Origin of the sequence: Nocardioides allogilvus (assembly GCF_003047285.1) — a bacterium.
GTDB classification, from domain to species: domain Bacteria; phylum Actinomycetota; class Actinomycetes; order Propionibacteriales; family Nocardioidaceae; genus Nocardioides; species Nocardioides allogilvus.
The window spans coordinates 167,020-223,027 of record NZ_PZYX01000004.1; the positions used below are offsets into that span (position 1 = coordinate 167,020).

At 69.9% G+C, this 56,008-nt stretch carries 56 protein-coding genes (2 of these 56 running past the window's edge); 24 read left to right on the plus strand and 32 right to left on the minus strand.

All coding sequences use genetic code 11. From position 1 onward, the window contains the following. The 3 genes from C9J87_RS08995 to C9J87_RS09005 form a co-directional block, all read left to right on the plus strand. Positions 1–186, plus strand: partial view of a hypothetical protein gene (locus C9J87_RS08995; protein WP_107705328.1) — the final stretch only. The gene continues 981 nt to the left of window position 1, outside the view; 186 of the gene's 1,167 nt are visible here — the last part of the coding sequence; its start codon lies beyond the left edge, outside the window; the stop codon is at positions 184–186. Next, the gene (locus C9J87_RS09000; RefSeq protein WP_010834259.1) at positions 183–680 is read left to right on the plus strand and encodes a SigE family RNA polymerase sigma factor; all 498 of its coding nucleotides are present in this window, start codon (positions 183–185) and stop codon (positions 678–680) included. Before C9J87_RS08995 ends, C9J87_RS09000 begins: the two co-directional genes overlap by 4 nt. Before the next feature lie 106 nt (positions 681–786). After that, on the plus strand, positions 787–1,167 hold the full coding sequence (locus C9J87_RS09005; RefSeq protein WP_107705329.1) for a hypothetical protein: 381 nt from the start codon (positions 787–789) through the stop codon (positions 1,165–1,167). Positions 1,168–1,308: 141 nt separating this feature from the next. On the opposite strand, the gene C9J87_RS09010 is transcribed toward C9J87_RS09005, so the two are convergent. Next, complete coding sequence (locus C9J87_RS09010; RefSeq protein WP_107705330.1) at positions 1,309–1,947, minus strand: TrmH family RNA methyltransferase; 639 nt, start codon at positions 1,945–1,947, stop codon at positions 1,309–1,311. Positions 1,948–2,023: 76 nt separating this feature from the next. Here C9J87_RS09010 and C9J87_RS09015 point away from each other — a divergent pair, with 76 nt between their 5' ends. Then, the gene (locus C9J87_RS09015; RefSeq protein WP_232820005.1) at positions 2,024–2,755 is read left to right on the plus strand and encodes a DedA family protein; all 732 of its coding nucleotides are present in this window, start codon (positions 2,024–2,026) and stop codon (positions 2,753–2,755) included. A 29-nt stretch (positions 2,756–2,784) separates the two neighbouring features. Here the strand turns inward: C9J87_RS09015 and pyrE are convergent, their stop codons facing one another. Beyond that, entirely contained in the window at positions 2,785–3,321 is a 537-nt protein-coding gene (gene pyrE / locus C9J87_RS09020) for an orotate phosphoribosyltransferase (protein WP_107705331.1), read from the minus strand. 118 nt (positions 3,322–3,439) lie between these two features. Between pyrE and C9J87_RS09025 the strand changes: the two genes are divergently transcribed. Continuing rightward, positions 3,440–4,807 carry an FAD-binding oxidoreductase gene (locus C9J87_RS09025; RefSeq protein ID WP_010834263.1) on the plus strand — a complete coding sequence of 456 codons (1,368 nt, stop codon included), beginning with the start codon at positions 3,440–3,442 and terminating at the stop codon, positions 4,805–4,807. Between the two features lie 34 nt (positions 4,808–4,841). Continuing rightward, positions 4,842–6,011, plus strand: coding sequence for a pyridoxal phosphate-dependent aminotransferase (locus C9J87_RS09030; RefSeq protein ID WP_107705332.1), 1,170 nt, complete (start codon positions 4,842–4,844; stop codon positions 6,009–6,011). Positions 6,012–6,019: 8 nt separating this feature from the next. Here the strand turns inward: C9J87_RS09030 and C9J87_RS09035 are convergent, their stop codons facing one another. The 10 genes from C9J87_RS09035 to C9J87_RS09080 all read right to left on the minus strand — a co-directional run bounded on the left by C9J87_RS09035 (position 6,020) and on the right by C9J87_RS09080 (position 17,415). Beyond that, positions 6,020–6,991, minus strand: a complete 972-nt coding sequence (locus C9J87_RS09035; RefSeq protein ID WP_157953161.1) for a hypothetical protein — start codon at positions 6,989–6,991, stop codon at positions 6,020–6,022. A 24-nt stretch (positions 6,992–7,015) separates the two neighbouring features. Continuing rightward, complete coding sequence (locus C9J87_RS09040; RefSeq protein WP_107705334.1) at positions 7,016–7,669, minus strand: VC0807 family protein; 654 nt, start codon at positions 7,667–7,669, stop codon at positions 7,016–7,018. A gap of 171 nt (positions 7,670–7,840) precedes the next feature. Next, positions 7,841–9,172 (minus strand): enolase C-terminal domain-like protein, encoded by a 1,332-nt coding sequence (locus tag C9J87_RS09045; RefSeq protein ID WP_198652311.1) that lies wholly within the window; start codon positions 9,170–9,172, stop codon positions 7,841–7,843. Further along, positions 9,169–10,623, minus strand: a complete 1,455-nt coding sequence (locus C9J87_RS09050; RefSeq protein ID WP_107705335.1) for an aldehyde dehydrogenase (NADP(+)) — start codon at positions 10,621–10,623, stop codon at positions 9,169–9,171. Before C9J87_RS09050 ends, C9J87_RS09045 begins: the two co-directional genes overlap by 4 nt. Continuing rightward, a complete protein-coding gene (gene kdgD / locus C9J87_RS09055) occupies positions 10,620–11,534 on the minus strand; it encodes a 5-dehydro-4-deoxyglucarate dehydratase (RefSeq protein WP_107705336.1) in 915 nt (304 codons plus the stop codon). Before kdgD ends, C9J87_RS09050 begins: the two co-directional genes overlap by 4 nt. Before the next feature lie 269 nt (positions 11,535–11,803). Continuing rightward, the gene (locus tag C9J87_RS09060) at positions 11,804–13,069 is read right to left on the minus strand and encodes a DUF6575 domain-containing protein (protein WP_157953162.1); all 1,266 of its coding nucleotides are present in this window, start codon (positions 13,067–13,069) and stop codon (positions 11,804–11,806) included. Then, positions 13,066–13,455 carry a hypothetical protein gene (locus C9J87_RS09065; RefSeq protein ID WP_157953163.1) on the minus strand — a complete coding sequence of 130 codons (390 nt, stop codon included), beginning with the start codon at positions 13,453–13,455 and terminating at the stop codon, positions 13,066–13,068. The genes C9J87_RS09060 and C9J87_RS09065 overlap by 4 nt, the downstream gene beginning before the upstream one ends. Before the next feature lie 218 nt (positions 13,456–13,673). Then, positions 13,674–14,801: an SIR2 family protein gene (locus C9J87_RS09070; RefSeq protein WP_107705339.1), complete on the minus strand. Its 1,128-nt coding sequence runs from the start codon at positions 14,799–14,801 to the stop codon at positions 13,674–13,676. A gap of 328 nt (positions 14,802–15,129) precedes the next feature. Beyond that, positions 15,130–16,563 carry a hypothetical protein gene (locus C9J87_RS09075; protein WP_198652312.1) on the minus strand — a complete coding sequence of 478 codons (1,434 nt, stop codon included), beginning with the start codon at positions 16,561–16,563 and terminating at the stop codon, positions 15,130–15,132. Positions 16,564–16,671: 108 nt separating this feature from the next. After that, complete coding sequence (locus tag C9J87_RS09080; protein ID WP_232820006.1) at positions 16,672–17,415, minus strand: alpha/beta fold hydrolase; 744 nt, start codon at positions 17,413–17,415, stop codon at positions 16,672–16,674. An 89-nt stretch (positions 17,416–17,504) separates the two neighbouring features. Between C9J87_RS09080 and C9J87_RS09085 the strand changes: the two genes are divergently transcribed. Continuing rightward, positions 17,505–18,518, plus strand: coding sequence for a metallophosphoesterase (locus C9J87_RS09085; RefSeq protein ID WP_198652313.1), 1,014 nt, complete (start codon positions 17,505–17,507; stop codon positions 18,516–18,518). Positions 18,519–18,530: 12 nt separating this feature from the next. On the opposite strand, the gene C9J87_RS09090 is transcribed toward C9J87_RS09085, so the two are convergent. Both C9J87_RS09090 and C9J87_RS09095 read right to left on the minus strand, forming a co-directional pair. Beyond that, complete coding sequence (locus C9J87_RS09090) at positions 18,531–18,872, minus strand: DUF2200 domain-containing protein (protein WP_036493440.1); 342 nt, start codon at positions 18,870–18,872, stop codon at positions 18,531–18,533. A gap of 2 nt (positions 18,873–18,874) precedes the next feature. After that, on the minus strand, positions 18,875–19,177 hold the full coding sequence (locus C9J87_RS09095) for a DUF1905 domain-containing protein (RefSeq protein ID WP_010834274.1): 303 nt from the start codon (positions 19,175–19,177) through the stop codon (positions 18,875–18,877). 221 nt (positions 19,178–19,398) lie between these two features. On the opposite strand from C9J87_RS09095, the gene C9J87_RS09100 reads away from it, so the two are divergent. Then, entirely contained in the window at positions 19,399–20,070 is a 672-nt protein-coding gene (locus C9J87_RS09100; protein WP_157953164.1) for an NYN domain-containing protein, read from the plus strand. Positions 20,071–20,099: 29 nt separating this feature from the next. Here the strand turns inward: C9J87_RS09100 and C9J87_RS09105 are convergent, their stop codons facing one another. After that, complete coding sequence (locus C9J87_RS09105) at positions 20,100–21,470, minus strand: NAD(P)-binding protein (RefSeq protein ID WP_107705415.1); 1,371 nt, start codon at positions 21,468–21,470, stop codon at positions 20,100–20,102. Between the two features lie 72 nt (positions 21,471–21,542). Here C9J87_RS09105 and C9J87_RS09110 point away from each other — a divergent pair, with 72 nt between their 5' ends. Both C9J87_RS09110 and C9J87_RS09115 read left to right on the plus strand, forming a co-directional pair. Next, positions 21,543–22,379, plus strand: coding sequence for an NAD(P)H-binding protein (locus C9J87_RS09110; RefSeq protein ID WP_107705340.1), 837 nt, complete (start codon positions 21,543–21,545; stop codon positions 22,377–22,379). Positions 22,380–22,409: 30 nt separating this feature from the next. Further along, positions 22,410–23,549 carry a CDP-glycerol glycerophosphotransferase family protein gene (locus tag C9J87_RS09115; RefSeq protein WP_107705341.1) on the plus strand — a complete coding sequence of 380 codons (1,140 nt, stop codon included), beginning with the start codon at positions 22,410–22,412 and terminating at the stop codon, positions 23,547–23,549. A 13-nt stretch (positions 23,550–23,562) separates the two neighbouring features. Here C9J87_RS09115 and C9J87_RS09120 read toward each other — a convergent pair whose 3' ends face one another. Next, on the minus strand, positions 23,563–24,474 hold the full coding sequence (locus C9J87_RS09120; protein WP_107705342.1) for a LysR family transcriptional regulator: 912 nt from the start codon (positions 24,472–24,474) through the stop codon (positions 23,563–23,565). A gap of 96 nt (positions 24,475–24,570) precedes the next feature. Here C9J87_RS09120 and C9J87_RS09125 point away from each other — a divergent pair, with 96 nt between their 5' ends. From C9J87_RS09125 to C9J87_RS09145, 5 genes are read left to right on the plus strand one after another with little or no spacing between them, the layout of a single operon-like run. After that, complete coding sequence (locus C9J87_RS09125; protein WP_107705416.1) at positions 24,571–25,569, plus strand: Bug family tripartite tricarboxylate transporter substrate binding protein; 999 nt, start codon at positions 24,571–24,573, stop codon at positions 25,567–25,569. Positions 25,570–25,604: 35 nt separating this feature from the next. Continuing rightward, positions 25,605–26,144, plus strand: coding sequence for a tripartite tricarboxylate transporter TctB family protein (locus C9J87_RS09130; protein WP_107705417.1), 540 nt, complete (start codon positions 25,605–25,607; stop codon positions 26,142–26,144). An 18-nt stretch (positions 26,145–26,162) separates the two neighbouring features. Beyond that, positions 26,163–27,695 (plus strand): tripartite tricarboxylate transporter permease, encoded by a 1,533-nt coding sequence (locus tag C9J87_RS09135; protein ID WP_107705343.1) that lies wholly within the window; start codon positions 26,163–26,165, stop codon positions 27,693–27,695. After that, positions 27,692–28,087, plus strand: a complete 396-nt coding sequence (locus C9J87_RS09140; RefSeq protein WP_107705344.1) for a universal stress protein — start codon at positions 27,692–27,694, stop codon at positions 28,085–28,087. The genes C9J87_RS09135 and C9J87_RS09140 overlap by 4 nt, the downstream gene beginning before the upstream one ends. Next, the gene (locus C9J87_RS09145; protein ID WP_107705345.1) at positions 28,084–29,343 is read left to right on the plus strand and encodes a glucarate dehydratase family protein; all 1,260 of its coding nucleotides are present in this window, start codon (positions 28,084–28,086) and stop codon (positions 29,341–29,343) included. The genes C9J87_RS09140 and C9J87_RS09145 overlap by 4 nt, the downstream gene beginning before the upstream one ends. A gap of 14 nt (positions 29,344–29,357) precedes the next feature. Here C9J87_RS09145 and C9J87_RS09150 read toward each other — a convergent pair whose 3' ends face one another. From C9J87_RS09150 to C9J87_RS09165, 4 genes are all read right to left on the minus strand, one after another. Continuing rightward, a complete protein-coding gene (locus C9J87_RS09150) occupies positions 29,358–30,101 on the minus strand; it encodes an enoyl-CoA hydratase/isomerase family protein (RefSeq protein WP_157953165.1) in 744 nt (247 codons plus the stop codon). 44 nt (positions 30,102–30,145) lie between these two features. Next, positions 30,146–30,820, minus strand: a complete 675-nt coding sequence (locus tag C9J87_RS09155) for a FadR/GntR family transcriptional regulator (protein WP_107705347.1) — start codon at positions 30,818–30,820, stop codon at positions 30,146–30,148. A gap of 7 nt (positions 30,821–30,827) precedes the next feature. Continuing rightward, the gene (locus C9J87_RS09160; protein WP_107705348.1) at positions 30,828–31,946 is read right to left on the minus strand and encodes an L-talarate/galactarate dehydratase; all 1,119 of its coding nucleotides are present in this window, start codon (positions 31,944–31,946) and stop codon (positions 30,828–30,830) included. Positions 31,947–32,025: 79 nt separating this feature from the next. After that, positions 32,026–32,946 carry a 2-hydroxyacid dehydrogenase gene (locus C9J87_RS09165; RefSeq protein WP_107705349.1) on the minus strand — a complete coding sequence of 307 codons (921 nt, stop codon included), beginning with the start codon at positions 32,944–32,946 and terminating at the stop codon, positions 32,026–32,028. A gap of 23 nt (positions 32,947–32,969) precedes the next feature. On the opposite strand from C9J87_RS09165, the gene C9J87_RS09170 reads away from it, so the two are divergent. Continuing rightward, entirely contained in the window at positions 32,970–33,881 is a 912-nt protein-coding gene (locus C9J87_RS09170; RefSeq protein ID WP_107705350.1) for an AEC family transporter, read from the plus strand. 19 nt (positions 33,882–33,900) lie between these two features. After that, positions 33,901–35,307: an FAD-binding oxidoreductase gene (locus C9J87_RS09175; RefSeq protein ID WP_107705351.1), complete on the plus strand. Its 1,407-nt coding sequence runs from the start codon at positions 33,901–33,903 to the stop codon at positions 35,305–35,307. Positions 35,308–35,310: 3 nt separating this feature from the next. Here the strand turns inward: C9J87_RS09175 and C9J87_RS09180 are convergent, their stop codons facing one another. From C9J87_RS09180 to clpB, 3 genes are all read right to left on the minus strand, one after another. Next, a complete protein-coding gene (locus tag C9J87_RS09180) occupies positions 35,311–36,756 on the minus strand; it encodes a flavin-containing monooxygenase (protein ID WP_010834281.1) in 1,446 nt (481 codons plus the stop codon). Positions 36,757–37,198: 442 nt separating this feature from the next. Continuing rightward, positions 37,199–39,370 (minus strand): NPCBM/NEW2 domain-containing protein, encoded by a 2,172-nt coding sequence (locus tag C9J87_RS09185; protein WP_198652314.1) that lies wholly within the window; start codon positions 39,368–39,370, stop codon positions 37,199–37,201. A 146-nt stretch (positions 39,371–39,516) separates the two neighbouring features. Then, positions 39,517–42,099 carry an ATP-dependent chaperone ClpB gene (gene clpB / locus C9J87_RS09190; protein ID WP_107705353.1) on the minus strand — a complete coding sequence of 861 codons (2,583 nt, stop codon included), beginning with the start codon at positions 42,097–42,099 and terminating at the stop codon, positions 39,517–39,519. A gap of 161 nt (positions 42,100–42,260) precedes the next feature. Between clpB and C9J87_RS09195 the strand changes: the two genes are divergently transcribed. Next, on the plus strand, positions 42,261–42,992 hold the full coding sequence (locus tag C9J87_RS09195; RefSeq protein WP_107705354.1) for a DUF2786 domain-containing protein: 732 nt from the start codon (positions 42,261–42,263) through the stop codon (positions 42,990–42,992). 4 nt (positions 42,993–42,996) lie between these two features. Here the strand turns inward: C9J87_RS09195 and C9J87_RS09200 are convergent, their stop codons facing one another. The 3 genes from C9J87_RS09200 to C9J87_RS09210 form a co-directional block, all read right to left on the minus strand. Further along, positions 42,997–43,629 carry a TetR/AcrR family transcriptional regulator gene (locus C9J87_RS09200; protein ID WP_010834287.1) on the minus strand — a complete coding sequence of 211 codons (633 nt, stop codon included), beginning with the start codon at positions 43,627–43,629 and terminating at the stop codon, positions 42,997–42,999. A gap of 86 nt (positions 43,630–43,715) precedes the next feature. Continuing rightward, positions 43,716–44,633, minus strand: coding sequence for an Abi-alpha family protein (locus C9J87_RS19935; RefSeq protein ID WP_010834288.1), 918 nt, complete (start codon positions 44,631–44,633; stop codon positions 43,716–43,718). Beyond that, positions 44,630–45,967, minus strand: coding sequence for a DUF445 domain-containing protein (locus tag C9J87_RS09210; protein WP_232211526.1), 1,338 nt, complete (start codon positions 45,965–45,967; stop codon positions 44,630–44,632). The genes C9J87_RS19935 and C9J87_RS09210 overlap by 4 nt, the downstream gene beginning before the upstream one ends. Positions 45,968–46,135: 168 nt before the next feature. On the opposite strand from C9J87_RS09210, the gene C9J87_RS09215 reads away from it, so the two are divergent. Genes C9J87_RS09215 through C9J87_RS20215 form a run of 3 tightly spaced genes read left to right on the plus strand, consistent with a single transcriptional unit; the run spans position 46,136 to position 48,347 of the window. Continuing rightward, complete coding sequence (locus tag C9J87_RS09215; protein ID WP_232820007.1) at positions 46,136–46,690, plus strand: cysteine hydrolase family protein; 555 nt, start codon at positions 46,136–46,138, stop codon at positions 46,688–46,690. Continuing rightward, positions 46,687–47,619, plus strand: a complete 933-nt coding sequence (locus C9J87_RS09220; protein WP_107705355.1) for a PfkB family carbohydrate kinase — start codon at positions 46,687–46,689, stop codon at positions 47,617–47,619. The genes C9J87_RS09215 and C9J87_RS09220 overlap by 4 nt, the downstream gene beginning before the upstream one ends. Then, positions 47,616–48,347 (plus strand): pentapeptide repeat-containing protein, encoded by a 732-nt coding sequence (locus tag C9J87_RS20215; protein ID WP_010834292.1) that lies wholly within the window; start codon positions 47,616–47,618, stop codon positions 48,345–48,347. Before C9J87_RS09220 ends, C9J87_RS20215 begins: the two co-directional genes overlap by 4 nt. A gap of 12 nt (positions 48,348–48,359) precedes the next feature. Here C9J87_RS20215 and C9J87_RS09230 read toward each other — a convergent pair whose 3' ends face one another. The 4 genes from C9J87_RS09230 to dnaK form a co-directional block, all read right to left on the minus strand. Further along, positions 48,360–48,779, minus strand: a complete 420-nt coding sequence (locus C9J87_RS09230; protein ID WP_010834293.1) for a heat shock protein transcriptional repressor HspR — start codon at positions 48,777–48,779, stop codon at positions 48,360–48,362. Further along, positions 48,776–49,951: a molecular chaperone DnaJ gene (gene dnaJ, locus C9J87_RS09235; protein WP_010834294.1), complete on the minus strand. Its 1,176-nt coding sequence runs from the start codon at positions 49,949–49,951 to the stop codon at positions 48,776–48,778. The genes C9J87_RS09230 and dnaJ overlap by 4 nt, the downstream gene beginning before the upstream one ends. Before the next feature lie 93 nt (positions 49,952–50,044). Next, positions 50,045–50,647 (minus strand): nucleotide exchange factor GrpE, encoded by a 603-nt coding sequence (gene grpE, locus C9J87_RS09240; protein ID WP_010834295.1) that lies wholly within the window; start codon positions 50,645–50,647, stop codon positions 50,045–50,047. A gap of 29 nt (positions 50,648–50,676) precedes the next feature. Then, positions 50,677–52,551 (minus strand): molecular chaperone DnaK, encoded by a 1,875-nt coding sequence (gene dnaK, locus C9J87_RS09245; protein WP_010834296.1) that lies wholly within the window; start codon positions 52,549–52,551, stop codon positions 50,677–50,679. Positions 52,552–52,776: 225 nt separating this feature from the next. Between dnaK and C9J87_RS09250 the strand changes: the two genes are divergently transcribed. Then, positions 52,777–53,457 (plus strand): SGNH/GDSL hydrolase family protein, encoded by a 681-nt coding sequence (locus C9J87_RS09250; RefSeq protein ID WP_157953166.1) that lies wholly within the window; start codon positions 52,777–52,779, stop codon positions 53,455–53,457. Positions 53,458–53,608: 151 nt separating this feature from the next. Then, positions 53,609–54,457: an aldo/keto reductase gene (locus C9J87_RS09255; RefSeq protein WP_107705357.1), complete on the plus strand. Its 849-nt coding sequence runs from the start codon at positions 53,609–53,611 to the stop codon at positions 54,455–54,457. A 51-nt stretch (positions 54,458–54,508) separates the two neighbouring features. Here C9J87_RS09255 and C9J87_RS09260 read toward each other — a convergent pair whose 3' ends face one another. After that, the gene (locus C9J87_RS09260) at positions 54,509–54,808 is read right to left on the minus strand and encodes a hypothetical protein (protein WP_107705358.1); all 300 of its coding nucleotides are present in this window, start codon (positions 54,806–54,808) and stop codon (positions 54,509–54,511) included. Between the two features lie 131 nt (positions 54,809–54,939). Beyond that, a complete protein-coding gene (locus tag C9J87_RS09265; protein WP_198652321.1) occupies positions 54,940–55,437 on the minus strand; it encodes a MarR family winged helix-turn-helix transcriptional regulator in 498 nt (165 codons plus the stop codon). A gap of 40 nt (positions 55,438–55,477) precedes the next feature. Between C9J87_RS09265 and C9J87_RS09270 the strand changes: the two genes are divergently transcribed. Further along, positions 55,478–56,008, plus strand: partial view of an EamA family transporter gene (locus C9J87_RS09270; RefSeq protein ID WP_232820008.1) — the 5' portion only. Its footprint extends 396 nt past the window's final position; the window shows 531 of its 927 coding nt (coding positions 1–531); it begins with the start codon at positions 55,478–55,480; its stop codon lies beyond the right edge, outside the window.

Here is a 56,008-nt window from a genome sequence, read left to right on the forward strand (position 1 = left end):
GCAACCGCGTCGGCCGCCGCGATGCTCACGTGGGATGGCGAGACCTGGTTCGCGCTCGTCGTCCGCTTCCCTCGCGGCGAGGACACCGTCGTCAGTTTCGCCGCTGACAAGGCCGACGGCGCCTCCAACGTCGAGGAGTTCATCGAGTTCGCCCGTTCCCGCGGCGACGGGGAGGGCCTGCGATGAGGGCCGCCCGCCGCGACGAGGCGTTCACGGCGTACGTCGCCGCGCGCCAGTCGCACCTGCGCCGCATCGCCTACGCGATCTGTGGCGATTGGCACCAGGCCGACGACCTGCTGCAGGTCGCGCTGACGAAGCTCTACGTCGCGTGGCCCCGGCTGCGCCGCGAGGGCGCCGAGGACGCCTACGTCCGCCAGATCATCCTGCGCTCGCACATCGACGAGACCCGGCGACCGCACCGGCGCGAGACCCCGGGACTTGACGGCCACGACCGCAGCGCACGCGAGCCGCTGCCGGTCGAGGAGCGCAGCGCGCTGTTCGAGGCGCTGCAGGAACTGCCGCCGATGCAGCGCAAGGTCGTCGTGCTGCGGCACTGGCTCGGCCTCGACGTGCGTGAGACCGCGCGTGAGCTCGACATCGCCGAGGGCACGGTGAAGAGCCACTCCTCGCGTGGGCTGGCGACGTTGCAGCGGGCGCTCGCGGAGCCGATCACCCACTGAACAGTGCTGGATCTCCGGCACCAGGCGGGGGACGATCCAGCACCGTTGGCGGTGCACTAACCTCGGCGCACATTCCGGCAGGCAGCCGACGGATCACGGGGGAACCATGAGCATCGACGAGACACTGACGCAGGGCGTGCAGCGCGAGGACGACGAGGACCAGGCCCTGACGAGGGGCATCGTCGCCTCTGCGCTCGGCCTGACCGCCCTCATGGGTGGCGGCATCCTGGCCAACGCGTTCCAGTACTGGTCGATCGACATCGTCAACCAGGGCAACCCGTCCGGAGCCAACCTGGTCCACGCATTGGCCACCGTCCCCGCGATCATCCTGGGCATCGCCGCGGTCGTGCTCGGTCTCAGCGCGGCCCGGTCGATCCACACCCTCGCCTCGGCCACCGGCAAGGCAGGCGCCATCACCGGGATCCTCGCCATCGTGGGCGGCGCGCTGTGGGCCGTGGCGATCCTGAAGTCCGACCTCTACTCGTAGGGCCTTGGTTTCGACACGCTCGCTGGCGCTCGCTGCTCAACCAGCGGTCGACACGCTCGCTGCTCAACCAGCGGCCGACACGCTCGCTGGCGCTCGCTGCTCAACCAGCGGTCGACACGCTCGCTGCTCAACCAGCCGGGGTCAGCCCCGCCAGGCGTCGTCGGCCGACAGGTCGGCGTACGACCGGATCCACGAATGCATGGCGATCGCGGCCGCGGACGAGGCATTGATCGACCGCGTCGAGCCGAACTGCGCGATCGAGAACGTCCCGCCGCACACCTCGCGCGCGAGCTCCGAGAGCCCGGGGCCCTCCTGGCCGAAGAGGAAGCAGACGTCGCGCGGCAGCGTCATCGTCTCGAGGTGCTCGCTGCCCGGGAGGTTGTCGATCCCGAGCAGTCGGACACCGATCGAGTGCAGGTACGCAGCCAGGTCCTCGGCGGTCGCGTGGTGCCGCACGTGCTGGTAGCGGTCGGTGACCATCGCGCCGCGACGGTTCCAGCGGCGGTTGCCGACGATGTGGATCTCCGCTGCGAGGAACGCGTTCGCCGTACGCACGATGGTGCCGATGTTGAAGTCGTGCTGCCAGTTCTCGATCGCGACGTGGAACGAGTGCCGGCGGGTGTCGAGGTCGGCGACGATCGCGGCCATCGACCAGTAGCGGTAGCGGTCGACGACGTTGCGCCGATCACCGTCGCGCAGGAGGTCGGGGTCGTAGCGGTCCCCGTCGGGCCACGGCCCCTCCCACGGGCCGAGCCCGACCTCGGGCGGGCCGTGCGGCATCGGGTCGTACGGCGCCCGCTCCTGCTCTTCTTCCACGACCCAACCCTATGGGGATTCCCCGGTTAGGCTGACCGACGTGAACTTGCTCCTGGACCTCCAGCCGCTCCTGCTCGGCATGGACTGGATGGATCCCAACTGGCTGCTGCGGGAGTTCGGGGGCGCGCTGTTCTGGCTCAGCCTCGCGATCATCTTCGTGGAGTGCGGGCTGTTCTTCCCGTTCCTGCCCGGTGACACGTTGCTCTTCGCGATGGGCCTGTTCATCGCGACCGAGCGCATCGACGTCTTCCCCGGCCCGGAGTGGATCGAGCTCGTGGTCGCCCTCACCCTCTTCACTCTCGCCGGGATCGGCGGCAACGTCGCGGGTTACGAGATCGGTCGCAAGATCGGCCCGCCGCTCTACGAGCGCGACGGCCGCATCCTCAAGCGCAAGTACTTCGACCAGACGACCGCGTTCTTCGACAAGCACGGCAACAAGGCGCTCGTCATCGGCCGCTTCGTGCCGTTCGTCCGCACCTACATCACGGTCGTCGCCGGCGTGACCCGCATGGACCGCGGCCGCTTCTTCCTGTGGAGCCTGGTCGGCGCGGTCGGCTGGGTCCTGTCGATCACCCTGCTCGGCTTCTTCCTCGGCTCGGCCTTCCCGGGCCTGGGCGAGCAGATCGACAAGCTGATCATCCTGATCCTGGCCTTCTCGCTGATCCCGATCGCCTGGGAGTGGTGGCGGCACAAGCGCACCAACGCCCCCGAGGCCGACGACCGGGACGGCGACGGCGTGCCCGACCGCGACATCGCCGGCCGGGACGTCTGACCGCGCCTCGGTCTCGACACGCTCGCTGCTCAACCAGCGGCGGCAGCCTCGTCCAGCTGCGCCCGCGTGAGTACGGCGCGGATCTCGAGCCCGAGGTCCGCGAGCGGGTTCTCCCCGGCGGGTGAGCGGTCGATCGCGCACACGACGGTCTCGACGATCGCGCCCGCGTCCCGCAGGGCGTTGGTCGCGTCGCGCACGGCACCACCGGTCGTGATGACGTCCTCGATCAGGGTCACCCGGCGACCGGACACGTCCGGGCCCTCGGCGAGCTTGCAGGTGCCGTACTCCTTGGCCTTCTTGCGCACGAACAGCGCCGCCGTGCCGGTCTTCGCGCTCACCATCGTGGCGATCGGGATGCCGCCCATCTCGAGGCCGCCGAGCAGCTCGGTGTCGGACGGGAGCAGGTCGAGCATCTGCGTCGCGACCCGGTCGAGGAGCACCGGGTCGGCCTCGAAGAGGTACTTGTCGAAGTAGGTGTCGGCGACCTGGCCCGAGCGGAGGGTGAACTCCCCCGTCAGTCGGCAGAGCGCGTTGATGTCGGCCGCGAGGGTGGCGTCAGTGGTCATGGGGGCATCCTCCCGCACGTCACGGAAGTGCCCAAGACAGGGGATCCGGTGGCCGCCCGCTCGGAGTAGCGTCAAAAATCGGGCGGGGGTCGCGGGTCTCTCAAAGGAGTGTCACAACATGAGCACGTCCATCGATGCCCTGCGCGAGCAGGTGCGGGCTCAGATCATCACGGCCGACGACTCGGCGTACGACGATGCGCGAGCCGTGCACAACGGCATGTTCGATCGCAAACCTCTCGCCATCCTTCGGGCCGAACAGGTGGCCGACGTCGTGGCCGGCGTCAACTACGCCCGCGACGCCGGCGTCGAGCTGGCGGTTCGCGGCGGGGGTCACAGCGCGCCGGGCTTCGGTAGCACCGACGGCGGACTGGTCATCGACCTGTCGGGCATGCGCGGCGTCCACGTCGATCCGCGAGCGCTCACCGCACGAGCGGGAGGCGGTGCCACGTGGGGCGACTACAACTACGCGACCCACGCCTACGGGCTCGCCAGCACGGGCGGCATCGTCTCGACCACCGGTGTCGGTGGACTGACGCTCAACGGCGGGATCGGCTACCTCACCCGCGGGCAGGGCTTGTCGATCGACTGCCTGGCCTCGGCCGAGGTCGTGACGGCGGACGGACAGGTCCGGACCGCGAGCGCCGAGGAGAACCCCGACCTCTTCTGGGCGATCCGGGGCGGGGGCGGCAACTTCGGGGTCGTCACGTCGTTCGAGTTCAACGTGCAACCGGTCAAGGATGCTTACGTCGGGCTCTTCTTCTATGAGCTGGAGCATGCCGGCGACCTGCTGCGATTCTTCCGCGACTGGATCCAGGATGCGCCACGCGAGTACGGCGCGTTCCCGGCATTCCAGGTGGCGCCTCCGCTGCCCTTCGTCCCGGAGGACCGCCACGGCGACACGTTCTGCGTCGCCGTCGTGCATTGGACCGGACCGATGGACGAGGGCGAGAAGGCCATGCAGCCCTTCCGCGACCTGGCGCCGCGCGTGGCCGAGATGTGCGATGTCTGGCCCTATCCGCAGCTGAACGGCGCGTTCGACGGGCTCTTCCCCAAGGGGATCCGCAGCTACTGGAAGGGCGCCTACGTGATGGAGCTGACCGATGAGGCGATCGAGGCGCACCTGGCCCACGGACCGCACGCTCCCGACGCGAGCTCGACGATGCACCTCTATCCGATCAACGGCGCCGCTCACGACCCGAGTCCGAGCGACACCGCGTTCGCCTACCGCAGCGCGACGTACGCTGCCGTGATCCTGTCCGCGTGGCAGGACCCCGCCCTCGACGTGGAGCGTCGCCAGTGGGTCCGCGACTACTACGACGCGATCTCACCCCACAGCGAGCGCGGCGGCTACCTCGGCTTCATGGCCGAGGACGACGCCGACAAGGTCGAGGACAACTTCGCGGGCAACTACCCGCGGCTGACCGAGGTCAAGCGTGCCTACGACCCCGACAACCTGTTCCGGCTCAACCAGAACATCGTGCCCTGAGTGGAGTCCATCACCAGGTCGTAGGGTCGCGTGCATGAACTCATCCCGGCTCGCACGCCGGCTCGACGGCATCCCGCCGACGGTCTTCTCCGAGATGTCCGCGCTGGCTGCCCGGACGGGGGCGATCAACCTCGGCCAGGGGTTCCCCGACGTCGACGGTCCGCCGTCGGTGATCGCGTCCGCGGTGGCGGCGCTGCAGAGCGGCGCCAACCAATATGCCCCCGGCATCGGCGTGCCCGCCCTGCGCCAGGCGATCGCCCGGCACCAGCAGCGCCACTACGGACTCGAGCTCGATCCCGACCGAGAGGTCGTCGTCACGACCGGCTGCACCGAGGGCATCGCGGCGGCCCTGCTCGGACTGATCGATCCGGGTGACGAGGTCGTCGTCCTGGAGCCCTACTACGACAGCTACCTCGCCATGATCGAGATGTGCGGCGCCGTACGCCGACCGGTGACGCTGCGAGCGCCGGAGTTCCGTCTCGACGCCGACGCCCTGCGTGCGGCGGTCGGGCCCCGGACGCGCGCGATCCTGCTCAACAGCCCGCACAACCCGACCGGGACCGTGCTGACCCGCGCCGAGCTGCAGGCCGTCGCCGACGTCGCGATCGAGCGCGACCTCGTCGTGATCACCGACGAGGTCTACGAGCACCTCGTCTTCGACTCCCACGAGCACGTGCCGCTCGCGACGCTGCCGGGGATGTGGGAGCGCACGCTGACGCTGTCGAGCGCCGGCAAGAGCTATTCGTTCACCGGCTGGAAGGTCGGCTGGGCGACGGGGCCGGCCTCGCTCGTGGGGGCGGTGCTGGCGGCGAAGCAGTGGCTGACGTTCACCTCCGGCTCGCCGCTGCAGCCGGCGGTGGCGCATGCGCTGGACCGCGAGCCCGACTGGCCGACCGCGCTCGCCCGCTCGCTGCAGGACCGTCGCGACCTGCTCGTCGCCGGGCTCGCGGACGCCGGGCTGGTGGCGCGGGTGCCGGAGGGGACCTACTTCGCGACCACCGACATCAGCCACCTCGGCTGGGAGGACGGCAGCTCCTTCTGCCTCGCGCTGCCCGAGCGGGCCGGCGTCGTGGCGATCCCCAACCAGGCGTTCTACGACGACCAGGACGCAGGACGGCACATGGTGCGCTGGGCCTTCTGCAAGGAGCCCGACCTCATCTCCGAGGGCGTACGGCGACTGGCGGCCGCCGACCTGACGCGCTGATCAGGTCGTCAGCGCGGCTCGAGCCAGGCCCGCACGTCGGGCCGGCGCAGGCAGCTCACCGTCGTCAGCGCGGCGAGGGCGGGGATGAGCGCCACCGGTGATCCGAGCGCGGCGACGATGCAAAAGAAGGCGCACAGGGCGGAGCTGATCAGCAGGCCCTTCGCGGCCCAGGCGCGACGGCGCGCGGTGAGCACGGCCAGCACGACGGCGAGACCGGACCACAGGGTCGCCAGCCCGCCGGAGACGAAGGCCGTCGTCAGCAGCAGGGACTCGCTGACGCCCTGCTCCTCGAGGTCGGGGTTCTGCCGGCGCAGCTCCTCGAGCACGAGGTCGGACTGGGTCGCGAGCAGCGCCAGGCTGACCAGCGTCAGCACCAGCACGATGCCGGCCACCACGACCGTGAGGACGAACGCGACCTTCACCGGGTCGGGACGCTGGTCGGGCGCCGGGGCGCCGACGGACCAGCCGGTGGACGACGTCGGGGGCAGCTCGGGCCGGGCGGTCCCGGTGGGCGCCTGCTCCGCCCGCAGCGGCCTCGCCGGCTCCGGGATCGGCTTGCCGGCCAGCCACTCGCGCGACGGCGAGAACCACAGCATCCCGGCCGCGATCGCGACCACCGACGACATGAAGCCGCCGGCGACGAGGCCGGTCAGGAAGATGGGCACCGCGAGCAGCGACAGGACCAAGCGCGCTTGCCGGCTGCCCTGGAGCACCTGCCAGCCGAGCGCGACGGCGGCCACGGAGCAGACCGCCGCGATCATCGCGAGGACGTGCAGGACCTGGATCATCGACTCGACCGAGAGGTCGAGGCCGGAGCCCGGCGCGTCGGCGAGGAACTTCTCGATCGACTCGCGGGTCTCGATCGAGCGCAGCCGCGAGACGGTGTCCCAGACGGACAGCACGACGAAGCTCGAGGCCAGCATCACCATCACGCCGGCCATGGTGGTCTGGCGCGGGCGGGGCGCGGTCGTCGTACTCACCCGCTCATTCCACCATCGAGGTGGTTAGGCACTGACGGGGACCAGCCTGCTCGGCCCCATCAGCCCCTCCTTGCGGGCCACGACAGCGGCCAGGGCGATGGTCGCGGCGGCAGCCAGCAGGTTGATCGCGAGCATGGAGACGCTCTTGACCAGCACGAACGTCTCGAGCGACTGCGACTGCAGCAGCCACAGCGTCATCGACGCCTTGGTGAAGCCGAGCACCGCCCACATCGCGGTGAGCTGCCAGAAGAGCCGACGCACCCGCGGCCGCGCGGCCAGCTCGTGGTCCATCGGATAGAAGTCGCCCGCGAGCCGAGCCACCATCGGGCGCGCGCTGGCGAGCGAGAGCAGGAAGAGCGCCGCCACGGCCCCGTCGCTGATGACGGGTTGGAGGAAGTAGAGCCAGGTGCTGTCCGCTGCGATCGAGAGCGCCGTGCGGCCCGTCAGGAGGATGGCCGTCAGGATCAGCAGCCCGGACGTACGCCGACGGGTCACTGCGCGCCAGGCGATGGCGCCGTACGACCAGGCGAGCGCAGCGATGATCGCCGTCCACACGCCGGCCAGCACGAAGACGCCGTAGAAGACGACCGCCGGGATGACGACCGCGATCAGCAGGCTGAGCGAGACGCGGTGGATGACTGCCGCCAGGGTCGGGCGGTGGGTGTCATGAGCTGCCAAGGGGGAGAGCCAATCCTGCCGGTTCGGGGGCACCGGGCGTTGCGGGGTGTGTCGCCGTGAAATGACGACATCAATCAGCGTCAGGGGGTTCCTCGGCCCTTCCACCGTACGTCGTGATGCGTCTGCGGTCCTGATTTCCGCCATTCGAGCGGCCAGAGGCGCCGACGCGGGTCAGCGGACGAGGCAGGGACGTTTCGGGTCGAAGGACCAGTCCGGCACGAGGTACTGCATGGCAGCAGCGTCGTCCCGGGCGCCCAGTCCGTGCTCGAGGTAGAGCGCGTGCGCCTCGTCCACGCGGTCGCGGTCGAGCTCGACGCCGAGCCCTGGCATCTGCGGTACGGCGATCGCGCCGTCGACGATCTGCAGCGGGTCCTTCGTCAGGCCCTGCCCGTCCTGCCAGATCCAGTGCGTGTCGAGCGCGGTGATCTCACCCGGCGCCGCGGCACCGACGTGGGTGAACATGGCGAGGCTGACGTCGAAGTGGTTGTTGGAGTGCGACCCCCAGGTCAGGCCGAAGTCGTGGCACAGCTGCGCGACGCGCACCGAGCCGGCCATCGTCCAGAAGTGCGGGTCGGCGAGCGGGATGTCGACCGCGTTCGTGCGTACGGCATCGGCCAGCTGCCGCCAGTCGGTGGCGACCATGTTGGTGGCGGTGCGCAGGCCCGTACGCCGCTTGAACTCGGCCATCACCTCGCGACCGGAGAGGCCGCCCTCCGCACCGCACGGGTCCTCGGCGTAGGCAAGCACGTCGTCCATACCCCTGAGCAGCCGGACGGCTTCGTCGAGCAGCCAGCCACCGTTGGGATCGAGGGTGATCCGCGCGTCGGGGAAGCGCTCGTGCAGCGCGGTCACCGCGGCGACCTCGTCCTCGCCGGACAGCACGCCGCCCTTGAGCTTGAAGTCGCTGAAGCCGTAGCGCGCCTGCGCGGCCTCGGCGAGCTTCACGACGGCCTCGGGGGTCATGGCCTGCTCTCGCCTCACCTTGGCCCACGCATCTCCCTCGTTCTCGCGGAGGTACGGCAGGTCGGTCCTGTCCGGGTCCCCGACGTAGAAGAGGTAGCCCAGCATCGGCACGCTCGTCCGCTGCTGGCCGTCGCCGAGCAGCTCCGCGACGGGTACGCCGAGTGCCTGGCCGGACAGGTCGAGCAGCGCCGACTCCAGCGCGGTCACCGCGTGGATCGTCGTGCGCAGGTCGAAGGTCTGCAGGCCACGGCCACCAGAATCGCGGTCCTTGAACCTGGTGGCGACCTCGCGGAGGAGGCTCTTGTACGTCGCGACCGGCTGGCCTGTGAGGAGCGCCGCCGCGTCCTCGATGGTGCCCTTGATCGCCTCGCCACCCGGCACCTCACCGACGCCCTCGCGGCCCTCGGAGTCGGTGACGATCGCGATGTTGCGAGTGAAGAAGGGACCGTGCGCGCCGCTCAGGTTGAGCAGCATCGAGTCGTGCCCGGCGACCGGGACGACCTCGACGCTGGTGATCGTGGCGCTCTGTGGGGTGCTCACTCGAGCACACCGTCGATGCGGCGGGACAGTCCCCACGGGTTGTCGTCGCGAAGGCTCTCGGGCAGGAGGTCGGCCGGGACGTCCTGGTACGCGACCGGTCGCTGGAAGCGCTCGATCGCGAGGCTGCCGACGCTGGTGGACCTGCTGTCGCTCGTCGCGGGGAAGGGACCGCCGTGGACCATCGCGTGGCCGACCTCGACGCCGGTCGGCCAGCCGTTGAAGAGGACACGGCCGGCCTTGAGCTCGAGCACGGGCAGCAGCTGCTGGGCTGCCTCCTTGTCAGCGGGCGCGTAGTGGACGGTCGCGGTGAGCTGGCCCTCGAGGCCTTCGAGGCTGGTGCTGAGGGCGTCGACGTCGGCGTAGCGGACGATCACGCCGGACGCGCCGAAGACCTCGTCGGTCACGCCGTCGAGCGTCGCGGCCTCGGAGACGAGCGCGGCGGGGGCGTGCTGCCCGTCTGCGTCTCCCTCACCCACGGTGCGGACACCATCGGCGCCCTTGAGCATGCCGGTGCCCTTCGCGTACGCGTCGGCGATACCGGGGGTGAGCATCGGCTGGCCGGTGGTCCCCGCGACGGCGTGTCCGACGGCCTGCACGAAGGCGTCGCCCTGCTCGCCGGCCGGCAGGAAGAGCAGCCCGGGGTTGGTGCAGAACTGCCCCGCGCCGAGGGTGAGCGAGCCGACGTAGGCCTGCGCAAAGGTGTCGGTGTCCCGCTCCGCCAGGGCACCGGGGAGGACGACGACCGGGTTGATCGAGGACATCTCGGCGTACACGGGGATGGGCTCCTCGCGCTTCGACGCCGCCTCGACGAGGGCGAGCCCGCCGGCGCGGGAGCCGGTGAAGCCAACAGCCTTGATCCGCGGGTCGCGGACGAGTGCCTGGCCGAGCTCGAAGCCCTCGCCCAGCACGAAGGTGAAGGTGCCCTGCGGCAGGCCGGACTTCTCGAGGGCGCGGCTGATGGCGTCCGCGACGAGCTGCCCCGTGCGCGGGTGCGCCGGGTGGCCCTTCACGACGACCGGGCAGCCGGCCGCGAGCGCGGAGGCGGTGTCGCCGCCGGCGGTGGAGAAGGCGAGCGGGAAGTTGCTGGCGCCGAAGACGGCGACCGGGCCGAGCGGGATCATCCGCTGGCGGATGTCGGCGCGCGGCAGCGGCTCTCGGTCGGGCATGGCCGGGTCGATGCGGACGCCGAGGTGGTCACCTCGCCGTACGACGTCGGCGAACATGCGCAGCTGGCCGGCCGTGCGACCGACCTCGCCGGTGATGCGGCCGACGGGCAGGTGGCTCTCGGCGACGGCGGCCTCGATGATCGCGTCCTTGTCGGACTCGATCTCGGTTGCGATCGCCTCGAGGAAGGCGCCGCGCTGCTCGGGCGTGGTGGCGCGGTAGGTGGCGAAGGCTTCCGTCGCGGCGGTGGTGGCGGCCTCGACGTCGTGGGTGACGGTGGTGGTCATGCAATCCTCCCGATCAGGTCGCGCAGCTCGGCAACTTCGTCCTCGCGCAGGTCGGTCAGCGGCGGGCGGACCGGGCCACCCGGGCGACCGACGGCGGTGAGGCCGGCCTTGACGATGGAGACGGCGTAGCCCTGGGTGCGGTCGCGGATGTCGAGGTACGGCAGCACGAATTCGTTCAGTCGACGGTAGACCTCGACGCGGTCCTGGGCACGGACAGCGTCGTAGAAGTCGATCGCGAACTGCGGCACGAAGTTGAACAGCGCGCTGGAGTAGGTGCTGACGCCGAGCTGGAGCAGCGGCAGCGCGAAGGTCTCCGCGGTGGGCAGGCCGCCGATGTACATCAGGCGGTCGCCGACGCGGGCGTAGGTGCGGGTCATCTGCTCGATGCTGCCGACACCGTCCTTGAAGCCGATGAACGTCGGGTTGCGGTCGGCGAGGGTGGCGACAGCTTCGTCGAGGAGCACGGCGTTGGCGCGGCTGTAGACGACGACGCCGAGGTTGGTGGCCTGGCAGACCCGGCTCACGTGCTCGACGAGCCCGGCCTGGCTGGCCTCGGTGAGGTAGGGCGGCATCAGCAGGAGGCCGTCCGCACCAGCCGCCTCAGCGGCCTTGGCCTGGGCGATCGCGTTCTTCGTGGAGCCAGTCGCAGGAGCAAGGACGGGTACGGCGCCCGCCACTGCGTCCACGGCGATCCTGACGACGCGGTCGGTCTCCTCGCCGGTCAAGGAGAAGCCCTCGCCCGTGCCGCCCGCGGCGAAGAGGCCTGCGACCGGGTACTCGGCCAGCCACGCGAGGTGCTTGCGGTACGCCCCCTCGTCGAGCTCGAGGTCGGCGTTGAAGTGGGTCACCGGGAACGAGAGCAGACCGCTCTTCAGCTGGGTGGCCAGATCGGTCGGGCTGTACTCGGTCACAGGAAGTCCTAGGTTCGTGGTGGGCGGTGCTCACCACGCTAGAAGCGGGCACGATGCCTGTCCAAGCCCGATTTTGTATCTGGTGATGCTTGCGGAGCATGCATGCTCCTCGGTGCTCGCACAGGCGAAGCCCCGGCCGCGCGCGCTGCATCTCGCCCAGATAGGGCGTGTCAAAAGGGTGCTGTGAATCGCCCGGTTGTTGCCGTAGATCGTTGTCTCTGCAGTTGACGGGTGGTCGCGCTGGTTGTTCAACCTGACGAGCGGTGCGGCTAACCCTCGTCTGGGGCAGTGATGGCTGACTCACCGATGCGTGTGCGCTCAGCGGGCCCGAGAGGAGCGTCTGGATCGCTCGGGCTCAACTGGTCGAGGACGAAAACGGGTTTTCGTTCCCCGACTGCTTCATCGAACGTGCTGAATTCCGAAACGAGGACGTCGTAGATCTCATTGACCGTCGCGTGATCCACCTGTACCAGCGCACGTTGGGCAATCGTTCCCTCGTATCGCTGATCGGTTAGCTCATCCTTCACACCAAACTGCTTGCGGTCCATATCCGCCCTGTACAGGCGCATGCGACCACGGATCTCGAACACGTCCTCGGGTACCAGGTTCGTCAGGATCGCGCTAAGCGTCTCCAGTCGGTCCGCAGAGAGTTCCCTAGCGGTGTATTCCAGCGTGCTTCCCGCGCCGGCAAAGGTCACGCTCCCGCCGGTGGATGCGAGACCCTTAACAAAGTTTCTGAAGCTCTTGGCCCCGCGAGGGCGCAGTTCAACCAGACGTTCGATCAGATCGTCCCGTTCTAGCGATGTGTCGAGGAGATCAAGGACATGACGCGTGATCTGCGCAAAAACGGAGTCGTCAAACAAGTCGTCGTAATTGGTACTCGCGATATCGATTACGAAGCTGGCGGCCGACAACCAAACGACATCGGTCGCCGTCTGTTCGGCGACCTCGAACGGGATGCGGCCAGCCTGAGGTGGCTCCGACTGGAGCAGCGCGAGCCCAACGTTGTCGTACAGCGATTGGGTGGAGACAAGGAGTTCCCCGACCTTTCTCGTTGGGGCTTCGCTGCGGGTGAGTCCCGGCCACTTGACCATGAGGCGGACTCGACCTCGCCGCTCCTGCATCGCGCGTCGCCGCCACACATCCCCGCCTTCTGCGTGGGGCAAAGTGTCGGTTTGAAGGTTGAGTCGGAAATCAGTTTCCGGCAACCATTCGTCGTTGATCGGCAGTGTGAGTGTTCTGACTGAGTCACTGCCGGTCGCGGCGCGCGGAAGCGATACGAGGTACACAGGGCCTTCGGGATGCTCGAAGGCCTCGCGGAGGGCCAGCCCGCCGGACCGCACCATCTGGAGCCGCTTTGCCGAGACCGGTGCGTAGAGCCAGAGATCGTCGTCAGCCCTGTCTTCAGCCCAGACAACGAGATAGCGCTGATCCGTCGGGGCCTGACACCAGAACACTCGAGGTCCGTCAAAGTCGACGAAACTCTCTTCAAGACGTAACTCGCCGAGCGCCGTTCCCTCTGGAAGCCAGCTCATGGCTGCACCACGAAGTCTTGCCACGCTGAGTCAGCGGAGGGCCGCCACCATGTGTGGTGCCCAGGACCGCGGGTCTTCTTGACCACACCCGAGTTCGACAGAGAACCGACGGCTACCTGCTTGGTCCTGAGGGGGCCGACCGAATTCCGGAGGGCGTTGATCTCTTCGGCGGACGCGTAGACACTGGTGCCCACGATGACGCACTCGTCCTCAGTGGCAGCAGCAGGCGGCATCCGCTGGAGGCCTGCCTCGACGCGGGCCTTGAGACTCCAGAAATCTTGTTCGGTGACGGGGTCAGAATCCACGAGTCGGTAGAACATCTCAGCCGATGGCATGGCATCCTCCGGCGGGCAAGACGCGGGAAATTCCCCCGGCCAGTCGGTCATTCGCTTCCCCCATGTTCTGAGCGTGCCAGCAGTGACCGACAAATGCTCGTGAGCGCAGTCTGGCACCTGCCGCAGACCCTCGCAGGCGAACAAGAAGTGGGCGCCTCACTTGGATGGCGTATCCCGCAAGGTCCAGACCCTCCATGTCTCGTGAGGACCACTGTGACGCCAGTGATCAGCTCGCGGACGCATCCGCTGGATCCCACCGGCATGTCCATTCACCGAGTCATCCAGTGGATGTCAGCACTCTCCGCAAGCAGATCCGCTGCCGTGGTGTGCGGGGTGGACTCAGGCATGGCGATTTGGCTGCTGGCGAAAGTCGAGAAGCCGTCCGCAGAGATTGCATACCTGTCGAACTTCTGCGTGGACCACACCTCGTCAACCGTCGCCATCGCCGAGGTCTCGTGCTCCGCCACCACGAAGAGTCGAGACCCTGGCCTCAGGTGAGTCGCAAGCAGGTCGAGAAAATGCCGCTCGCGGCCGCGCCAGCCAACGGTGACAACCGTAGTCACGTCACGCAGGTCTCTGACGAGGGCATCAAGATGAGATTGAGGACAGGAGAATCGAGCTTTGGACCGTGCCGGCACCGCTAGAGCCGGCAACCAGTACGTTTGATTTTGTGGGTCTCGGTGAGGGTCGCCATCCTCTGGATCATCGACTTGGTAGTCATTGGGTAGCCACTCAAGATTCGCGGCTTGCTCGATGAGAATGTGAAGCACATCCTCTGGATCCTGCTCTCCAAGCCAGAGACCTGGAGGCAGTTTGGCTGCTTGGCTCCAGTTGACCGACCCGTGCGGCTTGTACAGGTGCACCTCGGGCCACGAGATGTAGTCCGCGATATCCCTGAACCTCTTGCCGTAGACATCTTGAACGGCGTATTCCAGCAGTCGGTCGTAGTTGAAGGTGACGAAGCGTGCGACCTGGCCACGTTCTTCGAATGTTGGCGCCAACTCGTTGAGAAGTGACACGTAGTTCGTCTGGCCCACGGCGTCCTCATGCCAGCGATTCGGAAGCTTCGTTAAGAGGCGCGACAAGTACGCCCGCAGTGCCGTCAACTGCGGCTGCAAAGCACTGTACGAGCTCTTCTCCTCTTGATATGCCTCCAAAACCTCCTCAATATCCTGGCCTGCTGCTGCCGCACTTCTGAGATGCATGAGCAGCGGGGTGGCGCGCACAAACTCAAGCGCGCACTCCTTTGCCTCACGACTGGACGGCTCGAAGAGACTCGTTGCCAGGGGCGGTCGCCACTCTCCGTCTTGCATCCGCTCTTCCTGCCGATCGAGTACAAAACGTCGCCTAGGATCGCTGTCGAACGACGCCCCTGCGCCAAAAATGAACATGAACACGCACGTATCGTGCCTTGCAGCGCACACACTTCTTGGTCGCGGCACGCGCCTTCGAGCGGATGTACGTCAGCGTGAACACCGCGCGAGTGAGGGATCGCCCCGCCGAAGTAGTAGTCCGATCACTTGCCCGACGCGCAGTGGCACGACCGACCCCTCACGGTTGCGTCACACCGCCGCCATTGGGTCACCGCGCTAGCAAACGGCAACGGTGCTGCCCGGGGTTGCTCGCTCGAACCAAGGCCTGTTAGACGTGCTCGTCCGGCCGGCGATTTGCCATAGCAAATCGGAAACCTGAGGTCGGTAGGCCGTCTTGCGTCCAGTCCTAGGGTCAGTCCGCATCAGAATGCAGGGCCGATGTTGGGTACTCGCTCGAGGCAGCTGCCACAGTGTCCGAGGCTCGGTACTCATCGCTCGCCTCCTCGGCGCCGTCTTGTGATGAGTAGTCCGTGGAGACCAACGCAGGCGGCACGGAGTCGTCGAGGTCGACTGGCTCGACGCTGACGGGACGAAGCTTCGGAGGCGCAGCGGACCAGGCACGCAGGTTGCCCAGCACGTCAACGTAGAAGGCGTCGACCGTCGTCAGCACCGAATCGATGAACGATCCGCGACCGCGCCCACGCTTGGTGCCCAAGTTTCCAGAAACCGCGAGACGGAAGGACCGGAGCTCCTTGGCCGGATCGAGGACAAGACTGTTCGGGTTCTCTCGCACGGCCGAGAGGAGTTCGGCCGCCTGCGAACCCCGAGCGTGGGCGACGAATGCTTCGACGCGCGTCCCATCAGGCGCGTTCTTCAGCTGACGCACCAGCCAGTTCACCCGCGTCGTAGGACGCCCCTCACGCGGCGACTCGACGTCGACGTGGCAGGTCACCCGCCCGGCGCGGAGGTCTGCGGTCACGACCAGGTGCCCCACGGTGTCGGGGATACGAATCGCACCAGACAGCTGGCCGGTCGTGCACAGGGACTGCGTCAGCGCTTGGGCGCGCACGAGCGGGTCGGCGGCTTCCTTGCGAGAAAGGACTGGAACGACCTCGGTGCCGAGCTGCCGCCCCAGCTGCAGGCTTGCGAACCTCAACAGTGCGTCGAAGCGGGCCACGACCTCGGCGATGCCCTTGTCGTTCGAGCGCAGAGTGCCGGTGGTGACCTGGTCACGGACGCCGACCCATGCCTCACCCATGTCGTCGAACTCGAGCGCGCCGGACTTGGTGTGTTCGAGGTAGCGGATCAGCTCTCCGAGGATCCAGGCCTGATCGGGATCGGCGACGCCGCGGAACTCCTTCTGCATCACGGCTTCGGCGAGCACTTCCGACCAGGCGACGTGGTGCAGCGCGACCTTCTTCAGCTTGCGCTTGTCGACCTTGGTCGGATGTTGACCCGCGACTGCGGGGATCTCGTTCGAGATCGTGATGACAGCGTCGTAGGCGTTGTCGCGAGCGATGTCGAGATAGTTCTCAAGCTGCTGGGTTGCGAGCTGATTGGGACCTGTCTTGACCTCGACGAGAGCGGTCCAGGTGTTCGAACCGCGAGTGACCCGGATGAGACCGTCGGGGTAGAGGCGCTGCTCGCCCAAGATGAACGGCACCTCGATGAAGCACTCGAGCGTGCCCGCCGGAGCGCCGAACGGCTTGACGAAGCCGCGGCCGAACTCCTTGACCGCAGACAACACCGCCAACAGGGCGGACGTCGCGCGCCGTTCCTGCTCCTCCGCGCCATTGATCCCCGAAGTCGGAATCAGCCGTGCTTCGTGCCAGGACTCTTCAGCCATCGTTCTCCCCCGTCTGTGCGGTCTCAACAAGTCGAGTGATCGCATGCGATCAGTCCGAGGGACGCTAGTTGAAACCGATGCATCTCGCGGCGAAACGACAAGCGAGGCTCAACCAGCCAGCAACCGGTCGACGAGACCGAGCACAGCACCCGGATCCTCGACGTGAGCGTTGTGCCCCAGCCCCGGAAGCGTGACGGGATCCGGGACCAGGTCCGCGAGGTCGGCGTCGGACACCATGGCGTCGTGCTCACCCCGCGCCAGCACGACGGGACACCTGGCGCCCGCCAGCAGACCGGTCATGGCCGGCACGCCCACCCCGAAGGTCGCGGGGTCCTGCGCGACCCGGCACCCGTCGTCGACAGCGACGACGCCCGGTGCGACGGACGATGAGTCAGGCGCGACCAGGTCGGAGAGACCGGCCAGCCGCAGATACCGCCCCACCGCCTCCTCCCGCGTCGCGAGCACCTGTACCGGCCGAGCAGCCACCCGCTCTGCACCGGCCACATCGGACGGCGGCCAGCTCACCTTCACCCCGAACGCCACGACCCCACGCACCCGCGGGTCAGTTGCCAGCTCCAGCGCGACGACGCCGCCCATCGAGTGACCGAGCACGACGATCTCGCGATCCAAGGGGAGCACTGACAGCACGCCCTCCGCATGCCGGCGGAACGTGTACGGCGCATCCCAGGACGACCTTCCGTGCCCGGGCAGGTCCACGACCAGCCACCCACCGGGCCAGCGCGACGGAAGCAGGGCGCAGGCATCGGCGTACACCTCGGCTGTGGCGCCGAGCCCGTGCAACATCACCAGCAGCGGGCCGTCGTCGCGACCGCAGGTTCGGGACCAGATCACGCCGTCACGCTAGCGCCATCACGCACTGTCCACCGCGCGTTCACGCACACCCGGGAGCGCTCGTCACCGTCGTGGGAGAGGAAGGACGCATGACTCTTCTTCGCCTCTCCGTCGCAGCCTGCGCGACTCTCGTTCTCGCCGTTCCCGCCCCGTCCGTCGCCGCCGACGGCCAGGCCAAGCCCTCGTCGACCAGCTTCGCGGTCATCGGTGACGTGCCGTACGGCGCCGCGCAGATCGAGGCCTTCCCGGGCTGGATCGACCGGATCAACGAGCAGGCCGGCCTCGACCTGGCCTTCCACGTCGGTGACATCAAGAACGGCTCGTCCCCGTGCACCGACGCCTACAGCGCGATGATCCGCGAGCAGTTCGACCGCTTCGAGATGCCGCTTCTCTACACCCCCGGCGACAACGAGTGGACCGACTGCCACCGGACTGCGGCCGGCGCCTACAACCCGCTCGAGCGCCTCACTGCCCTGCGCGCGGCGTTCTTCGAGACGCCCGGCCTCACCCTCGGCGACCCGCTCAAGGTCGACAGCCAGGCCGACCTCGGCTTCCCCGAGAACCAGAGCCTGCGCACCGCCGGGGTCGAGCTGGCGACCCTGCACGTCGTCGGCAGCAACAACGACCGCGCCCCCTGGACCGGCATCGGCCTCACCGCCCCGACCAGCGAGCAGCTCGCCGAGGAGAGCGCCCGGATGGCGGCCGCGATCGACCTCGTCGAGGAGACCTTCGCCCGCGCCCGCCGGACCGACGCCCGCGCCGTCGCGCTCTTCCAGCAGGCCGACATGTTCGACCCCGGCTATCAGCCGGGCTGGGACCTCAGCGCCTTCCAGCCGCTGGTCCAGGCGCTCGTCGACGAGGCGTCGACCTTCGACGGCGAGGTCTATCTCTTCGACGGCGACAGCCACGTCTACAACACCGACCGGCCGCTCGCGACCGGCTCGCGCTGGCTCGCCATCCACGGCGTGCAGGGCAGCGCCGACAACCTCACCCGCGTCACCGTCGACGGGGAGGCCAACAACACCAACTTCCTGCAGGTCACGCTCACCCGGCCGGGCGCCGGCGACGTGCTGACGTGGGAGCGCGTGCCCTACGACTCGTAGGTCAGACCCTCCTCAGCCGCGGAGGACCTTCTCCATCGCCTTGCCCATGGCGAGCTCGTCGACGAGCTTGTCGAGGTAGCGGATCTTCTGCATCAGCGGGTCGTCGATCTCCTCGACCCGGTGACCGCAGATCACGCCGGTGATCAGCCCGGCGTTCGGGTTGAGCCGCGCCTCGGCGAAGAAGTCCTCGAAGGTCGTCTCCGCGGTGAGGTGGTCGCGCAGCGCGGCGTCGTCGAAGCCGGTCAGCCACTCGATGACCTGGTCGAGCTCAGCTTGTGTGCGGCCCTTCTTCTCGACCTTCGCCACGTAGTGGGGATAGACCGACGCGAAGCTGATGGTGAAGATGCGGCTCACGATCACGAGCCTACGAGGGTGAGCCGCACCTCGCAGGTGTCACCTGCGTGCAGGTCGTTGGCGAGCCTCACCGGCTTCTTCATCGGCAGCACGAACGTCCCCGCCTTCGAGTCCGGGAAGAGCGAGGTCCGCCAGGTCGAGCGCCCGACCGTCACCTCGACGCGGACGCTCCCGAACCCTCCGCGCGGCCCCGCCTCGAAGGCCACGTCCTCGGCGACGTCGGCGGGCAGCGTGAGGAAGTGCCGCGACCCCGGCTCGTCGGGAGAGTGCTCCCAGACCTGCGCATGGAAGACGTGGTCGCTCATGCGCAGATCGTCGCACCGACCACCGACGTCAGCCCGCCGCCAGCTCCGAGAGCCATCCCCGGCGAACGCTGGCCCTCGGCACAGTTGCTCGCGCTCGCGGCCCGAAGGTCATTGCTGGTCTAGCCAACAAGGTAAAGGTCCGGGCGATCCGCGACGCCCGCCCGCCAGCAGGAACACGCTGGAGGCTCTCGAAGCCACCCAAGGGGATGGTGCAGGAAATCATGACCATCGGAGCAGAACGGTCCAACGCCGCGCAGCAGCTCGACCGAGCAGACCGCGCCCTCGACGGCCGTCCCATCGCCGCTGACGCGGACTCCTCGCTCACGACTCTCGTTCGGCAGTGGGTGAAGACGTCGGAGGCCGTCGAGCGGCAGGCGGTGGCGCCTCTCGTGCCCCGCCCTGCACTGCCCCGACGTCATCGACAGCCGCAAGCTCGGTCCTCCCGACGACTGGCCGTGCTGATCGACGCGGCGTCCACGACGGCGGACTACGCGGATGCCCTGTTCGCCGTGCTCGCGGACCACGGGACGGTCAGCGTCTGTCGCGCGTACGCCGACTGGACGGCCCCGGAGGCGGGCGACTGGTGGTCCGCGCCGCTGCGCCAGCACGGGATCCAGCCGCACCACCACTTCGGCCACGACGGTGACCAGCGTGGGCTGGTCGCACTCACCGTCGACGCCATGGACCTCGCACGCGAATCGGCCGTGGACACGGTGGTGATCGTCGGCGACCTGACGTCGATGCACCCGCTCGTGGCACGGCTCAACGCGACGGGGTTGAAGGTCCTGGCCTTCGGCACGACGGACACCCCCGACGACGTGAGGGCGCTCAGCCATGAGTTTGTCGACCTGACATCGATGGCCACTCCCGGCTCAGGCAGGCACCGCGCATAACCGACCAGACGCCGCACCGAACACCGACGTCAGCCCGCCGCCAGCTCTGCGAGCCGCGCCAGCGCCGGTTTCGTGTGTACGCCGAGGCGCTCGCGCGCGTCGTCCAGAGCCGCCGACGCCGGGTAGCCGGGCGGGATGCGGGCCGGGTTGAGCGCGACCCCGTCGGCCCACGCCTTGATGTCCGGCTCGGCCGAGAAGGCCAGCGTGGACCGGGTGCCGACGACGTTCATCAGCGCCCACGAGGCCATCGTGTCGGGGTACGGCGAGGGCGGGGCCAGCCTGTTCTTCTCGTCGTCGTCGTGCCGGGTCGCCTCGACGTAGCCGATGACGGCGGCCCCGAAGCAGGGGAAGCCTGCCCGGACCGGCTGCAGCGTGATGTCCTCCGGCCGCCACACCGGCAGCAGGCCGGGGTACTTCAGCCCGTCCGCGGCGCAGTGCACGACCAGGGCGTCGTCGGCGATCCCGACCGCGCCGTCGGCGAAGACGAGCTTGCCCCGCTCGACGGCGTCGATGTGCCCGCGCCGTACGACGTTCTCCAGGCTGCGCAGCTGCTCGAGCTCCCACGTCGCGAGCGTGGGCGCCTTGGCCATCGTCGGCATGACGGACCGGTCGATGCGCAGCATCACCTCGGCGTCCTCGAGGCGGAGGAAGAAGTCCTCGAGCGAGCCGGCCGACGCACCGGCCTGCATCACGTCGGCCGCCATGGAGAGGAAGATCGCCGGGTCGGGCTGGACCTTCGCGCGGTTCATCATCCACGGCTCGCGGGGGCGCACCCAGCAGATCGCATCGGGGTCGACGCCGCGCGCGAGCAGCCAGATGCACGCATCGGTGGCGGTCTTGCCGGAGCCGGCGACGACGTACTGGCTCGGGGCCTCCTCCAGCCGCGCGAGGGCGTTGACCGGTAGGACGCGAGCGCCGTCACCGACCCCGAACGGCGCCGGCTTCTCCGCCGGGATGCTCGGCGCGAGGTGGTGGGCGTTGACGATGCGGCACGACGCCGGCACCTCCCACCGCTCGCCGGAGATGCGCGAAGTGACGGTGCGGTCGACGACCTCGCTGTTGGGCAGGAACGAGACCCGCCCCGTCCGCACCATCCGGTCGAGCATCCGCGCGTAGTAGGCCGTGATCTCCGACTGGGTCGCGCGCTCCTGCAGCCCCTCCTCGGGTCCGCTCTCCTGCAACCGGCCGCCACCGAGCAGGGTCGAGGGCACGCCGTACAACGCAGAGGCCTGGTGCAGCCGGACGAACGGGTAGGCCTCGAGCCAGTGCCCGCCGACACCGTGGCGGCGGTCGACCAGCACCACCGTGGCGTCGGAGTGGTCGATCAGCGCGTCGGTGAACGCCATCCCCATGGCGCCCGCGCCCACCACGAGGTAGTCGGCCGCCAGGGTGCGAGTCATGCGTCCACGGTGGCACTCGACGAGCGCCACCGCCACGCTCCATTTGGGTAGTCCTGCGCGTACGGTTCGGGCGTGACCTCGGACGTTCTCCTCGTCGGCTGCGGCGACCTCGGCTCCGCCGTCGGCCTCCGGCTCGTCGAGCACGGGCACGACGTGCTCGCGCTGCGGCGCAACGCCGACCGTGTGCCTCCTCCCCTGCGCGGGCTCTCCGTCGACCTGACGCGCGAGACGCCCGTCCTGCCCGACCTCCGCGCGCGCTTCGTGGTGGTCGCGCTGACGGCACGGCCGCGGACGGAGGAGGCCTACCGATCGACGTACGTCGAGGGCATGCGCCGCGCCCTCGACGCCCTCGCCGACGCCGGACCGCTGCCCGAGCGGGCCGTGCTCGTCTCCTCGACCGCCGTCAACGCCGGCACCGAACGGCCGGAGCTCAGCGACGAGACGGCGCCCGCCGGACCCAAGGACGGACCGGGCCGGATGCTGCTGGCGGCCGAGGAGCTCTTCGCCGAGCGCCTGCCCGGCGGCACGGTGCTCCGCCTCTCCGGCCTGTACGGCGGTGGCAGCACGCGGCTCCTCGACCAGGTGCGCGAGGGACGGATCGAGGACCCGCACCGCTGGACCAACCGCATCCACCGGGAGGACGCGGCAGCAGCCGTCGTGCACCTGCTGACGCGGCCCGAGCAGCCGGAAAGTCTCTACTTCGGCACCGACGACGAGCCCGCCCAGCTCGGCGACGTCGCCGCCTTCCTCGCCACCCGGCTGGGCGCTCCCGCACCTCCGCCCGCCGACCCCGAGCGGGGCCACGGCAAGCGGCTGTCCAACGCCCGGCTCCGGGCGACGGGATGGCGTCCGACCCGGCCGAGCTTCCGCGAGGGCTATGGCGATCCGGGCCCCGCAGGGCGGTCCTGAGCACTACCCCAGGGCGACTAGAATCCTTGTGTGAACGACGCCCACGTCCTTGCGTACTACGCAGATGACCCCACCCGGAGCTACCAGCTGATCCAGTGGCTGGAGGTGCTCGAGGTCCTGCACGAGCGCCACCCGGTGGCCGTCGTGGTGCGCAATCCCGACGTCGCGACGTTGCTCGCCGAGCGGACGGCGCTGCCGATCCTGCTCGCCCCGTCCTTCGCCGAGCTGACCGAGCTCTATGCCTCGCTCGACGCGAAGGTCGTCCTCTACTGCAACAACTCCTCGCTCAACTTCAACTCGCTCGTCGACGGCACCAAGCTGCACGTCCACATCAACCACGGCGAGAGCGACAAGCAGTCGATGGCGAGCAACAACGCCAAGGCCTACGACCGTGTCTTCGTCGCCGGCCAGGCCGCCGTGCAGCGCCACCTCGACGGCCTGCTCGAGCTCGACACCAGCCGCCTCGTGCGGATCGGGCGGCCCCAGCTGGACCTGCGTCCCGCTCCCCTGCTCGCGCCGACCCACCGCCGTACCGTCCTCTATGCGCCCACGTGGGAGGGCGACGCGGACTACAACGACTACACCTCCGTCGACACGATCGGCCCCGAGGTCGTGCGCCAGGTCCTCGCCGTCCCGGACGTGCGCGTCGTCTACAAGCCGCACCCCAAGGTCACCACGAGCCTGGCGCCCGCCATCCAGTCCGGGCACCTCGCGATCCTGACGGCGATCGCCGAGGCCGCCGAGCGCGAGCCCGACGCCGGCCACACGACCGTGCTGACCGGCAACATCCTCGCGGTCATGCCCGACTGCGACGCAATGGTGACCGACGTGTCATCGGTCGGCCTCGACTGGCTCTACCTCTGCACCGACAAGCCGATCCTGATCACCGACCGCCACCAGGACGCCGCGCGCTTCCGCGACGAGGTGCCGGTGAGCCACTGTGCCGACGTGGTCGACGAGTCGAACGTGGGCGACCTGGCCGAGCTGCTGACCGCGCGGCTCGAGCACGACGAGCTCCACCTCGACCGGCGGGCGATGCGGCACTTCTACTTCGACGACATCCAGGTCGGCGACAGCACCACCCGCTTCCTCGACGCCGTGACCGAGCTCGTGCGCCTGCGCGACCGGCTGCTGCACGCCAAGCTGCACGGCGACGCCATCACCGCCTGATCGGCTCGTGGGATCAGCCGGGGGTCAACATCACGTCGAGCACCCGGCGCACGACCGGGGAGACTGACTCGCGCGACCAGACGGCATAGAGCTCGACCGGCCGCTGGGGGTCGGTGTCGAGGGCGGTGTCGCCACCACCGTGGACGAGCTCCTTGAAGACGACGCCCGGCACGGCCAGGGAGGCGGCCGAGGCCGGTGCGAGCGCAAGACCGCGGTCGGCGGCGACGAGCAACATCGCGGTGAGCACCTGGTGGACGCGCTGCTCGATGCGCGGGTGCGCATTGGCGAGGAAGCGCACCGAGAGCTCGTGGAAGTAGCGCGACTGCTGCGGGTCGTAGCCGATGACGGGCTGGCCCTCGAAGTCCTGCGGACTCAGGGGCCGGTCCAGCGCCGCGAGCGGGTGATCGACGGGCACGACCGCCATCAGCGGTTCGCGCAGGACGACCTTCGAGGAGAGCAGTGACGTGTCGAACGGCGGCCGGGCGAGGCCGACGTCCAGCTCGCCGCGGCGGATGCCGTCGACCTGCGCCAGCGTGACCCGCTCGGACAGCAGCACCTCCACGTCGGGCAGTGCCGTCGTCAGGCGGCGCAGCAGGGGCCCGAGGATCGAGATCGCGGACACCGCGGTGAAACCGAGCCGGACCACGCCTGCCGCGCCCGCGTCGACGCGGCGGGCCAGGTCTCCGGCACCCTCGACGAGGTTGAGCAGCCGGTAGGCCTCGTCCAGGAAGGCGGCGCCGGCACCCGTCAGCAACACCCGCCGGTTGTCGCGCTCGAGCAGCTGGGCGCCCACGGCCTTCTCCAGCTTCTGGATCTGACGCGACAGCGGCGGCTGGGTCATGCTCAGTCGTTCGGCCGCCCGCCCGAAGTGCAGCTCCTCCGCAACGGCGATGAAGCACCGCACCTGATCCAGGGTGATCGCCATACGTGCAAAGTATCAAGCCATGCCACATCGGGCTTGGACGAGCATCGTGGACGAAACCTAGTGTCGGTGGTCACACCCCAGTCCAAGGAGTACAGCATGCGCAACAACCTCAGCCTGGCCGCCGTCACAGCGGCCGCCGCCCTGGCCCTCGCCGCTTGCGGCGGAGTCCAGAACACGGCCGGCAGCGGCAGCGACAGCGGCGAGTACCCCTCCGGCGCGGTCGAGATGCCCGTCGGCGCCTCCGCCGGCGGCTCCTCCGACCTGATCAGCCGCGAGATCTCACGCGGCCTCTCGGACGAGCTCGGCGGTTCCTTCCCGGTGATCAACCGCGAGGGCGCCAACGGCGCGCTCGCCGCGGCGGAGGTCGCCAAGGCCGAGCCCGACGGCTCCACGATCTCCGTGCAGAACGCCTCCCTCTTCGCCATCACCCCACTCGCCGTCGGTGCGGACGAGGTCACCAGCATCGACGACTTCGAGGTCGTCCAAGGCGTCTCGCGTGACGACTACGTGCTGGTCGCCAGCGAGGGTTCCGGCTTCACGTCGGTCGACGACTTCGCGAACGCCGACGGCAAGATCACCTACGGAACCACCGGTGTCGGCACCGGCGCCCAGCTCGCCTGCGCGCTGACCTTCAACGCCGGCGACACCCCCTCCGAGGCGATCCCCTTCGACGGCGGCGCCCCCGCGCTCACCGCACTCCTGGGCGACCAGGTCGACACCGCCTGCCTCCAGGTCGGCGAGGCCATCGAGAACATCGAGTCCGGCAAGATCGTCCCGCTCAGCGTCTTCGGCCCCGAACGCGTCGCCTTCCTCCCCGACGTGCCCACCGCGCAGGAGCAGGGCCTCGACGTCGAGGTGTCGCAGTACCGCTTCATGACCGTCCCCAAGGGCACCCCGCAGGACGTCAAGGACGCCATCGCCGACGCGATGCAGGCCACCTTCGAGACCGAGGCCTACAAGACGTTCAACACCAACAACAACCTCACGCCGATGGAGATCCCCGGCGACGAGGTCGTCGAGCAGCTGAAGGCGGACACTGAGCGGTACGCCGACCTGGTCGCCGAGTACGGCATCGACCTCGGCAGCGCCAGCTGAGCGTGCCCTTCCGGACCCGACGAGACGAGATGACGATGACGCAGCCTGAGACGCGGACGGAGCAGGAGCCGGACATCCTGGCCGAGCTCCAGGCCGAGGTCGCCCAGGAACTGGCCGACGAGCGGCCGCCGGCCGGCGGCGCGGCGTACCAGATCATCTCGGCCGTCGTGGTCCTCGGGTTCGGCGTCGGCGCGGCAGTGCTGGCCCATGGCTACGGGCTCGGGTCGCTGCGGCGGCCCGGCCCAGGGCTGTGGCCCTTCGTGGTCGCGCTCGTGATCGCCCTCCTCGCGCTGGTGCTGCTCGTCGTCGGGCGCAAGCTCGACGATGCGGAGAAGTTCACCCGGGCGAGCTACCTCGTGCTGGTCGGTGGAGCGACGTTCGTGGGCCTCGGCCTCGCCCTGCCGACCATCGGCTTCGAGATCCCGGCCGTCGCGCTCTGCATCATCTGGCTCCGGTTCCTGGGCGGCGAGACCTGGCGCAGCACGATCGTGATCTCGCTGTGCACGACCGCAGGGTTCTACCTGCTGTTCCTCTATGCCCTGCGCATCCCGCTGCCCCACCTGATCGCCTTCTGAGACCGAGAGGAGACCCGCATGGACTGGACTGCCTTCCTCGACGGCTTCGGCGTCGTGACCCAACCGACCAACCTGCTCTACTGCCTGATCGGCGTCCTCATCGGCATGCTGATCGGCGTCCTGCCGGGCCTCGGCCCGGCCGCCACGATGGCGATCCTGCTGCCGATCGCCTACAACGCCAACGACCCGGTGTCGGCCATCATCATGCTGGCCGGGATCTACTACGGCGCGCAGTACGGCGGCACCATCACCTCCGTGCTGCTGCGCATCCCCGGCGAGGCCAGCTCGGTCGTCACCGTGTTCGACGGCTTCGCCCTGGCCAAGCAGGGCAAGGCGGGCACCGCGCTCGGCATTGCCGCGATCGGCTCCTTCGTCGGCGCCACCGTGTCCATCATCGGGCTCACCCTGCTCGGCCCGATCGTGGCCGGCTACGCGCTGGACTTCGGTCCGCCGGAGTACGCCGCACTCGCACTGCTCGGCGTCCTGCTGGTCGCCACCGTCGGCAGCGGGCACACGGTCAAGGCCCTGGCCGCTGCCGCGGTCGGACTGCTGCTGGCCACCGTCGGCAGCGACTCGTTCACCAGCGCCAACCGCTTCACCTTCGACACCCTCCAGCTCCAGGGCGGCATCGACTTCGTCGTCGTCGCGATGGGTCTCTTCGGGGTCGGCGAGATCCTCTACAACCTCGAGGAACGGCACGGCAAGCCGCACGTGCCCGCCGCGATCGCCAACATCTGGCCGTCGCGCAAGGACCTCAAGCAGGCCGGGCCCGCCATCGGCCGTGGCTCGGTCATCGGCTTCCTCCTCGGCGTGCTGCCCGGTGGCGGCGCGGTGATGGCCAGCCTGGCGGCGTACGCCACGGAGAAGCGCGTCGCCAAGGACCCCTCCCGCTTCGGGCGCGGCGCGATCGAGGGCGTCGCCGGTCCCGAGTCGGCCAACAACGCCGCCGCGACGTCGTCCTTCATCCCGCTGCTGACGATCGGCATCCCCGCCAACGCCTCGATGGCCATGCTGTATGCCGCCCTGCTCGTCGTCGGCGTCACGCCCGGTCCTCAGCTGATCGACGAGCGACCGGACCTGTTCTGGGGTGTCATCAACTCGATGTACATCGGCAACCTGATCCTGCTGATCCTGAGCATCCCGCTCGTCGGCATCTTCGTGAAGATCCTCCGGGTGCGCCCCGCGATCCTGGCGCCGATCACGGCGCTGATCACGATCCTCGGCGTCTACACGATCAACAACTCCGTCTTCGACATCTTCGTGATGATCGGCTTCGGCATCCTCGGCTACCTGATGAAGAAGACCGGCTTCGAGCCCGGCCCGCTGGTGCTGGCCTTCGTGCTCGGCTCGCTGATGGAGTCCAGCTTCCGCCGCTCGATGCTGATCTTCGACGGCGACCCGACCGGCTTCGTGACGCGGCCGATCTCCGGGACGATCCTCGCCTTCATCCTGCTCGTCATTGCCCTGCCGCTGGTCAAGCTGGCCCTGCGTCGACGCGACCCGGACACCACGCCCACCGACAAGATCGACCAGGAAGCAGGCATGCGATGACCGTGCTGATCGGCTACGTGCCCACCCCCGTCGGCGAGGCCGCGCTCGCGGCCGGGCTGGCCGAGGCCGCTGCCCGCGGAGACGACGTCGTCGTCCTCAACAGCCCGCGCCGGGGCAGCACGGTCGACGCCAACCTCGTCGGCCCCGACGACGTCTCCCGGATCGTCGCGGCCGCGGCCGAGCACGGCGTCACCGCCCGCGTCGACCAGGCCGACCACGGCGCCGACATCGTCGACGCGTTCACCACCCTGATCGAGCAGACCGGCGCCCGTCTCGTCGTGATCGGCATGCGCCGCCGCTCCCCCGTCGGCAAGCTGATGATGGGCAGCGACGCCCAGCGCCTCCTGCTCTCGCTCGACGTGCCGATCCTGGCCGTCAAGCCGACTCGATGAGCCGGATCTCCCGGGTCGTCGTCACCCCGGTCGCGTTCGCCGACCCGCCCCTGCTCAACGTCGTCGGCGTCCACCAGCCCTGGGCGCTGCGCGCGATCGTCGAGCTCCACACCGACTCCGGCCTGCTCGGGCTGGGCGAGACGTACGCCGACGAGGCGCACCTCGCCCGGCTCGCGGCCGTGGCCACGGCGATCCCCGGCATCGACCCCTTCGACCTCGCGTCCCTGCGGCGGGTCGTGGTCGACGTACTCGGCCAGGAGACCGGCGGAGCCGGCGCCAGCTTCGGCGGCATGCTCGACGTGACGTCGGCGGTCGACACCGTCTACTCGCCGTTCGAGGTCGCCTGCCTCGACCTGCAGGGTCACGAGACCGCGCGGCCCGTGAGCGAGCTGCTCGGAGGGCGGGTGCGCGACACCGTGCCGTTCAGCGGCTACCTCTTCTACAAGTGGGCAGGCCATCCCGGCCACCCGGACGACTCGTGGGGCGAGGCACTCACTCCTGACCAGCTGGTCGCGCAGGCGCGCACGATGGTCGACGGCTGGGGTTTCGGGTCGCTGAAGCTCAAGGGCGGCGTGTTCTCGCCCGACCAGGAGTGCGAGGCGATCGAGGCCCTGCACGAGGCGTTCCCCGACCTGCCGCTGCGGCTCGACCCGAACGGCGCGTGGACACCTGCCACCTCGCTCGAGGTCGCGAAGCGGCTCGAGGGGGTCATCGAGTACCTCGAGGACCCGACCCCCGGGATCGACGGGATGGCCACCGTCAGTGCCGGGACGGACGTGCCGCTCGCCACCAACATGTGCGTGATCGCCCTCGAGCACCTGCCGCCCGCGATCGCGCAGGACGCCGTCCAGATCGTGCTCTCCGACCACCACCTCTGGGGCGGCCTGCGCCGGTCCCAGCTGCTGGCCGGGATCGCGGAGACGTGGGGGCTCGGCCTGTCGATGCACAGCAACTCGCACCTCGGCGTCTCGCTCGCGGCGATGACGCACCTGGCCGCCGCGACGCCGACGCTGACCTACGCCTGCGACACGCACTACCCGTGGAAGACGCAGGACCTGGTCGAGCCGGGCGTCCTGGACTTCGTCGACGGCGCCATCGCCGTACCCACCACTCCCGGCCTCGGCATCGAGCTCGACCGGGACATGCTCGGGCTCCTGCACGAGCAATACCTGTCCTGCGGCGTACGTCGACGCGAGGACACCGTCTACATGCGCACCATCGAGCCGGACTTCACGCCCAACACCGCACGCTGGTAGCAGCGGGGGCCCGGTCAGCCCTGCGGCAGACCGACACCGTTGCGCTGGAAGTCCAGCAGCCGCTCGTTCTCGTAGGCGATGCGAGCGGGCGAGTCCTCGAGGTCGCGAAACATCTGCTTGAGGACCCGGATCCCCCCGGCCGACTGACGAGCGACCAGGCCCGCGAGCGCGAGCGCCGCTGCCTCGGCGTCGTCCGTGGGCGCCGTGTGCTGGACCAGTCCGATCGACGCGGCCTCGTCGGAGCCGACCACCCGGCCGGTGTAGATCAGCTCCTTCGCCCGCGAGAGGCCGACGAGCTGGGTCAGGCGTGCGGGTCCGACGGGCACGCCGAGTCGGCTGCCCGCCCACGCCAGCTTCAGGTTGTCGCCGGCGACACGCAAGTCGCAGCCGGCGACGATCTCGGCACCCGCGCCGACGCAGTTGCCGACGCACACCGCGACCGTCGGCACCGGGAGGTCGTCCAGGAGGCGGTAGAGCTCAGCGAAGGCCTCCATCCGGACCACGCCGCCCGCGGCGTCCAGCGGCTCCGTCACGTCCGCACCTGCGCAGAGGGCTGTGGTGGACGTGGTCGAGAGCACGACCGCCCGCAGGCTGGCGTCGGTGGCGAGCTCGATCAGCGCAGCGTTGAGGAGGCGCAGGGTCGCCGTGTCGAGCGCGTTGCGCTTGTCGGGACGGTTGATCCGCAGCAGCTCGACACCGTCGTCACGGCGCTCCCGCAACAGGCTGGTCTCGGTGGACGTTGAGCTCGACTGCGACATGCCGGGCGACACTACCGATCTCGCGGACCCCCGCTGCGCACTGTTCAGGAAGTGAGGCGGCGGCGGGTGTTGCCGAGGTGGACCCGCATCGCCGCACGCGCGGTCTCGACGTCCCCGGCCAGCACGGCCGCGGCGATGTTGTCGTGCTCGCGCTGCACCCGCTCGACATGGGAGGCGTCGCTCATGGAGTACGTCGAGGCGAGCCGGGTCCTCGGCAGCATGATCATCATCGGGCCGAGCGAGTCGAGCAGGTCGAGGTAGAACCGGTTGTCCGAGGCGACCGCGATCGCCCGGTGGAACGCGAAGTCGGCTTCGACCGCTCCCTCGTGCCCGGCGGCCGTGAACGACTCGTGGGCTGCGGTGATCCCCGCCGCGGACGCGGGCACGATGCGGGCCGCCGCCAGCGCCGCCGCCTCGCTCTCCACCCCGATCCGGAAGTCGACCATCGCGAGCACGTCGTGCTGGTTGCGGATGGCCGAGGTCTCGAGGGTGAAGGACGACGGCTCGGGTACGGCGAGGACGAACGACCCGCGACCCTGGAAGGTCTCCACCAGACCCTCGGCCTGCAGCCGCGTCACCGCCTCGCGTGCGACGGTGCGGGAGACGGCGTACTCCTCGACGAGCTCGGCCTCGGACGGCAGCTTCGTGCCGGGGGCGAGGTCGCCTCTGAGGATCTTGTCCTTGAGGCCGGCGACGACGTGCTGCGAGCGGGTCTTCACGGGTGGATCATGCCTTGAACGTCACGGTGTCCTCGGTGTGTGCGCGCATCTGGTCGGACAGCGTGAAGCCGAGACCTGGGCGCTGGGGGACGAAGATGCGACCGTCGCGGATCTCGATGCTCTCCTCGAAGAGCGGGTCCAGCCACTCGAAGTGCTCGACCCACGGCTCGGTCGGGTAGGCCGCGGCGAGATGGAGGTGGATCTCCATCGCGTAGTGGGGGGCGAGAGCGAGTCCGTGGTGGGCGGCGATCGTCGCGAACTTCAGGAAGGGAGTGATGCCGCCGATGCGCGGGGCGTCGGGCTGGACGATGCCGCGGTAGCCCGCGTCGATCAGCGCCATGTGCTCGGGCACCGACGTCAGCATCTCGCCGGTCGCGATCGGGGTGTCGAACTCGCGCGACAGGTCGGCGTGGCCGACGGCGTCCCACGCGTCGAGCGGCTCCTCGATCCAGACCAGGTCGTGCTGCTCGAGCTCGCGACACATCCGGCGGGCGCGGGCGCGGTCCCACTGCTGGTTGGCGTCGACCATGAAGGGCGTGTCGCCGAGGTGCTCCCTCATGGCCGCGACCCGCGACAGGTCGGCGCGCCAGTCGGGCTGGCCGACCTTGATCTTGATGCCGGCAATGCCCGCCTCGAGCGACGCGGACGCCTTCTCCTTCATCTCCTCCAGCGAGGCCTGGAGGAAGCCGCCGGACGTGTTGTAGACGCGGCACGAGTCGCGGTGAGAGCCGAGCAGCTTGGCCAGCGGGAGCTCCGCCCGACGAGCCTTGAGGTCCCACAGCGCGACGTCGAGCGCGGCCACCGCCTGCGTCGCGACACCGGAGCGACCGACGGACGCGCCGGCCCACATCAGCGACTCGTAGATCTTCGCGATGTCACTGGGGTCCTGGCCGATCGCGACCTCGGCAACCTCCTTGAGGTGCGCGAACTGTGCCTTGCCACCGGCGCGCTTGGAGTAGGAGAAGCCCATGCCCGACAGGCCCTGCTCGGTGGTCACCTCGACGAAGAGCAGCACCGTCTCGGTGAGCGGCTTCTGCTTGCCGGTGAGCACCTTGGCGTCGCTGACCGGGTTGGCGATCGGCAGCACGACGCTGGAGAGGGTGAGGCTCTGGATCTTGTCGGACATGGGGGTTCCTTCGAGGTCGAACCAACTTGTATGATGTGTTTCGAACTTATCCGACAAGTTGGCATTCGTCCAGAGGACCTCAGTTGACAGGCGTGAGCAGCTCACCCTTCGCGAGGAAGGCGGCAACGTTGTCGAGCACCAGCGTCGCCATCGCCTCGCGCGTCTCGACGGTCGCGCTGCCGACGTGCGGCAGGAGCACCACGTCGTCGCGATCCATCAGGGCAACCGGCACGTGGGGCTCGTCGGCGAAGACGTCGAGCCCGGCGCCGGCGATGCGGCCGTCATCCAGTGCCTCGACCAGCGCCTGCTCGTCCACGACCGAGCCGCGGGCGACGTTGACGAGGAACCCGTCCGGCCCGAGGGCGTCGAGCACCTCCGCATCGACGAGGTGCCGGGTGTCGGCACCACCGGGTGTCAGCACGACGAGCACGTCACAGGCCTCGGCCAGCTCCACCGGGCTCGCGTGATACGTCCACGCCACGTCCTTCGGGCGACGCGAGTGGTAGGCGACCTGCGCTCCGAACGGCTCGAGCCGCGTCGCCACCGCCTCGCCGATCCGGCCCAGCCCGAGGATGCCGACGACAGATCCGCGCACCTCCCGCGTCAGGGGGTAACGCTTGCCCGCTGCCCACTCCCCTCGCCGTACGAACCGGTCGGAGGCAGACACCTGGCGCAGCACGTCGAGCACCAGCGCGACGGCCAGGTCGGCGACCGCGTCGGTGAGCACGTCGGGGGTGTTCGAGACGACGATGCCGCGGCGGGTCGCCTCCTCGACGTCGACGTTGTCGTAGCCGACCCCGAAGTTGGCGATCGCCTCCAGGTCGGGCAGCGCGTCCATCTCCGCTGCGCCGATCACGGTCCCGCCGCCGGCCACCGCGACCGTCAGCCCGGCGGTCGCAGGCCCGACCTCGACGAGGGACGGTGCGGCGTACAGGCGCTGCAACGCCTCCTCGAGGAACGGCATCAAGGGGCCGATGCGGACGACGCGGAGTTCGCTCATGCCGCCATCATGCAGGGGCTCCGATGGACCTGCTGATCGGCTTCACCACGATCCTGGTCGTCATCGCCTGCGGCGCGGCGCTCGCCCACGTCGGCGTGCTGGACGCGGGCTCGCAGCGGACGCTCGGCGAGATCGCCTTCTTCGTCGCGTCGCCGGCCCTGATGGTCGTGGTCATCAGCGAGGTCGAGATCGACCATGCGATCGCCAACCTCGGCGCCTCCGCGACGTCGCTGGCCGTGTGCTTCATGGCATACGCCGCCTTCGTCCGCTGGCGCTGGAAGCCGGACGCGGGCTCGCTGCTGATCGGCGCGCTCTCGGCGTCCTACGTCAACGCCGGCAACCTGGGCATCGCCGTCGCGGCCTTCGTCGTCGGCGACACCACCGTCGTCGTGCCCACCCTCCTGGTCCAGATGATGATCGTGCAGCCGATCGCGCTGATGGCCCTCGACCGTCTCACCGGACGCGGCGTCGGGGCGTGGTCGACGATCCGCCGTCTCGTCACCAATCCGCTCACCCTCGCGTCGGTGGTCGGGGTCGCGCTGGCCGTCACCGGCTGGGAGCTGCCCCGCGTCGTCGACTCGCCCCTCAGGCTCCTGGCCGGCCTCGCGATCCCGGCGATGCTGCTGGCCTACGGCGCCGCGCTGCGACTCTCGCCCTGGCCCGGGAAGGCAGGCCACAACGGTGAGACGCTGGCTGCCACCGTGCTGAAGATGGTGGTGGCGCCCGTGGTGGCCTGGACGGCAGGCACGGTCTTCGGGCTCGAGGGCGACATGCTGCTCGGCGTCGTCATCATGGCAGGGTTGCCGACCGCGCAGAACATCTTCCTGCATGCCACGCGCTACCGGACGGGGGAGGATGTTGCCCGCGAGACCATCCTCGTGACGACGCTCTGCTCGCTGCCCGTGGCGCTGCTCATCGCTGTCCTGCTCGGTTGACCGACCCAAGGAGACACCTGTGCCCGACCTGTTGAGCGACCTGCGCGCCGCCATCGGCGACGAGCACGTGCTGACGGACCCGGCCGACCTCTCGCCGTACGCCGCCGACTGGCGTGGCGCCTATCGCGGGACGCCCCTCGCGGTGGTCCGGCCGGCGTCGACGTCCGAGGTGGCGGAGGTCGTGCGGCTCGCGCACGCGGCCGGGGTCGCGATCGTGCCGCAGGGCGGCAACACCGGCATGTGCGGCGGGGCGATCCCGAGCGGCGACGGCTCGCAGCTCGTCCTCTCCCTCGGCCGGCTCCGACAGGTCCGCGAGGTCGACGCCGCGGGCGGCACGATCACCGTCGAGGCGGGCGTGATCCTGGCCGACGTCCAGGCCGCGGCCCAGGCCGTCGACCGCCTCTTCCCGCTCTCGCTCGGCGCCGAGGGCAGCTGCACGGTCGGCGGCAACATCGCGACCAACGCCGGCGGCACCGCGGTGCTGCGCTACGGCATGATGCGCTCGCTGGTGCTCGGGCTCGAGGTCGTGCTGCCGGACGGGCGCGTGTGGGACGGGCTGCGCTCGCTGCGCAAGGACAACACCGGCTATGACCTGACCCAGCTCTTCATCGGCGCCGAGGGCACCCTCGGCATCGTCACCGCCGCCGTCCTGACGCTGCACCCCGCGACGCCCGCCCGCGCGACCGCGTGGGTCGCGCTCCCCTCCGTCGCCGCGGCGGCGACCCTGCTCCCGCTGTTGCGTGAGTACGCCGCCGAGCGGCTCACCACCTGGGAGCTGGTCTCGCGCCCGGCGCTCGAGCTGGTGCTGGCCGCCGGTCTCGCGGACCCGCTGGCGAGCGACGCCGAGTGGTTCGGCCTGATCGAGATCGCGGGCCCCGCGGGTGCGAGTGTCGACGACGACCTGGAACGGGCGCTGGCCGCCGCCGTCGAGGCCGGCCTGGTGCTCGACGCCGCGGTCGCCGGCTCGCCCGCGCAGCGGTCGGGGCTCTGGGCCCTGCGCGAGCGGGTCTCCGAGGCCCAGGAGTCGCTCGGCCCGACGATCAAGCACGATGTCTCGGTGCCGATCACCTCGCTCGACGACCTCGTCGCGCGCCTCGGGCCGGCGCTGGAGAGCGCCCTGCCCGGGATCCGGCCGATCGTCTACGGCCACGTCGGCGACGGCAACCTGCACTACAACCTCAGCCGTCCGGCTTCCCTCTCAGGCGACCATTTCGTCGCTCAGGCCGCGATGTTGTCGACGATCGTGCACGAGTGCACCGTCGAGCTCGGCGGCTCCATCAGCGCCGAGCACGGCCTCGGCTCCGGGAAGGCGGCCGCCGCAGCGGCGTACAAGAGTGACGTCGAGGTCGACCTGATGCGCGCGGTCAAGAACGCGCTCGACCCCGCCGGGCTGATGAATCCCGGCAAGGTGCTGGCCCCGGACTGAGCCTCAGCGACCGACGACGGCGTAGTCGTCGGCGTCGAACTTCGCGCGGCGCTTGTACTCGAGGCCGAGCCCCGGCCAGTTGGTGGTGATCCGGCCGTTGGCGTTGCGGTACCACGACGAGCAGGCCGACCAGACGCTGTTGGCGAGGCGGCCTTGGAGCTTGTCGTCGAACTCCTGGTCGACCTCCGGCTTGACCGTGAGCGGCCCGCCGGCGACGTCGAGGTGGTCGACGAACTCGCGCACGTAGGTCGCCTGCACCTCCAGGAAGAAGACGATCGAGCCGCCACCGGTGTTGGTGTTGGGGCCATACATCATCAGCAGGTTGGGGAAGCCCGGCACCGTGAGCCCGCAGTAGGCGCGGGCGCCCTCGTGCCACTGCTCGTGCAGGTCCTGCCCGCCGACCCCGGTGATCGCCATCGGCGACAGGAACTCGGTCGAGCGGAAGCCGGTGCCGTAGATGACCACGTCGGCCTCGTGCAGCTCGCCGTCGGTCGTGCGGACACCGTCGGGAGTGATCTCGGCGATGCCGGTGGTGATCACGTCGACGTTGGGCTTCGCGAGCGCCGGGAGGTAGTCGCTGGAGAACAGGATCCGCTTGCAGCCGACCGGATAGGAGGGCCACACCTTCTCGAAGAGCCCGGGCACCGGCTTGGTCTGCTTGGCCATGTGCCGGCGGCTCATCCGGTGGATCAGCGCCGAGAGCGGCTTGCTGTAGAGGAAGGCCGTGCTCAGGCCTTCCATGACGGCATACCAACCAGCGCGCTCGGCCAGCTGCGTCGCCGGCACCCGCTCGAAGAGCTTGTGGTGCCCGCCATGGAACTCGGTGTCCGGCCTCGGCAGGAGGTACGGCGCCGTGCGCTGGAACATGTCGAGGTGGGCCACCTCCCGCTGGATCTCGGGGACGAACTGGATCGCGCTGGCGCCGGTCCCGATCACCGCGACCCGCTTGCCGGTGAGGTCGACGGAGTGGTCCCACTCCGCGGAGTGGAAGCTCGGCCCGGCGAAGGTCTCCCGCCCCTCGATCTCCGGCCAGGAGGGCCGGGAGAGCTGGCCCACGGCGGCGACCAGCACGTCGAGCTCCACCGACTCGCCGCCCGCCAGGGTGACGGTCCAGGTGTTCTTCGTGTCGTCGAAGGCGGCCGAGGAGACCTCGACGCCGAAGCGGACGTGGCGACGCACGTCGTAGGTGTCCGCGGCCTGCTTGAGGTAGTCGAGGATCGCCGGCTGCTGGGAGAAGCGACGCGGCCAGCGGGGGTTGGGCTCGAAGGAGAACGAGTAGAACGGTGACGGGACGTCGCACGCCGCACCGGGATAGGTGTTCTCGCGCCAGACGCCACCGACCTCGTCCGCCTTCTCGAACACCACGATGTCGTCGTGTCCTGCCTTCTTCAGCTCGATCGCGGCCGCGAGCCCGCCGAAGCCGGCGCCGATGATGCCGATGCGTGTCATGGCGGAACCTTCCCACGCTGCTGCCCAGCGCACCACGAGTTGTCCATGGACGAGGTGGCCGGCCTCCCAGCCCAGCCACCCCGCCCCTGGGACCCCGCGGTCACCGGGTCGCGGCGACGACCCCGATGAGCACCGGGCCACGAGAAGGCAGCCTGATCGGCTCCCTGCTCAAGGGATTCACCGTCGGGCCTCCCGAGCCGCACTTACGGTCGCGTAACCGTAGACCGTGACGTGCCTGTGCGCCAGACCCCCGGCCCGGGAAACTCGGAGGAATCTTGCCCGGGACGTCCGACGGGTGCGGCTGCCAGGGCGACCGGGTCGTCGGACGTCCCGCTCGACGTCCGACGATGTGGCAGCGCGAGGGCCGACGTGACACGAGACCGCCCCCGCTCCTCGGCATCGGGGGCCGAGGAACGGGGGCGGCGGTTCGGGTCAGCTCACATCAGATCGTCGAGCAGTTCGACGTCACGGGGACGCCTGCGAACCGATCCTCGAGGAACTTCAGCGCGGTCGGGTAGTAGTCGAACGCGCCACCGATGTGCCCGGGCAGGATGCCCTTGCGGAAGGTGACGTTGGCGCCCTGCGCACACCAACGCTGGGCGGTGCCCAGCCCCGCGCCGTACGGGACGACGTCATCGGTGCCCGAGTGGAAGACCAGCGTCGGCACCGACGGCTTGCGACCGTTGCCGATGAGCTGCTCGCCGATGATCTGGTTCCACTCCGGGTCGCGCAGCATCGTCGGCACCGAGCGCCCGTCGAGGGTGAGGGTGGACGACTGGATGAAGGCGTGCGTCAGCACGGTCTCGATCACGCACTCCTCCTTGAGCTCCGCGATCAGCGCGCGGCCCTTGGTGTTGAGGAACGAGTTGAGGTCGACGCCGTAGGAGCCCTCGCCCACACCGGCCAGGGCATAGCCCAGGAAGCCGACCGTCAGGGTGCCGTCGAGCTTGTCGGCCGTGGCCAGCAGGTCGCCGGGCACGCCGCCGGTGGCGACACCGGCGATCGTGAGCTCAGGGGCGTAGGCCGAGGCGATCTCGGCAGCCGCGGCGGCAGCCCCACCACCCTGCGAGTAGCCGGTGAGCCCGATCGGCGTCGAGGTGGTCAGCCCGGTGTTCGGCACGTTGAGCGCAGCGCGGACCGAGTCGAGGACCGCGCGGCCCTGGACCTCACGGCTCATGTAGGTGTGCACGCCCGGGGTGCCGAGGCCCTGGTAGTCGGTGAGGACGACGGCAAAGCCCTTGGCCAGCAGGCCGGCGATGAAGAGGTTCTCGTACTCCAGGCCGCCACCGTCGGACAGTCGCGACGGAGCACAGGTGTCACCGAGCCCCTGGGTGCCGACGGCGTAAGCGATCAGCGGACGAGGACCGGTGCCGGACCATGCCTTGTTGGGCACGACGAGCTGGCCGGTGACGGGGATCTGCGTGTTGTTGCGGTCGCTCGAGGTGTACATCATGCGGGTCACCGCGGCGTCGACCGGGACGACCTTGAGGGGCGTCACCCAGAACTGCGACGGCTCGGTGCGCACGAGCTTGCCCATGCCCGCCGGCAGCGTGGCCGGGGGCGTGTAGAACGCAGCGCCGGTCGCGCCGTCGCCGCACACGAGGCGGGCGTCGGCGAGGTCGGCGTGGTCGTAGTCAGAGCCGTCGCCGATGTTGTCGATCAGGATGTCGAGGCGATTGGCGCCCGCAGTGTTCACGGACAGCGACTTGGTGGCGGTGCCGTTGTACATCGCGCCCGTGTCGGCGGCCTCGACCCCGTCGGCGAAGATCCGGAACCGGACCGATCCCAGCCAACCCTGCGAGTCGTCGACGCCCACCTTCGCGGTGAAGGCCGAGCACTGCCCGCCCAGGTTGTAGCTGATGAAGGCTCCGGCGTGGGCGCCGAGCCCCTTGGCGTAGGTCACTCCGTTGAGCTTCAAGGCCGGCCCGTCGCCGGCAGCCGTCCCGCCGTTGGCGCGATCGCGCTCGACCGGGCCCCAGCCGTTGGTGGGCACGCCCAGGAAGGGCCAGTCACTGGCGTAGACCGACGAGCTGGGCGGAGCAGGCAGCGTCGTCGGGGCGGCGACACCGTCGCCCGAGCAGCGGAACTTCGCGCTGGCCCAGTCGGCGTGGTCGGCGTCCGCACCACCCTCGGCCTGGGAGACGAGCAGGTCGACGGTCTGGGCGCCGTCGATGCTGGCGTAGATCGTCTTGACGTCGGAGGAGCCGGTCAGCGTGGCGGTCTGCGCGACCTGCACCCCGTCGGCCACGACGGCGAACACGACGCTGCCCTTGGTGCCGACCTCGTCGTCGATGCCGACCTCGGACTGGAAGAACTCGCAGTCGCCGCCGACGTCGATGCGGATGGCGGAGTCGGCGTGGACGCCGATGCCCTTCGTGTGGCTCTTGCCGTCCACCCAGATGGTGCGGCCGTCCGTGGCGCCCTGCTCACCGTTGGAGCGGTCACGCTCGGCCGGGCCCCAGCCGTTGGTCTCCGAGACGAACGGCAGGTCGGAGGCCCACACCTCGCCTGTGAGGGGCGTCGGTTCGACGCCGGAGGAAGCTGTGACCGGGGCCAGGGTCGCCGCGACGACCACGACTCCGGACAACACTGAGACGCGCGAGAACAGACTCATAGATTCCCTTTCAGGGTGCATGAGTGGGTGACCCCCGACCGCCCACGATTACGGTTACGTCACCGTAGTGGCGTGGGTCACACCCCGCTAGACCTTCCGCCACATTTTTGTGGCGGCGGTCACACGGCCCTCTCCCGCAGCGCGGTTCAGCCCAGGACCAGGCCGTCCTCGCCCACGTCGACCGTGACCGTCCCGCCGTCGGTGACCTCGCCGCCGATCAGCAGCCGCGCGAGCGGGTCGCCGATGGCGGACTGGATCAGGCGCCGCAGCGGGCGAGCGCCGTACGCCGGGTCGTAGCCGGTCTCCGCGAGCCAGGCGCGGGCCGCGTCGGTGACGTGGATCGAGATCCGGCGCACCGCGAGCCGCTGCTCGAGCAGCGCGAGCTGCAGGTCGACGATGTGCGCGAGGTCGTCCTTGGTGAGCGCGTCGAACATGACGATCTCGTCGAGCCGGTTGAGGAACTCCGGCTTGAAGGACGAGCGCACGACGCCCATCACCGCCTCGTGCTTGGCATCCGGCGCGAGCGTCGGGTCGACCAGGAACTGCGAACCGAGGTTGCTGGTCAGGATCAGGATCGTGTTGCGGAAGTCGACCGTCCGCCCCTGGCCGTCGGTGAGACGCCCGTCGTCGAGCACCTGCAGCAGGATGTCGAAGACCTCGGGGTGCGCCTTCTCCACCTCGTCGAGCAGCACCACGCTGTAGGGCCGGCGGCGGACCGCCTCGGTCAGCTGGCCGCCCTCGTCGTAGCCGACGTAGCCGGGAGGAGCGCCGACGAGCCGGCTCACGCTGTGCTTCTCGGAGTACTCGCTCATGTCGATGCGGACGATCGCCCGCTCGTCGTCGAAGAGGAAGTCGGCCAGCGACTTGGCGAGCTCGGTCTTGCCGGTGCCCGTCGGGCCCAGGAAGAGGAACGACCCCGTCGGACGGTTGGGGTCCGCGATGCCGGCCCGCGATCGCCGTACGGCATCACTGACTGCTTGTACGGCGTCGTGCTGGCCGATCAGGCGCGCGCCGATCACCGACTCCATCTCGAGCAGCTTGGTGGTCTCACCCTGCAGGAGCCGGCCGGTGGGGATGCCGGTCCAGGCCTCCACCACGTCGGCGATCTGCTCGGCGCCGACCTCGTCACCGACGAGCTTCTCGGTCACCTCCTCCTCGGAGGCCTCGGCCGAGACGATCTGCTTCTCCAGCGCGGGGATCGACTCGTAGTTGATCTTGCTGGCGCCCGCGAGGTCGCCCTCTCGCAGCAGCTTGTCGGCCTCGATGCGCAGCGCGTCGAGCTGGCGGCGCAGCTCGCCCTCGCCCTCGAGCGTCGACTTCTCCCGCTCCCAGCGGGCCTCGAGCCCGCGCAGCTCCTCCTCCTTGTCGGCGAGGTCGGCCTTGAGCGCGGCCAGCCGTTCGACGGACGCGTCGTCCGACTCCTTGGCGAGCGCGAACTCCTCCATCTTCAGCCGGTCGACCTGGCGGCGGAGCTGGTCGATCTCCTCCGGGCTCGACTCGTGCTCCATCCGCAGCCGCGACGAGGCCTCGTCGATCAGGTCGATCGCCTTGTCGGGCAGCTGGCGGCCGGTGATGTAGCGGTCGCTGAGCGTGGCGGCGGCGACCAGCGCGGCGTCGGTGATGCGCACGCCGTGGTGGGCTTCGTACTTCTCCTGGATGCCGCGCAGGATCTGGATCGTGTCCTCGACGCTCGGCTCGCCGACGAAGACCTGCTGGAACCGGCGCTCCAGCGCGGGGTCCTTCTCGATCCGCTCGCGGTACTCGTCGAGAGTCGTCGCGCCGATCATGTGCAGCTCGCCGCGCGCCAGCATCGGCTTGAGCATGTTGCCGGCGTCCATCGCGGAGTCGCCGCCGGCGCCCGCGCCGACAACGGTGTGCAGCTCGTCGATGAAGGTGATGACCTGCCCACCGGCGTCCTTGATCTCCTCGAGCACGGCCTTGAGCCGCTCCTCGAACTCACCGCGGTACTTCGCACCCGCGACCATGGCGGCCAGGTCGAGGCTGAGCAGCCGCCGGCCCTTGAGCGAGTCGGGCACGTCGCCGTCGACGATGCGCTGCGCGAGCCCCTCGACGACGGCGGTCTTGCCGACGCCGGGCTCGCCGATGAGCACCGGGTTGTTCTTCGTCCGCCTGCTGAGGACCTGGATCACACGCCGGATCTCGGCGTCGCGGCCGATGACCGGGTCGAGACGTCCGTCCTGCGCCGCGCGCGTGAGGTCGATCGAGAACTTCTCGAGGCTCTCGTACGTCGACTCCGCATCCGGGCTCGTGACGCGCCGGTTGCCACGGATGGCCGTGAGGCCCTCGCGCAGCCCGGCCTCGGCCAGGCCGGCGTCGGTGAGGATCTTGCGGGCCGTCGACTCGACCGTGGCGAGGGCGATGAAGAGGTGCTCGGTCGCGACGTAGTCGTCCTTCATGCTGCCCGCGAGGTCGATCGCGCTGGCCAGGACGCGGGTCAGCGCCGCGCTCGCGGCCGGCTGCTGCACGGTGGCGCCGCTCGCCTTGGGCAGCGCGGCCAGGGCCTGCTCGGCCTGCGCGGTCAGCACGGCGGCGTCGAGGCCGGCCTTGGTGATGAGGTTGCGGGCCGTGCCGTCCTCCTGGCGCAGCAGCGCGACCAGCAGGTGGATCGGCTCGGTCTGGGTGTTGCCGGCCGTGGTGGCGGACAGCTGCGCGGCCTCGATGACCTCGCGGCTGCGGGTGGTGAACTTCTCGGCGCCGAACTGGCTCAACTCTGCTCCTCCATCGAGTCATGGTCGACCACTGGTCGATCACTGGTGGACCACTGTGGTGCACCGCCGGTTCAACGCGCCAGAAGTTGAGTCGATTCCCCTCAACTTGGCCGAATGTCGGTGTGCCGTGCCATCGTGCCCGCACAGCCGTGAGGAGACAGATGTACGACGACAAGCTGGCCCGGATCCGCAAGCTGCTCGCGCAGGCGGAGGACCCCGCGGCGACCACCGCCGAGGCGGAGGCGTTCAACGCCAAGGCCGCAGAGCTGATGGCGCGCCACGGTGTCGACGCCGCGCTGCTCGCGGCCGCCGACCCGGGTCGCGAGGTGGTCGGCGACCTGACCGTCGAGCTGCTGGCGCCGTACGCCTATGAGAAGGGCACGCTCGGCGCGGCTGTCGCGCGCGGCCTGCGCTGCAGTGCCGTCCTGCGCAAGCAGCGCGGTGGCGGCGAGACCGCCCACTCGCTGCACCTGTTCGGCCACACGACCGACCTGGTGCTGGCCGAGATGCTGCTGACGAGCCTGATGGTGCAGGGCACCGGCGAGCTCACCCGCCGACCGGTGCCGCGCGGCGAGCACCCCGCGGCCTACCGGCGCACCTGGTGGCTCGGCTTCGCCTCCGCGATCGGGCGCCGACTGGAGGAGGCCGAGGCGGCAGCCGCCCGCGACTCGGAGGCCGACTTCGCCGCGGCCGGCACGTCGGCGGCGCTGGTGCTGGCCGACCGGGCGACCCTCGCCGAGCGCTCGGCCGCCGAGGTCTACCCCCGGCTGCGCACCGCGCGGCCGCGCTACCTCTCCGGCGGTGGCATCGCCGACGGCCACGCTGCCGGTGAACGGGCCGACCTCGGCCGCGCCACCCGCGTCGGCGCCACCGATCGCAAGCGGCTCGGCTGATCGGTCAGGGCTTCGCTGCGCTCGACCGGCGCTGGAGCTCCACCGTCATCGCGATCATGCCGTCGATCATCCGGTCGCGGTCGAGCTCGGTCGGGGTGATGAGCTGCCCGAGCACGAAGCGCACCACCAGCTCGGCGCTCACCTCGGTGGCGTCGCGGTCGAGATCGGGCCACCTCTCCAGCATCATCTCGACCACCCGCCGGCGGACCGGCTTGATGATCGCGTGGGTCTGCACGGTGAGCAGGGGGATCAGGCCGTCGGTCGACCCGGCCTGCGCGTCCTTCACCATCCGGCCCAGGATGCGGTGCCCGGCCATCTCGTCGAGCAGCCACACGAGGGAGGAGCGCATCGCCTCGTCATAGCGCTCGGCACCCGACATCCGTCCCTCGATCCCCGCGAGGAAGCGGGACACCTCGCGCTCGAACAGGGCCGTCACGAGGTCGTCCTTGGAACCGAACTCGTTGTAGATCGTCTGCCGGCTGACACCCACCTCGTCGGCGAGGTCGACCATCCGCACCTGGGTCCAGGAGACCTCAGCCGCGCGGGACCAGGCGGCGTCGAGGATCGAGGAGCGCAACAGGCTGTGCACGCGCTCGCGGAACAGGCCCCCGGTCCGCGCCTCAGTCGGCTCTCTCATGGCGCAATCGTGACACGCGGAAGTGGCTCAGGAAAAACCGATCAGCCCTGGCTGACGATGCGCTCGGCCGCCGGCTCGTCTCGCGATCACGCCTCGGGCTTGGGGTGATCGGGGAGGTCGGTCGCGTCGTCCTGGTCGACGAGGACGGCACGACAGAAGTCCTCGCCGAACGGCGTGAGGTTGATCGAGCGACGCAGGACCTTGGCGTGCCGCACGGACTTCATCGCCTCGATCACGTCGGGCTGGGCCTCGAGCACCTGGTACTCCATCGGGTCCCTGACCAGCTCGCGGGAGAACCACACCATCCCGAGCCGGAACAGGTTGTGCAGGTAGGACGGGACCTGGTCGACGTAGCGACAGCCCGCCCGGGGCCCGATCATCGTCAGGCCGGGCTTGACCAGCGTCGAGCTGACCATGCCGACGGCCCCACCGGTGCGTACGTCGACGCTGGGCTGCGGCCCGCCACGCATCAGCAGCACGAGCACCCGCGCCTCGTCGGGGGCCAGCTCCTCGAGGATGCGTGCGTAGGCGGGGTGGGCGGCGTCGGTGCGCCAGACGTCGCGGCTGCGCTCGAGCAGCTCGGTGCCGCGCTCGCGCAGGCTGGGCACGCGGCGCAGCATCCGCTCCCCCGCGTCCTGCAGGGGCGTGGTCCGCTGCTGGCCCGGTGCCAGCACGGGGTCGGCCAGCTCCCCGAACGAGTCGCCGATCTGGGCGAGGATCTCCGGGAGCGGGGCGCCCGCGGAGAGCGCCCGCGTGACGTCGGAGACGAGGTGGGCGGTCTTGCCGACGTCCTTGACGAGGGCCTGCGCCTCCTCCCGGTCGGTGGTGGCGCGAGCCAGCCGGCCGGCGACCCTGGCCGAGGTCATCAGGCCCCACTCGGTGCCGTGCAGCCAGGTCGACGCCGCGAGTCGGGCCAGCCCCGGCACGTCGGTCATCCCGGGTCCGATCGGCTCGGGGACGTGCACCGGCCCGTCGTCGTCGCTGTTGTCGAGCTCGATCGTCATCCGCCACCCACTCCAAAGATCGCCAAGTGCACCAGCCCACCAGCAAAGCCCATGATGGCGCCATGGGCGTAGAGCATCCACTCGTCCTCCTTGAAGGCCGAGCGCATCATCTCCACGAACTCCTCGGGCGGCAGGGCCTTGGTGCGCTCGGAGAACAGCTGCTGGATCCGCACGCCCTGCTGGCGGCTGAACTCCGGGTCGCGGAACGGGCGGACGGTCTGCAGCATCGCCTCCTCGGCGAAGGAGTCCTTGATGTTGTCGTAGGACCGGCGCCCGATCGCGATCCGGGCGGCCGCCCGCAGTGGGCCGGCGGCCTTGTCGATCGCCGGGCCGAGGGCACCGACGAGCATCTGCCGGGTGCGATCACCGCGCGGACCGTCGAGCAGGAAGTCGCCGATGCGCTCGAGGGTGACGACCTCGTCGGCGATCAGCCGCGCATAGATCTCCGCAGCCTCGTCCTGACGGCGCAGGAAGAGCCCGTGGAAGCGGAAGCCGAAGTAGCGCTTCGGCACCAGCGGCTCGAAGATCAGCCACATGCCGAGCTTGTTGGTGATCCACCCGACCAGGATGCCGAGCACGGGCAGCAGCCACGCCTGGTGGAACCAGTGGTCGGCGAACGCGACCGGGACACCGAGCAGGAAGCCGAAGATGGCACCGAAGTGGACCATCATCCGCAGCTCGTGGGCGCCGATGTCGCGGAAGACCCGGACGACGAGCTCGGGGTGCTCGCGGAAGTGGTTGATGATCATCAGCTTGGGGTCGAGCAGCTGGTCGATGTGCTCACCGATCTGCCCGGTCACCGACCGCGCCACGGCGGGCAGCTGCAGCTGCACGCGCGAGACGAGGGCGCGCTTGCCGACGGCGGGCAGGTCACGCCAGAGGCTGGGGTGCTCGCGCCGCATGACCGAGTCGACGAGCTCGGGCAGCTCGGGTTCGAAGACCTTGACGATGTGGTCGGCGATCCGGTCGGGCTCGAGCTGCTCGTAGAAGTCGGCGGGCGTGCCGATCTTGGCGATCGCCTTGTCCACCGCGATGCTGCCCATCTTGGCGGCGCGGGCCGGCACGATGCCCTGCCAGCCGATGCCGCCGGTGAGCAGGCCGGGGATCTCCTGGATCTTGTGCGGCGCGCGACGCGTCAGCTCAGCCAGACCGCGAACCCTCACCCCGTGGAAGTGGATCGGGAAGAACAGCATCCACAGCCCGGTGAGGTTGATGAGCCAGCCGATCGCGGCGGTGAACAGCGGGATCGAGGCGAAGGCCAGCCACTCCATCGGCGTGTCGATCCGCTGCAGCGTCCAGTCCACGTGCAGCAACCAGTCCCAGACGTCTGCCACGGTCACAACTCCACTCACGGCCGGGGCCCGGCCTGTCAGGCGCACCCTAGGGCCTCCACACACACGCCACGAGTGACTACGACAATATGGTGTACAAATAGCGCCCATTCGTCAAGCAACGCGGGTGCGGAGCCCCGGACTGCGGGCTTTCCTGACATCGTGGAGGCCATGACCGTCACGATGCATTCCGACGCCTGGCTGGTCGTGATCGATCCGCAGCGCATCTTCGCCTCGCCCGACAGCCCGTGGGGATCGCCGATGTTCACCGACATCCTCGATCCCGTACGGCGCCTCGCGGCCGTCGCAGGCGACCGCACCGTGGTCACCCGCTGGGTGTCCCCCGACCCGGCGCAGGGCAGCTGGGCGCCGTACCTCCAGGCGTGGCCGTTCGCCGACGTGCCGAGCGACGACCCGCTCTTCGACGTCGTCGACGAGCTGTCGGACCTGGCGGGGACGGTCGTCACGGCGACCACCTTCGGCAAGTGGGGGCCCGCGCTCGCCGAGGTCACCGGTCCGACACCGCGGCTCGTGATCGCGGGCGTCGCCACCGACTGCTGCGTCATCTCCACCGCCCTGGCAGCCGCGGACGCTGGCGCCACCGTGACGATCGTGTCCGACGCCTGCGCCGGCTCGACGCCGGAGAACCACCGGTCGGCGCTGGCCGTGATGGGCCTCTACCCACCGCAGATCACCATCGCGACCACCGCCGAGGTGCTCGCGTGACACGCGTGATCCACACCGGTCAGGCGCTCGTCGACGTCGTGATCGAGGTGCCCGACCTGCCCGAGCGTGGGCAGAACGTGATGGCCACCTCCGTCACCGACTACGCCGGCGGCGCGGTGACGGTGCTGGTCGCGGCCGCGCGGTCGGGTGCCCGGTGCGTGCACGCCGGCGCCCACGGCACCGGACCGCACGGCGACCTCGTGCGCGAGGCGCTCGCGGCGGAGGGGGTCGAGCTGAGCGCGCCCCCGATCAGCGGCCACGACACCGGCATCTGCGTCGTGCTGATCGAGCCGAGTGCCGAGCGCACCTTCGTCACCACCCTCGGCGCCGAGCGCGAGATCACGTCCGAGTCGCTCGCGACGTCGGCGCCGCAGCCCGGGGACCTCGTGTGCGTCACCGGGTTCTCGCTCGCGCTCGAGCAGACCGGCAAGCCGCTCCTGGCCTGGCTGCGCACCCTGGACGCCGGCGTCGTCGTGGTGCTCGACCCGGGCTCGGCCTTCGCCGGCCTGTCCCCGCACGTGCGGACCGAGATGCTCGCCCTCACCGACGTCTGGTCGAGCAACCTGGAGGAGGCTGCCGACATCCTGGGCACGCCCCAGGCCGACGACCTGGCCGCCGTGACTGCCGCGGTCGCCCCGCTCCTGCGCGGGGATGCGATCACGATCGTCCGCGACGGAGCGGCCGGCTGCGCCGTACTCGTCGACGGCGAAGCTGTCCTCGTGCCGGGCTTCCCGCAGACGCCCCTGGACACCAACGGTGCCGGCGACACCCACACGGGAGCCCTGCTGGCCGAGGTGGCCGCGGGCACCCCCTGGGTCGAGGGCTGCCGCCGGGCCAATGCCGCAGCGGCGATCAAGGTGACACGACGCGGCCCCGCGACTGCGCCCACCGCCGCCGAGGTCGACGCGTTCCTGGCGGAGCAGGCGTGAACCTGCCCGTCCTGCAGGCCGACTGCTCGCAGTGCTTCGCGCTGTGCTGCGTGCTGCTGCCCTTCCAGAAGGGCGAGAGCTTCCCGGAGACGAAGCCGAGCGGCGTGCCGTGCCACAACCTCGACGACCGCGACCGCTGCGGGATCCACGCGACCCTGCGCGAGGACGGCTGGTCCGGCTGCGTGGCCTTCGACTGCTTCGGCGCCGGCCAGCAGGTCGCGCAGGTGACCTACGGCGGGGTCTCGTGGCGCGAGGGCGGCAACCTCGGCGAGATGGCGGCGGTGCTCTCGGTGATGCGCCAGCTGCACGAGATGCTCGCGCTGCTCGACGAGGCCGTACGGCGCAGCGCCGGCCCCGCAGGCCCGTGGCTCGAACGCGTCGTGGGCCTGGTCGGCGGCACCCCCGAGGAGCTGCTCGCCCTCGACATCGACCAGCTCCGGCTCGAGGTGGGCGCGGTGCTCGGCGAGGCGAGCCGCGGCGTCCGTGCGCACTGGACCGACGCGCTCGACCTGACCGGTCAGGACCTCGCCGGGCGCGACCTGCGCGAGCTCGACCTGCGTGGCGCAGCGCTGCGCGGGGCGGTGCTCCTCGGCGCCGACCTGCGTGGCTGCGACCTCACCGATGCGGACCTGCTCGGGGCCGACCTCCGCGGCGCCGACGCCCGTGGGGCGGAGCTGTCGGAGGCGCTGTTCCTCACCGTCGCGCAGCGCGCGGTGCTCCGGGTCTGACCCGGGCCGGGCTCAGGGCTGGCGCCAGACCACGACCGACTGGCCGGCGGCCGAGTGGCGCAGCACGGGCAGCGTGTTGGGGTGGACTGCCCCCGCGGCCGCGCGGGCCTGGCGTAGCGCCGCCCGGGTCGCCTCCAGCTCGGCGACGAGGTCCTCGTTGCGGTGGCGCAGGGCGGTGACCTGGTTGTCGAGCTCGAGGATGCGGCGCACGCCCTCGATCCCGGTGCCGTGGGCCGTCAGGTCGGCGATCTCACGCAGCAGCTCGAGGTCGTGGTGGGAGTAGCGCCGGCCGCCGCCCGGCGTGCGCCTGGGCGTGATCAGCCCCATCCGCTCGTAGGCACGCAGGGTCTGCGGGTGCAGCCCGGTGAGCTCGGCCGCCACGCTGATGACGTAGACGGCCGCGTCGGGCGAGGGGGTGCCGAAGGTGTTCACTGGGCGTCCCGGAAGAGCTGATCACGCACCGGCGTCGACGCAGTGGCGGCGCGGTAGGTCGCGAGCGCCTCGCGGGCAGCCTCGTCGAGGGTGGCCGGCACGACGACCGCGATCGTGGCGAGCAGGTCGCCGTGGGTGCCGTCGGGCTTGCGGGCGCCCTTGCCGCGGACACGGAAGGTCCGGCCGTTGGGGGTGCCGGCCGGCACCTTCAACGTGACCGGGGCGCCACCGAGGGTCGGGATCTTGATGTCGCCACCCAGCGCGGCCTCGTCGAACGAGACCGGCACCTCGATGGTGAGGTTGTCGCCCTTGCGTCCGAAGACCGGGTGGCCGGCCACCTTGATCGCGACGATGAGGTCGCCCGCCGGGCCACCGCTCTCGCCCGGGGAGCCCTTGCCACGGAGCCGGATCTTCTGGCCGTCCTTGACCCCGGCCGGGATCCGCGCCTGGACCGTGCGCGCGGAGGTGCCACGACCGGTGCCGTGACAGACCGGGCACGCCTCGTCGTAGACGAGCTGGCGACCGTGGCAGGTCGGGCAGGTCTCATTCATCGAGAACGCACCGCCCACCCCGGCCACGACGTAGCCGGCGCCCTCGCACTCGGGACAGATGTGGGGTCGGGTGCCGGGCTTGCCACCGGTGCCCTTGCAGGTGGGGCAGGCCGCATCCGAGGTCAGGCGCAGCGAGATCGTCGTGCCGTCGAGGGCGTCGACGAACCCGATCGTGGTCGTGGCCTCGAGGTCGGCGCCCTTGCGGGGCCGGGCCTGGCGCTGCTGGCGGGCTCCGCCACCACCGAAGAGGTCGCCGAACATGTCGCCGAAGCCGGCGCCACCGGCCTGGTCGCGCAGCAGGTCGTTGATGTCGAACCCGCCCTGGCCGGCGCCCCCGCGGTTGAAGCCGCCGAAGCCGCCACCGCCTGCGGTGAGCGCGCGGAACTCGTCGTACTTCTTGCGCTTGTCCGCGTCGCCCACGACGTCGTAGGCCTCCGCCACCGACTTGAAGGTGTCGTGCTTCTTGGCGTCGTCGGGGTTGGAGTCGGGGTGGTTGGCGCGCGCGAGCTTGCGGTAGGCCTTCTTGATGTCGTCGGCCGTCGCGTCCTTGCTCACGCCGAGCACGGCGTAGAAGTCCTTGGCAGCCCAGTCGTTGCGGAACCCGTCGTTCTTGTCAGCCATGCGCTCACCTCCTCCTCGTGGGTCGGGTCTGCTGGGACGTCATGGGGACCGGTCGTTCGGACGACCACTCCCCATGACGTTGTGATCGGTCGGTCAGCTCTCGGGCGTCTCGGGGTCGACGACGAGCACCTGCGCGGCGCGCACCACCCGGTCGTTGATCTTGTAGCCGGCCTTGGCCACCACCTTCGCGGTCACCACCTCGACGTCCGGGTCGGTGCCGAGGTGGCTCAGCGCCTCGTGCAGCGTCGGGTCGAACGCCTCGCCCGGCTCGCCGAAGCGGGTCAGGCCGAGCCCGTTCACGATCCGCTCGAGCTGCTCGGCCACGGCCTTGAGGCCGCCCTCGAGCTCACCGTGCTCACGCGCGCGGTCGATCGTGTCGAGCACCTCGACGATCGGCTGCAGGACCTTGTACGTCGCGTTCTCGGCGATCAGGCCACGGTCGCGGTCGACACGGCGCTTGTAGTTGAGGAACTCCGCCTGCAGGCGCTGCAGGTCGGTCGTGCGCTCCGCCAGCTGCTCCTCGACCGACGCGACCTGCTCGACCTCAGCGACGTCCTGGGGCTCGAGCGGACCCCCCTCCTCGAGGAGGTTGTCGATGCCGCTGATCTCCTCGGCGTGCGGGTCGACCGGGGTGTCGGCGCCGGCCGAGGCCGAGGCGCCCTCAGCGGGCACCTCGACCTCGGTCTCGTTCGCCATCTCGGCTGCTTCGTCCCCGAAGGATGAAGTCACTTGGACTCACCCTCGGCGGTCGCACCGTCCGACGAGTCGTCGGCGGGCTCGTCGACGATCTCGGCGTCGACGATGTCGTCGGCCTGGTCGTCGCCAGCACCCTCGGTCGCGTCGCCGGCGTTGTCGGCCTCGGCGGCGGCGTACATCGCGGCGCCCATCTTCTGGCTGGACTCACCGAGCTTGGTGACACCGGCCGTGAGGTCCTCGGCCGAGGCGTCCTCCTTGGCCAGGGTCTCCTTGAGCGCGTCGACGTCGGCCTGGACCTCGGTCTTCACGTCCTCGGGGATCTTCTCGCCGTTCTCGGTGAGGAACTTCTCGGTCGAGTAGACGAGGCTGTCGGCCTGGTTGCGGACCTCGATGGCCTCGCGACGCTTGGCGTCCTCCTCGGCGTACTGCTCGGCCTCCTTGACCATGCGGGCGACCTCGTCCTTGGACAGGGCCGAACCGCCGGAGATCGTCATCGACTGCTCGCGACCGGACGCGTGGTCCTTCGCGGAGACGTGCACGATGCCGTTGGCGTCGATGTCGAAGGTGACCTCGATCTTCGGGATCCCGCGCGGGGCCGGCGGCAGCCCGGTCAGCTCGAAGTTGCCGAGCGGCTGGTTCTGCGACCAGAGCTGGCGCTCGCCCTGGGCGACCTTGATCTCGACCGACGGCTGGTTGTCGTCGGCGGTGGTGAAGATCTCCGAGCGCTTGGTCGGGATCGTGGTGTTGCGCTCGATGAGGTTGGTCATCACGCCGCCCTTGGTCTCGATGCCGAGGGAGAGCGGGGTGACGTCGAGGAGCAGCACGTCCTTGACCTCGCCCTTGAGGACGCCGGCCTGGAGGGCGGCGCCGACGGCGACGACCTCGTCAGGGTTGACGCCCTTGTTGGGCTGCTTGCCGCCGAGCAGCTCGGTGACGAGATCGGAGACGGCCGGCATGCGGGTCGAGCCACCGACGAGCACGACGTGGTCGATCTTGCTGACCTCGACGCCGCCGTCCTTGAGCACCGACTTGAAGGGCTCGCGGGTGCGGTCGAGGAGGTCGGCGGTGAGCTTCTGGAACTCGCTGCGCGTCAGCTTCTCCTCGAAGTGCAGCGGGCCGCCCTCGCCGTGGGTGATGTAGGGCAGGTGGATCGTGGTCTCGCTCGAGGACGACAGCTCGATCTTGGCCTTCTCGGCGGCCTCCTGGAGGCGCTGCTTGGCGATCTTGTCGGCCGCGAGGTCGACGCCGTTGTTGTCCTTGAACTTCTTGACCATCCACTCGACGACCCGGTTGTCCCAGTCGTCGCCACCGAGGTGGTTGTCACCGGAGGTCGCCTTGACCTCGACGACGCCCTCGCCGATCTCGAGCAGGGACACGTCGAACGTGCCGCCACCGAGGTCGAAGACCAGGATCGTCTGGTCGTCGCCCTTGTCGAGGCCGTAGGCCAGCGCGGCCGCGGTCGGCTCGTTGACGATGCGCGAGACGTTGAGGCCCGCGATCTCGCCGGCCTCCTTGGTCGCCTGGCGCTGGGCGTCGGAGAAGTAGGCGGGGACCGTGATGACGGCGTCGGTGACGGTCTCACCGAGGTAGGCCTCGGCGTCGCGCTTCAGCTTCTGCAGGATGAACGCGCTGATCTGCTGGGGCGTGAAGTCCTTGTCGTCGATCTTCTGCTTCCAGTCAGTGCCCATGTGGCGCTTGACGGAGCGGATGGTGCGATCGACGTTGGTGACGGCCTGCCGCTTGGCGACCTCACCGACGAGGACCTCACCGGACTTGGCGAACGCGACCACCGACGGGGTGGTGCGAGCGCCTTCTGCGTTGGCGATGACGGTGGGTTCTCCACCTTCGAGGACGGAGACGACGGAGTTCGTCGTCCCGAGGTCAATGCCGACCGCACGAGCCATGGGGTGTACCTCCTGGGATACAGAGTGTTTTTGCGTCTGTTGCGATGTCTGGGTGTTGGCGCAACGCCATCTTGCCGCGACAGCGACGAGTCTGGCAAATAAGTTGAGTCGATTCAACTCAAGTCTGTTCAGGGGCTCCAACGCAGGACCAGTCGTCCTTGTTCCGGGCCCGACGACTTTTCCCAACTGCCTGCGCCACCCCGTTCCTGGTCGCACACTTCTGGGGTGATCCTGCGAGCCGACGTGCGCCACCTCGTGGTGGTGGCGCTCGCCGTACTCCTCGTCACGTCGGTGCTGCTGACCGCGCGGGCCCGCGGAGCGGACGCCGCCCTGTGCGAGCGGCACGCCACCGACGCGGCGGCCCGCGCCCAGCTCGTGACGGGCAGCGGCACCCCGATCGCGGTCATCGGCGACTCGTGGACCGTCGGCCTGGGGCTGGACGACCTCGGCGACTCCTGGCCCAGCGAGCTCGCGGCCCGGGTCACGGTCGCCGGCTTCTCCGGCTCGGGCTTCAGCCGGCGCGCCAGCCACTGCGGCAACCGCGCCTTCGCCACCCGCGTCGCCGCCACCCGGGGTGCCGACCTCGTCGTGGTGGCGGGCGGCCTCAACGACGTCGACCAGCCGACGGCCGACATCCGCGCGGGCTTCCGCTCGCTCATGGACTCCCTCGAGGGGCGTCGCGTCGCCGTCGTCGGACCCGCGTCCGCACCGTCGCGGGCCGCCCGCGTCGCGCGGGTCGACGCCACGCTGGCCGCGCTGTGCGAGGAGTACGGCGTCGCCTACCTCGACACCAGCGCGTGGGAACTCTCCTACCTGTCCGACCGGCTGCACCTCACCCGCGCCGGCCACGCGGCGTACGGCAAGCGCGTCGCGAGCGAGCTCGCAGCCCGCGGTCTCCTGGGCTGAGGCTGGGGTGCGCGGCCGCCTGTCCCGCAGGTAGGTAACCAGTTACCTACCGCGCGCTGAGGGCGCGCAGCCACACGGGCAAGGCCGTGACGGTCTGCGTGACGGTCGGGCGAGGCTGGGGAGGCTGGGGACGGCTGGTTATGTTCGAGACATGACTTCCGTTCCCAGCCTCCCGCTCCACGACGGCACTTCGATCCCGCAGCTCGGCTTCGGCGTCTACCAGGTGCCGCCGGCCGAGACCGCCGCGACCGTGCTGACGGCCTTCGAGGTCGGCTACCGCCACATCGACACGGCGCAGATGTACGAGAACGAGGAGGGCGTCGGTGCGGCCATCAAGGACTCCGGGCTCGCGCGCGACGACCTCTACATCACGACGAAGCTCAACAACGGCTTCCACCTCCCCGACGACGCACGCCGGTCACTCGAGGAGTCGCTGACCCGGCTCGGGCTCGACCAGGTCGACCTCTTCCTCATCCACTGGCCGCTGCCGACGCGCTACGACGGCGACTTCGTCTCCACGTGGGAGACGCTGGTCGCGCTGCAGGAGGAGGGCAAGGCACGCTCGATCGGCGTCTCCAACTTCCAGCCCTCCCACCTCGACGAGATCGTCGCGAAGACCGGCGTCGTCCCCGTCGTCAACCAGGTCGAGGTGCACCCGTTCTTCGCCAACGAGGACGTCCGCGCGACCAACGCACGCCACGGCGTGGTCACCGAGGCGTGGTCGCCGATCGCGCAGGGCAAGGTCAACGACGACCACGTGATGGGCGAGCTCGCCTCGCTCGTCGGGAAGTCGCCGGCCCAGGTCGCCCTGCGCTGGCACCTCCAGCGCGGCGACGTCGTCTTCCCCAAGTCGATGCACCGCGAGCGGATGCAGCAGAACTTCGACCTCTTCGACTGGTCGCTTCCCGACACGCACATGGCAGCGATCGACGAGCTCGACGCCGGCGCGGCCGGGCGCCTCGGTCCCGACCCCGACCTGTTCGACTACATCCCCCACTGAGTCGGGCGCCAACCTCACGGTGCAGGCGTCGCCGTACGCCCGCACCAGTAGTCACGGCCCTGAGCCACCGCCGACCAGTCGCCACTCGCCATCCCGCTCGGCAAGCGAGTAGAACCAGGTCAGCCTGCCGGGTGGGATGGAGCCGTCGTCGCTTCCGGAAGTCGTGAGGACAGTGGAATAGGTGACTTCACCAGCACGCAGGCCGGCGGGCTCGCCGATCGGCTCGAACGCACTGACCTCCACCGCCTCGCAGAGCTCCCCGTTGCCGACGGTGAACGTGTCAGTGCCGAGTGCCTGCGCGGTGACGCAGTCCTCGGCGAGGAGGGCCCGCAGGTAGGTCTCGAGGACCACGGCGTGTGATGCGTCAGCCTGGGGCGGCGGGACGGCACGGACGAAACCCCATGATCCGCTCGCCGTCCGCAACGTCATGGGGACCGGTCGTCCGAACAACCGGTCCTCATGACGTTAGCGCGGAGCCACCCTCAGACCCCGAGGGACGTCGTCCACTGCGTCAGCAGGTGGGTCAGCCGCGTCCGCTCGAGGTCAGAGAACCCCGCGAGCAGGCGTTCCTCGTTGGCGAAGTGGATCCCGACCACCTCGTCCACCAGGGCTCGGCCTGGCTCGGTGAGGGCGATGCGACGTACGCGCCCGTCGTGCTCGACACGCTCGCGGGTCACGAGGCCGGCGGCAGCCAACCGGTCGACGCGCTTGGTCACGGTGCCCGAGGTGATCATCGTGGTCTCGGCGAGCTGACCGGGGGTCAGCGCGAACGGCGAGCCGGCGCGACGCAGCGCGGCGAGCACGTCGAAGTCCCCGTCGCTCAGGCCCGCCTGCTCGAACACGGGGCGGAGCTCGGTGTGCAGGGCGTCCGCCAGCCGGTGGAGACGGCCGATGATGCCCATCGCGCTGGTGTCGAGGTCGGGGCGCTCGCGCGCCCACTGGGCTTGCAGCCGGCCGACATGGTCGAGGTCGCCATTCACGAATCGGAATATATCTTCCTCGGCAGATATTGTCTCTTCTGTGGAAACTATTCTTCGGAGCCGGTTCGGGATCATCCTCCTGACGGCGATCGCACCGGCGGCGTGGGGCACGACCTACATCGTCACCGAGCAGTTCCTGCCCCCGGACCGGCCGCTCTTCGCGGCGCTCGTCCGGGCCCTGCCCGTCGGCCTCGTGCTGCTCGCCTGGCGACGCCAGCTGCCGCGTGGCGACTGGTGGTGGAAGGCCACGGTGCTGGGCCTGTTCAACATCGGTCTGTTCTTCCCGCTGATCTTCGTCGCGGCCTACTACCTCCCCGGCGGGCTCGCCGCGACCATCCAGGCGACCTCACCGCTGGCCGTCATGGCGCTGGCCTGGCTCCTGATCGGCGAGCGAGCCGCCGCGGCGCGCATCGTCGCCGCGGTCATCGGCCTCGCCGGCGTCACGCTCCTCGTCCTGCAGAGCCCCGACGGCGTGACCACGCTCGGGCTCGCAGGCGCTTTCGGCTCGGTGGCCGTCAGTGCGCTCGGCTTCGTGCTGATCAAGCGCTGGACCCCGCCGGTCGACATGCTC

What these genes read in the sequence shown, in the direction of transcription:
- C9J87_RS09200 (WP_010834287.1), bottom strand. Translation starts at nt 43,629, where the DNA reads ATGAGAGAGCCGACTGAGGCGCGGACCGGGGGCCTGTTCCGCGAGCGC.
- pyrE (WP_107705331.1), bottom strand. Translation starts at nt 3,321, where the DNA reads ATGACCACTGACGCCACCCTCGCGGCCGACATCAACGCGCTCTGCCGA.
- C9J87_RS09125 (WP_107705416.1), top strand. Translation starts at nt 24,571, where the DNA reads ATGCGCAACAACCTCAGCCTGGCCGCCGTCACAGCGGCCGCCGCCCTG.
- C9J87_RS09075 (WP_198652312.1), bottom strand. Translation starts at nt 16,563, where the DNA reads ATGGCTGAAGAGTCCTGGCACGAAGCACGGCTGATTCCGACTTCGGGG.
- C9J87_RS09150 (WP_157953165.1), bottom strand. Translation starts at nt 30,101, where the DNA reads ATGTCGCAGTCGAGCTCAACGTCCACCGAGACCAGCCTGTTGCGGGAG.
- C9J87_RS09215 (WP_232820007.1), top strand. Translation starts at nt 46,136, where the DNA reads ATGACCGTCACGATGCATTCCGACGCCTGGCTGGTCGTGATCGATCCG.
- C9J87_RS09160 (WP_107705348.1), bottom strand. Translation starts at nt 31,946, where the DNA reads ATGTCCGACAAGATCCAGAGCCTCACCCTCTCCAGCGTCGTGCTGCCG.
- C9J87_RS09145 (WP_107705345.1), top strand. Translation starts at nt 28,084, where the DNA reads ATGAGCCGGATCTCCCGGGTCGTCGTCACCCCGGTCGCGTTCGCCGAC.
- C9J87_RS09105 (WP_107705415.1), bottom strand. Translation starts at nt 21,470, where the DNA reads ATGACTCGCACCCTGGCGGCCGACTACCTCGTGGTGGGCGCGGGCGCC.
- C9J87_RS09180 (WP_010834281.1), bottom strand. Translation starts at nt 36,756, where the DNA reads ATGACACGCATCGGCATCATCGGCGCCGGCTTCGGCGGGCTCGCGGCC.
- C9J87_RS09185 (WP_198652314.1), bottom strand. Translation starts at nt 39,370, where the DNA reads ATGAGTCTGTTCTCGCGCGTCTCAGTGTTGTCCGGAGTCGTGGTCGTC.
- dnaJ (WP_010834294.1), bottom strand. Translation starts at nt 49,951, where the DNA reads ATGGCTGACAAGAACGACGGGTTCCGCAACGACTGGGCTGCCAAGGAC.
- dnaK (WP_010834296.1), bottom strand. Translation starts at nt 52,551, where the DNA reads ATGGCTCGTGCGGTCGGCATTGACCTCGGGACGACGAACTCCGTCGTC.
- C9J87_RS09130 (WP_107705417.1), top strand. Translation starts at nt 25,605, where the DNA reads ATGACGCAGCCTGAGACGCGGACGGAGCAGGAGCCGGACATCCTGGCC.
- C9J87_RS09065 (WP_157953163.1), bottom strand. Translation starts at nt 13,455, where the DNA reads ATGACCGACTGGCCGGGGGAATTTCCCGCGTCTTGCCCGCCGGAGGAT.
- C9J87_RS09085 (WP_198652313.1), top strand. Translation starts at nt 17,505, where the DNA reads ATGACTCTTCTTCGCCTCTCCGTCGCAGCCTGCGCGACTCTCGTTCTC.
- C9J87_RS09170 (WP_107705350.1), top strand. Translation starts at nt 32,970, where the DNA reads ATGGACCTGCTGATCGGCTTCACCACGATCCTGGTCGTCATCGCCTGC.
- grpE (WP_010834295.1), bottom strand. Translation starts at nt 50,647, where the DNA reads ATGGCGAACGAGACCGAGGTCGAGGTGCCCGCTGAGGGCGCCTCGGCC.
- C9J87_RS09005 (WP_107705329.1), top strand. Translation starts at nt 787, where the DNA reads ATGAGCATCGACGAGACACTGACGCAGGGCGTGCAGCGCGAGGACGAC.
- C9J87_RS09030 (WP_107705332.1), top strand. Translation starts at nt 4,842, where the DNA reads ATGAACTCATCCCGGCTCGCACGCCGGCTCGACGGCATCCCGCCGACG.
- C9J87_RS09095 (WP_010834274.1), bottom strand. Translation starts at nt 19,177, where the DNA reads ATGAGCGACCACGTCTTCCATGCGCAGGTCTGGGAGCACTCTCCCGAC.
- C9J87_RS09165 (WP_107705349.1), bottom strand. Translation starts at nt 32,946, where the DNA reads ATGAGCGAACTCCGCGTCGTCCGCATCGGCCCCTTGATGCCGTTCCTC.
- C9J87_RS09025 (WP_010834263.1), top strand. Translation starts at nt 3,440, where the DNA reads ATGAGCACGTCCATCGATGCCCTGCGCGAGCAGGTGCGGGCTCAGATC.
- C9J87_RS09120 (WP_107705342.1), bottom strand. Translation starts at nt 24,474, where the DNA reads ATGGCGATCACCCTGGATCAGGTGCGGTGCTTCATCGCCGTTGCGGAG.
- C9J87_RS09135 (WP_107705343.1), top strand. Translation starts at nt 26,163, where the DNA reads ATGGACTGGACTGCCTTCCTCGACGGCTTCGGCGTCGTGACCCAACCG.
- C9J87_RS09010 (WP_107705330.1), bottom strand. Translation starts at nt 1,947, where the DNA reads ATGCCGCACGGCCCGCCCGAGGTCGGGCTCGGCCCGTGGGAGGGGCCG.
- C9J87_RS09195 (WP_107705354.1), top strand. Translation starts at nt 42,261, where the DNA reads ATGTACGACGACAAGCTGGCCCGGATCCGCAAGCTGCTCGCGCAGGCG.
- C9J87_RS09100 (WP_157953164.1), top strand. Translation starts at nt 19,399, where the DNA reads ATGACCATCGGAGCAGAACGGTCCAACGCCGCGCAGCAGCTCGACCGA.
- C9J87_RS09060 (WP_157953162.1), bottom strand. Translation starts at nt 13,069, where the DNA reads ATGAGCTGGCTTCCAGAGGGAACGGCGCTCGGCGAGTTACGTCTTGAA.
- C9J87_RS09255 (WP_107705357.1), top strand. Translation starts at nt 53,609, where the DNA reads ATGACTTCCGTTCCCAGCCTCCCGCTCCACGACGGCACTTCGATCCCG.
- C9J87_RS09000 (WP_010834259.1), top strand. Translation starts at nt 183, where the DNA reads ATGAGGGCCGCCCGCCGCGACGAGGCGTTCACGGCGTACGTCGCCGCG.
- C9J87_RS09140 (WP_107705344.1), top strand. Translation starts at nt 27,692, where the DNA reads ATGACCGTGCTGATCGGCTACGTGCCCACCCCCGTCGGCGAGGCCGCG.
- C9J87_RS19935 (WP_010834288.1), bottom strand. Translation starts at nt 44,633, where the DNA reads ATGACGATCGAGCTCGACAACAGCGACGACGACGGGCCGGTGCACGTC.
- C9J87_RS09050 (WP_107705335.1), bottom strand. Translation starts at nt 10,623, where the DNA reads ATGACCACCACCGTCACCCACGACGTCGAGGCCGCCACCACCGCCGCG.